Raw genomic sequence first — 45,665 nt, forward strand, 5'->3', positions numbered from 1 at the left:
CGGAATTTCGCAAGGATGCCTTTCGGATCTTCGAGCGGCAGGTCGCGAACAAAATCGGTCAACGCCGTCAGCCCGGTGAAGAGCAGCGGCAGCATATGCGTCGAATCCGACTTCTGGATCAGGCTGAGGATCACCAGTCGCTGCGCCAGCTCCTCGAAGGGGTCGCCCAACAGCGCCGCAGTAGTGAATTTCGCATTGGAAAGAAAATGCGCGTAGCGCGGGAAGCTCGAGCGGCCCGACATAAAGATTGATTTGTTGAAACTGTTGTTAATGAGCACGAGCATGGTCTCGAAGGCGTAGCGCTCGGTCGACGGGTAGGTGAGTGTGAACAGATTTCTCGACCGTCCGCCCAATTTCTCGATGGGGCGAATCGAACCGTCGAACAGAAAAAATTTGCGCTCGATGTGCCGTCCCTTCTTGAATCGCCGGTAGATCAGAATTCCGGTGTCGGCTTCGAGCAGTTCGATTTCCTCGACGCCCGGCAGCCCCTGGACCAGCTTGTCGTCGACCAAAAAGCCAACGAGACCGGTGGCGTGAACGCCAAGGTCGCGCACGTCCGGACGCTGAACGGTCGCCGAGATTTCAATGTCTTCTTCTCCCGGTCTGCGGACCAGGATCTTCGGCACGGCGGAAGGATTGTCCGGCGCGAGCCAGCCCCGAATGGCGGCGCCGTCGTCGGCGTCAATATTGAAAAACACGATCGCTCCATCTCAGACGGATAAGCGCCGCCGATCCGCGTTTCGGCCCCGCTGCCTTGCCCGCTATTTGGCCATATGATCGCGGACAAGGAAGGCCACGGCGATGAGCGCGAGCCAGCCGATCGTCGCCGGCGCGACAATAATGCCCCATTCGATCCACCGCCGGGGATAGAGAGATTTTTCCGCAAGCGTCGGACGAAGGAAGGAGACGAGATAGGCGCGCTGCGTTTCGAGATCGACTCGGGCGTTTTCAAACATCGACGCGGCGAGCCCGTATCTTTGCCGGGCGAGATCAAGCTCGATCTGATGCATGGAAAGCACGCCCGCACGCTGCGCCAGAGAGCCCTCCCCCCTCTCGCCGCCGCCGGCGATTTGCGTCGAATATTCGTCAATCTGGCTCTTGAGGCTCTGAACCCGCGCGGTGAGCAGGCGCGCTTGAGGCGAGTCCGACGTGGCAGAGTCGCTGTGCAGCGCGAGATCTTCCTGCGTCGCCGCGAGCTCAAGCCGAAGCGTGGTGATGAGCTTGTTGATCGCCTCCGCCGCAGCCGGCGCGTCGAGCACGCCCTCGGTATCGCGCGCGTCGCGCATGGAGCCAGTCGCATTCTTCAACTGTTCTTCGGCGCGCGTCAGTTCCGTGCGCGCCTGCGCCAGCGCATCGCGCCTGGAGCGCGTTGACAGTTCGTTAACCACCCGTTCCGAAAGGTCGGTGACGTTCTGTGCGATGGCGAGCGAATCGCTTGGCGTGAAGGCGCGCACATTGATGGAAATGATGCCGGACATCATGTCGAGGCTCGCGTCGATCCGCCGTTTCCAGTATTTTTCCAGTTCCTCAACCGAATCTTCCGGATCGAAACTCGAAAAATAGTCGACTCCGGAACGCGCGAACATGGCGCGCAAGCCGACCTTTCGGTCGAGCGCTTCGACTATCGAGCGGCTCCTGATGAAATTGACGAGAACCTGCGCGTCCTGCATCTGCTGGGAGGCCTGCGAACCCATGGCGCCTCCGCTCAAGAGATCGAGACTCGACGCTTCGCCGGCGCGCAGCGCGAATTTGGTTTCGGTCACATATTGCTTGCTGGCGATCAGACCCCAATAGATCGAGGCGACGAGGAACGGAGCAATGACGAAGGCGGCGAAGCTGGCGAGGACGCCGAGGCGGAACGCGCGGTCGCCGCGTCGCGCCTGGAAGCCGCCGCCCCCGGCGATGACGCTCGTCGGCGCGCGGGATTTGTTCGCGGCCCTGCGCAGCGCGCGCGAGATCGACTTCGCCTTGAAGCTAGCGTCCTGCGGGCTCAGCGGCCCCCGCTCGGGCTCGGCGAGCGCGACCGTGATCTCCGGCTGCTGGGCGTGAACGGCTTCAGGCATTGAGCTTCTTATAAAGTTCGATCGCGTCGTCGACACTGTTGAAGACGTGCATTCGCCCGCCCGCCAGCACCATGCCGCGATCGCAATATTGCTGAATGGTCGTCATGGCGTGCGACACCATGATAACGTCCGCCGTCCGCCGGCGCTTGGAGAACTCCTCTTGGCACCGCGCCGCGAAGCGCGCGTCGCCAACGGCGGTGACCTCGTCGATGAGATAGCAGTCGAATTCGATCGAGAGCGACAGGCCAAAGGCGAGACGCGCCATCATGCCGGACGAATAGGTGCGAATCGGAGCGTCGATATAGGCGCCAATCTCGGCGAAGTCCTCGACAAAGTCGATCACCTTGCGCGCGTCCTGTCCGTACACGCGCGCGACGAACTTCACGTTTTCGCGTCCGCTGAGCATCGGGTGCAGCCCGCCCGAAAACCCCAGCGGCCAGGAGACGCGCGAGGAGCGCACGACCCGGCCGCCATTGGGCAGCTCGGTGCCTGCGAGGAGGCGCATCAGAGTCGATTTTCCGGCCCCATTGACGCCGAGAATGCCGTAGCTGCGGCCAGCCGCGAAGTCGAGGCTGACATGATCGAGCACGACCTTTCTGTGGCCGTGCGAGCGATAATACTTAAAGACATTGTCAAGCTTGATCATGATTCCCGAGCGGCGGGACGGTGGTGTTCCGTCACATTCCCCCGGCGCAGCCCCTAGCGCGCCGCGGGCCTTGGTTACGCCGAATTTCTGGCTAAGTCATGGCGAGACAACCGTTTTTCATTTAAGCCAGAGACGGTTGAATTTTCGTAAACTTCCACCGCCCCAATTGCCCAAGCTCGACTGGAAGGCGCCCGCATGACGGACAAGAAATCCGAAACCAGGCTGCAATGGGCGCGCCGCCATCTGCGCAACGGCTACATTATCCTGACCACACGCGGCGCCGTGGCGCTTTACGGCGCGGCGATGCGCGAACTGGCGAAACTGATTGATTCGCCGGTCGGCGTGTTTCTGGCGCCGCGCGATCTTTTGCGGGACGGTCCACGCTTCCTGCGCGAACAGGGGCTGCGCGCCGCCTGCGGCGCCGTATTGCGCCAGATCGCCGCGCAATATGATCCGCCGCTTGGGCGGCGACGCAATCCGATCAATGACCCGCTGCGTCAGGCGGCGATCAGTTATTACTACACTTACGAGTTGACCAAGCCGGATGGGGTCGTTCCCTCTCGCCGTCCGGTCAATGAAATGGACTTCGCGCTCGAGACGCCTTTCGCCTATGACGCGAGCCCGAAGCGCGCGCCTTCGATCGTCGCCATCGTCCACGCCTTCTATCCGGACGTGCTGCCGCTTGTCCTCGAAAAGCTGGATAACGTTCCCGGCGCGCTGGATCTTTGCGTCTCGACGGACACCGAGGAAAAGCAAAGGGCGGTCGACGAGGTCTGCGCCGACTGGCGCAAGGGCAAGGTTTTGACGCGTATCTGCCCGAATCGCGGGCGCGACATCGCCGCCAAATTCTTCGGGTTTCGCGACGTCTACGCCAATTACGAACTGTTCATCCACGTTCACACCAAGCGCTCGCCCCACGGCGGTGAAGCGCTGGCGCGCTGGCGCGACTATCTCATCGACAATCTTCTCGGGTCAGAGCGCATCGTGCGCTCGATTCTTTCGCTGTTCGACGATCCGCGGCTCGGCGTCGTATTTCCGCAGCATCTTTTCGAACTGCGCGGCATTTTGAACTGGGGCTACGACTACGATCTCGCGCGCAATCTGTTGAAGCGGATGAACATCGAGATCGACAAGAACCTCACGCTCGAATTTCCCTCCGGCTCCATGTTCTGGGGCAGGACCGCTGCGATCCGCCCGCTGCTCGACATCGACATCGGTTTCGCTGACTTCCCGCCAGAGAGCGGACAGGTCGACGGCACCCTTGCGCACGCCATCGAACGTTCTCTACTGATGATCGCCGAATCGCAGGGTTTCGAATGGCTCAAAGTCGCGCAGCGCGATCTCTATCCGATGGGCCATACGCTGCTGCCCGTGCATAGCGTCGACGACCTCGCGGCGCATCGGCTTAAGGTCTTCCAACCCGCGCTCGCATGCGTCGACTCCAATTTTCATCCCTATGCAACCCCGATCGCCGAAACGCGACCTCTGCTTTCCTATCCGTCGCGCAACGATCGGCCGCGCCTGACGTTGTTGACCCCGACGGTCAATCCGCAGCAGACCTTCGGCGGAATCGCCACCGCGATGAAGCTCTTCTCGGCGTTGCTCGCCGAACTCGGCGATGAGTTCGACGCGCGCATCGTGGTGACCGACGCAGATATCGAACCCCAAGCCTATGCGACGCTGTCCGGCTATACGCCGGTTCCCTATGCGGCCAGTCTCGATACTGAAAGAGCTGCGCTCGTCGACGCCAATGAGCGGGAAGGCGGCAGGCTGAACCTGCGCGCCAACGACATTTTTTTCGCGACCGCTTGGTGGACCGCGGAATTCGCGCTCGCCATGGAGCGCGAGCGGGCCCGCTATTTTGGCGGCGCGCGTCCGTTCATTTACCTCATTCAGGACGACGAGCCGAACTTCTATGGCCGCGGCGCAAAGTCCAGTCTTGCCGAAGCGACCTATCATCACGGCGATCAGACGATCGCGATCGTCAACTCCGAAGAGCTATTCTCGATCATGACCCAGAAATATCAGTTCCGTGACGCCTATTATGTTCCCTACGAGCTCAACGAACGCATCGGCGAGAGGCTGACAAACGTCGCGCGGGAGCCGACGATGCTTGTTTACGGTCGGGAAACCGTCGCGCGCAACGCCTTTGAGTTGATTTGCGCAGCGCTCGTCATTTGGCAGCAGCGCGATCCTGTTCGGGCGAGCCGCTGGAACATTGTTTTTCTCGGCGAGGATTTTCCAGACTCGCTTCTCTATCCGGTGCAGAATGCAACCGTCGGCGGGAAGGCCCGGCTCGATGACTACGCCGAACATCTCAGTCGCGCACTTGTCGGCGTTTCGCTGATGATCTCTCCCCACCCGAGCTACCCGCCGCTCGAAATGGCGGAAGCCGGGCTCGCGACAATCACCAACGCTTTCGCGGGGAAGGATTTGCGCCGTCGGTTCGACAACATCGTTTCGCCCGCGCGGCTCGATCCCGCATCGCTTGCGGATCTGATCGAGGACACTGTCGCGAGAATGGAGCCTTTCGTCGGCGCCATCGTTCCGCGTCAGCGTCACTCAGCGCCGCCGGCCGATGCGATGCGTCGCTTCGATCCCAAAACCCTCGCCGCTAAACTGCGGCGCGCCGCGGCTTCGCCGCTCTATGCGACCGGCGAGACCTCCGGCTCCATCTCGGCGAGCACCTGCGAGATATATTGACCATAGCCGCTTTTGGAGAGTTTTGACGACGCGGCGCGCACCTGAGCGGCGTCGATCCATCCGGCGCGGAAGGCGATTTCTTCGAGACAAGCGACGCGCTGTCCCTGCCGCTGCTCGATGGCGCGCACATATTCGCTGGCTTCGATCAGCGCCTCGGGCGTGCCGGTGTCGAGCCAGGCGAATCCGCGGCCAAGGCGGGCGACCTGCAGTTCTCCGAGTTCCAGATAGACGCGGTTGAGATCGGTGATCTCCAATTCGCCGCGCGGCGAGGGCTTCAATTGCGCCGCGAATTCCGGCGCGCGTTCGTCGTAAAAATAAAGACCGGTCACCGCCCAATTGGATCGCGGCCGCGTCGGCTTTTCTTCGATCGTGATCGCGCGCCCGGCCGAATCGAATTCGACGACGCCGTAACGCTCCGGATCGCGCACATGATAGGCGAACACCGCGGCCGAGCTGCGGGACGATTCGCTCAACACTTCCGGCAAGCCATGACCGTAGAAGATATTGTCGCCGAGGATGAGCACCGAGGGTTCGCCGTCGACGAATGCTGCGCCGATGAGATAGGCCTGCGCCAACCCCTCCGGCCGCGGCTGCACGGCGTAGGACAGCGACAGGCCCCATTGCGCGCCGCTCCCGAGCAACCGCTTGAAGGAAAGCAGATCCTCCGGCGTGGTGATGATCAGGATCTCACGCACGCCGGCGAGCATCAGCGTGCTGAGCGGGTAATAGATCATCGGCTTGTCGTAGACGGGGAGCAATTGCTTCGACGTGACGAGCGTCATCGGATGCAGCCTGGTGCCGCTTCCTCCGGCGAGAATGATGCCGCGCATGAGAATCCTATTCAGTTTGGAATTAATCGGGCGACGCAGGCATTGACGGAGTCGCGCCATTTCGGCAGCGCGACGCCGTAGCAGGCTTCGAGCTTGGCGTTGTCGAGCCTTGAATTCGCTGGGCGGCGCGCCGGCGTCGGATAGTCTGCGGTGGCGATGCGCTTGACGCGCACCGGCCGGCGGCCTTTCGTCTCCGCTGCGGAAAAGATCGCGTCCGCCATGTCCGCCCAGCTGGCTTCGCCCTGCCCGGTCATGTGAAAAACACCGCGCAGGCGCGGATCGAGATCGTCGACCAGCCTTTCGGCGATGGCCAGCAGCGCGTCGGCGATGTCGAGCGCGCTTGTCGGATTGCCAATCTGGTCGGCGACGACGCCGATTTCGTCGCGGGTCTCGCCAAGACGCAGCATCGTCTTGACGAAATTCGCTCCAAAAGGGCTGTAAACCCAGGCGGTGCGCAAAACGGCGCAATTCTCGCAGCGCGCGGCGATCTGCCTTTCGCCTTCGAGCTTCGAGCGCCCATAGGCGCCGGTCGGGCTGGGTTCGTCGTCTTCGCGATAGGGACGATCGAGCGCGCCGTCGAAGACATAGTCGGTCGAAAGATGCAGCAGCGGCACCTTCAGTTCGGCGGCGGTTTCGGCGACAAAGCCTGCGCCCGCGCCATTGACGCGCATGGCGACGTCGGGTTCGCTCTCGGCCTTGTCGACCTGAGTGTAGGCGGCGGCGTTGATGATGGCGTCGCAGCGCACGCTGCGTAGCGACGCGAGTATCATGTCGCGAGAAGAGAGATCGAAGCTGGGGCGGCCGAGCGCGAGCATTTCGACGCCTCTCGGCGCGCGCTCGATGAGCGAGCTGACGACCTGGCCGGTGAGCCCCGTGACGGCGATGCGTTTCATCCTGCCCACTTTACGCGAAAACCTCCGCCAAATCGCGCAGCCGCGGCCATTTGCGGTCCTTGTCCGACAGCACGGCGCTTTCGGCGGCGGCCGGCCACGCGATCCCGATGTCAGGGTCGTCCCAGGCGACGCCGCAATCATGCTGCGGCGAATAGAAATTCGTCACCTTGTAGATGACTTCCGTATCGGGCTCGAGCGTGACGAAACCATGCGCGAAACCGATCGGAATGAACAGCTGACGCCAGTTCTCTTTCGAAAGCTCGACGACGACGTGACGCCCGAACGTCGGCGAAGACCGCCGTAGATCGACGGCGACGTCGAGTATGCGGCCGCTGACCACGCGGACGAGCTTGTCCTGCGCGAAGGGCGCGGTCTGGAAATGCAAGCCGCGCACCGTCCCGACGTCGCGGGACAATGAGTGATTGTCCTGGACGAAGTCGAAATTCAATCCGGCGTTCGCCCAGGTCTTTTCGTTATGCGTTTCGCAAAAGAAGCCGCGCTCGTCGCCAAATTTTCTAGGCGTGACGAGCTTCAGCCCCGAAAGCTCGAGATCTTCAAACAAACAGCCCCCCCTGTCGCGCGTCAGGCGACGGCGTCTTCATCTTGCTCGGCAAGCACGCCGAGGCGCTCGCCGCGATATGTGCCCGAGCGGATCGCTTGCCACCAATCCGAATTATCGAGATACCAGCGCACGGTTTTGCGAAGACCGGTTTCAAACCGCTCGGCCGGCCGCCATCCGAGTTCACGCTCGATCTTGGAGGCGTCGATGGCGTAGCGCAGATCATGTCCCGGTCGATCGGAGACGAAGGCGATGAGGTCGCGATGCGATCCGGCGCGCCGCGGACGGAATTCGTCCATCAGGTCGCAGATCGCTTCGACCACGTCGATATTGCGCCATTCATTGCGTCCGCCGACATTGTAGGATTCGCCGACTTCGCCTTCCCGCGCCACGCGCATCAGCGCCGAGGCGTGATCCTCGACATATAGCCAGTCGCGCACATTCTCGCCGCGGCCGTAGACCGGCAGCGGCTTCTCCTCGATCGCATTGATGATGGTGAGCGGAATGAGCTTTTCGGGGAAATGATAGGGTCCGTAATTATTGGAGCAATTGGTGACGATCGTCGGAAGACCGTAAGTGTGACGCCAGGCGCGCACGAGATGGTCGGAGCCCGCCTTCGACGCCGAATAGGGCGACGTCGGAGCATAGGGCGTGTCTTCGCAGAAGAGGCCTTCCGCGCCAAGGGCGCCGAAAACCTCATCGGTGGAGATATGCAGGAAACGGAAGTCGCGCGCGCGGGCGCGGTCGAGCTGGCGCCAATAGTCGAGCGCCGCCCGCAGCATGACGAAGGTGCCGACGACATTGGTTTCGATGAAGGCCGCCGGCCCGTCGATCGAGCGATCGACATGGCTTTCGGCGGCAAGATGCATGACGACGTCGGGCTGAAAATCCTCGAAGGCGCGCGCGACTGCCGCCGCGTCACAAATATCGGCTTGAAGAAAGGAGAAACGCGGACTATCCGCGATGGGCCGCAGCGATGCGAGATTTCCCGCATAGGTGAGCTTGTCGAGAACGAGAATCTGATCGACGCTCCCGCCGATGACGGCGCGCGCAACGGCCGAGCCGATGAACCCAGCGCCTCCGGTGATCAATATTTTCATCAAAGCCCCGCTTTTATCTATCGCGCCGCCCTAAAATCGCGCCCCCACGCCCGCGCAGGGGAGCCCTATTGCGAAGGCGACGGTCGGCGCTCAAGCCGTTTACGCGGACTATGTGGCGGAACAACGTCATGGCATTGCGTAAGAATTTGGCGCGGCGCCGCGCGCGACGGCGCTGAATTGCGCGATTGGCGCGCGCGCGGATATGCTCCCGGCGACTTCAGCTTCGCATGGCGACGGCGCCATGCCTCACGCTCGGGCGCGGCCGTCAATGTGGAGAGAGCAGTTCGATTATTACTGGGATGGGCGCCGCCGGCTGGCCATCGGCTGGTTCGAAGGCGCCGAACGCGCGGCGGTCCGGCCGGAACTCACGGTCATCTCGGCGCGCGACGAGCGCTTCACGAATGCGCCCACGCTCGTCGACGTCATCAGCGCCGCGCGCTGGCGCGCCCGCATCATTGTCGTTGATGTGCCGCCTGAGCATCGATTCGTCCGACTGACCGCCGCCGACGGCGCCGAACTCATCCTGGCGCTCTCCGCGGAGCGCGAGCTGCCGCAGGGCGGCGACTGGCGTCTGCTCCTGACCTTGCTGCCGGACGCCGGCGGCGCCGACCCCGTCGCCTTTCGGCTGGCGGCGTTTCCGGCGCGCGGCGACGTCGAACGGCTTTCGCGGGAGCAGACCGCGGCGGCCGGCGCGCGATTGGTTTGGGCGATCGGCCAGCGCCGCGTGGTCGAGCGCGCCGACAACGCCCTCGTCATCCGCCTCGCCCCGGCGCGCCGCATCTTCCCGGCCTATCAGAGCCGACTCGTCCTGGAGGCGGCGCCGTTCGACTCATCGGCGGCCGCCGACGCGCGCGAGGCGCCCTTCGCCATCATGGAGCATTGGCTGCGCGAACCCGGCGCGCCGCGCATTATTCTTCGCCTGCGAATTCCCGATTCGATCGAAGAGAGCGCCACGCTGCTTGGCCGATGCAGCGTCGCGCTGGCGATGAACCAGCGACGGCGGCTGAAAGGCTGGACGCTCGAGCAGCGGTCGGCGGGAGAACCGGCCGTGGATCCGCTCACCTTCGACGACCTGCGGCAGGCGACAGGCGATCCGCAAGAACATCCAGACGCGGCGGAAACGGCGGAGTCGGTGGTCGTCGGCAATCTTTTGGCGCTGCTTGTCGATCCTGACGAGGCGGAGGTCGACGGAATCGCCTTGCGTCGCAGCCGTGAGAAGGCCGCCCCCGGCATGGGCGAAACCGCGGACATCGAATTTTATGGCGCGGCCCTTGGCGATGACGTTGGCCTCGTTTGCCCGGCGGCAGGGCCCGGCGATCTCGGCGTCGCGCCGGTCGATCCCGGCGGCCCCGCTTTCGCGCGGCTTTTTCGAGTCGAAGGCGACGGACTCGCGCCGCGCCGCGCGACGGATGACGAAGGACTTCTCGACGACCTCATGCGCCGCGCCGCCGACGCCGCGCGCGCAGCGACCGGCGCAGCCGCCCGCGCCGTGGCCGAACGCGCCGCCGGGCTGAAAGGCCGGCGCGACAAATTTGTCGCTTCACTGAACGGCGCTCTGGCGCGGGCGGAAGTCGCCGCGCGCTTCGAGCCGCCGGGCCTGTGGGATGCGCTCGAGCCTTTGGCGCAAGCGAGCTTCGCAGCGCTCGTCGTCGGCGAGACGGGGCCGGCCCGCGCGCGCTTGCAGCAGCTTGGCGGCTATGGCGCCTTTTGCGCCGATCCCGCGCTTGCCGCAGTCATTGCGGAGGGCGGCGAATTTGCGCAGTCCGCGCGCCCCTCCGCCGAAGCCGCCCCAGCGCGCGCGCCTTCTCTGCTTGCCCGCTATCTCGACGCCTGCGGCGCCCAAGGCATGGCGCCGACTGGCGTTGACGCCTCGCAAGAAGCGCGGCTCATGCGCGCGCTCTTGAAGGAGCCGGATGTGGCCGCGTTGCGCGAGGCGCGCGTCGCTTTGGCGATCGATGACGGCGTCCGGCGTGAAGCGGCGAAGGCGGCGCGATTCATCGTCGACGCCGCCGCGGTCGAGCGGGCGCGCGCGCATTTCACGGAAGCTGGCGCGATGGACGCCGCCGAGATGCTCGACGCCTATCTTGACGTACGGCGGGCCGGCGGCTGGACGCCGCCGCATGAAGCGCCGACTCTCGCCGCGCTCGTCGCGCGCGCCGGCGTCGAACGCGACGCCGCGCGGCTCGAAGCCGAAAGCCTCGCGCAGGCGCCGCCGGCTCAAGAGCGGTCGAAGGGATTATTTGCCGCGATGCGCGGCTTGTTTGGACGCTGATGGCCATCCGCCGCGCGGCCTGCGGCCATTCGCCTGAACCTGTCTCGCCTATATGGCGAGCTACCGGATCAATTTGCCTCCACGCCCGCGTGCAAAGCCGTCAAAGCAAAATCTTCGATTCTCAGGAATGTGACACTGAACTGTATTATTCTGCCGCGGAACGCGTCGCGCAAGACGAAAACGTCTTCTGCTGCGCAGCAGAACAAAGGCGAATGACCTGCGTCTGTGATCAATCGTGGCCGATGCACACTTGGCTCAGACGGTATCGGTTCCATGCCAGAGCCCCCAAGTTTAAGAGGACGACATGTCAGATTCCGAGAAAACCGAAGCGGAAATTTTGCAGCAGTGGATTGAGACCGTCGGCGGCGGCATCTCTCTTGGAGAGAGCCTGTTGAAATCTGTAGAGGTGTCAAAAAGAGGCGATAAGCTGACGATCGTGCTGAAGAAAAAGAAGCAGAAAAAAGGGTCTGATCAAACCCAGCCGTAATCGCTCGCGTCCGACCCGCCGAGGTAGCGCCGATCGCGCTACGCGCCGCCACAAAAATGATATATTCCCCGCATGAGCGAGATTGAGCTGAAGCTCTTGCTGGACAAGAAGATGTCGAGTGAGATTTGGGCGCGCCTGACGGCGTCGAAGCTGGCTCACGGCGCGCCTGTCACGAAAACGCTCAGAAGCATTTATCTCGATACGCCCGAGCATGCGCTGAACAAAGCGGGAATTGCGCTGAGGCTCAGACGCGACGGGCGACGGTGGATCCAGGGCGTCAAAACCAGGGGAACCTTGCATGGCGGCCTGTCGCAGGTCGGCGAGCTAGAGAACCCGGCGCCTGGCGGACGCCTGTGTCTCGATGCAATTTCGGATGCATCGATTCGTGAGGAGATCGTTGACCGCGTCAACGGCGCTCCGCTTCAGCCCATTTGCGAGACCGTGATCACGCGCAGGACGAGCGAGCTGACGCTTTCGGACGGCACGCGCGCCGAACTCGCGCTCGACACTGGCGAAGTTCGGGCCGGCGACCGCTCTGCTGAACTCTCCGAGTTGGAAATCGAACTCCTCGCCGGCAAGGCAAGCGGACTGTTCGACATTGCGCTCATCCTGGTTCCTGATGGCGGGTTGCAGTTCTCCCGTCTTTCCAAGGCCGCGCGCGGTTATTTGTTGGCCCAAGAGGGACGGATCGATTCGCCGCTTGCGCCCCGCAATGCTCAGAACCTTGCGCTTGATCCCGCGCAAACCGCCGAGCAAGCGGCCCGTGACGTCTTGCGCGAATGCCTCGATCAGATCGCCACGAATGTGCGCGTCGTTCGCCAGCTGGACGACGACGAGGGGCCGCACCAGCTGCGGGTTGGTCTGCGGCGACTGCGCAGCGCATTTTCGGTCTACGCCGCCGTGCTGCGAAGCCCCGAGATGAAGCGGCTTGACGCCGAGGCGCGCTGGCTCGGACAGGAAGTCGGGAGCCTGAGGGATCTCGATGTGGTGGCGAACGACATGGCGCGGCGGGAAGCCGAAACTCATCCCGACGAGCCCGGGCTTTCGGCGCTCGCCGATGTGGTCTCGCGGCAGGCGAAAGAACGGCGTGAGCAGCTGCGCAAGCTTCTTGTCGGCGCGCGCGTGCAGGCGTTCCTCATCGATCTTGCGCGATTCGTGGAGACGCGTGGTTGGCTTGTGCCTCAGGATTTCGTCCAGACCGAGCGGCTGGCGGCGCCGATTGCAACGCTCGCGCGCGCGTCTCTCAACAAGCGCTGGAAGAAGACCGCCAAGCATGCTCAGGGACTTGCGACGCTGACCGTGGAGCAGCGCCACGAGCTGCGCAAGGAGCTCAAAAAGCTGCGCTATGCCGTCGAGTTCTTTTGCTCCTTATTTCCGGCGAAACGCATCGATCCTTTCTTGAAGCGCCTTAAGAAGCTGCAGACCGTTTTTGGCGACCTCAACGACGCCGCGACGCTGAAAGCGATGTTCACAGGAACGGATGTTCCCGGCGCCGACGCTCCCTCCGTCCAGCGCGCCATCGGCTGGATGATCGGAGCGAGCCAGGCCCGCGCCGAATCGGGTTGGACCGGCGCCAAGGCGCTCTGGAGAGATCTCGAGCAGACCCGCCCGTTCTGGAAATGACGACGTCGCAATCGCCGCGTCATTGAACGTCTCCTCGACACGTCTTTGGATTACCCTTGGCGCTATGTTACTTGGCCCCGCAAAGTGGCCGGACGCTGAGGATTGCAGCATCGATACGCGATGCGCACCGTCTTATTGAATGTCGGATGTTGGGAGAAATCTATGCAGAGTGACCCTTTCAGCGAGATCAACGCCACCTTCCGAATGCTTTACGGCGCAAATCGCGACGAGGTGTTCGCATCGACGCCGCTTTCCGCGATTACACTGATCGGGACAGGGGAAATCTGGCGCATCGAGCATGGCGCGATCGTAAAGTCCTATCCGCCGACGCCGTGGCTTTCGCAGGTCAAGTCGCTGATGCATGCGATCATCGGCGTCCAGGGAACCTGGGCGCGCCTTGTACGCGGGAAGGACCTCGAATCCGCACGGCTCGCGGCTGTCCGCCTGAACAAGGCGTTGGAAGAGGCCGTGTCGCGTTTGTCGCGTGAGCTGCCCGCCGAACTCGTGTCCCCCGCGCAAATCGTTCTGGGCCAGCTCCTTCAGCTCTCAGTCAACTGGGCCGCAGGTCAGATGGCGACGCCTGCGGAGCTCCCGGAAGCTCTCGAAAAGGTTCAGGTCGAATATGAAAAGATCATCACCGCTGCAGGAGAGGCGGTGTACGCATCCATCGTCAGAGGCTTGCACAGTTTCATCGACGAGACTGACCCGGCCATCTGGGAGACCTGTCTCGTCTGCGTTTGCGGCGTGGCGTTTGGACGCCGCGACAATGTCGAAATCGCAGCCGCCATGTCGTTGATGGGCGAAGAGTCCGTCGGAACGCGGCTTCTCTATCTCGAGAATGCGCATGATCTGCCTCAGGCCATGGCGTGTCTGGCTGCGGCTCTCGCCGATAGGGATCTCGGAGAAGGCGTTTTCAACGATCCCTATCGCATGTGGCGCGATCTTCTGGGCGACGTCGCCGCCCGGCATGCCGGCAAAGGCTTCTTCCCGACGCTCGGCCGCGATCGATGACGATTGCGTTCTGCGCGTTGGCCAGAGTCGCCGGCGTGCGTCTGCAAAGCGTTAGAAGAGGCCCGTGTTATAAGCGGCGACGTGACTGAATTCGCCAAGGGCCATCGCGATGTTGAGCGCTTCGGCGGCCAGTGCGATAGCGACGACTCCAAAAATTCCTGTCGTGATCATCGGTCCCATGACGTTCTCCTTTCTGCGTTAATCAGAAGTTAAGGAGAGACGCGCGCTGGCGCTGTGCGCCAACGCACAAGCCTCGAGCGACCGAGATCGCCCGGTTCAAGGAGATTCTTACGCCGCTACTAGCGATAGAAAAGCGAGACCGCCAAGAAGAGCGCCAGCAGCAAACAGAGCGTCTGCCAAAAGATGAGGGGATTGCGTTCGTAGAGAGACTTTTTGCGCAGCGCCAGCGGTTGTCCCCGCGCCGAGCCGTTTTCGAGTTCGAAGGCGAATTCCAGCACATCGCCGAAACGATCGTCGCGCGCGACGGCGATCGCCTTCAGGATCGCGGCGTCGAGCCAGGCGGGAAGGTCGGGTCGCTTGAGGGCAAGCGGCAGAGGCTTTGAGAAGCGGGGTCTACTGAACGGCTCGATCTCGCCGTAGGGGTAACAACGGCTGAACATCCGATAGATGGTGACCCCGAAAGCATAAAGATCCGACGCTTCGTCGCCGGCGGCGCCGTCGAAAAGCTCCGGCGCCATATAGCTCGGCGTGCCGGGCGCATGTATTTCCGGCAAGTTCTCGAGGTTCGGCGCGCGGCAAACGCCGAGATCGACGAGACGCAGCCCGCCATCCTTGAGCAAAATAATATTATCCGGTTTGATGTCGCGGTGAATGACGCCGCAGCGGTGCAAGGTCGCGATGGCGCGCGCCAGGCGCGTCGCGATTGAGGCGCCCTCAGCAAGATCAATGCGGGGTTCGCGCCGCAGGCGCCGCTCCAGCGTCTCGCCATCGTAATATGGCATCACCGAATAGAGCCGGCTTTGTCGTCCCGGGAGCAGTTCGACGACTTCGCCGACGAACGGACTTCGCACCCGCGCCGCAACCCAGGCTTCATTGACGAAGGCCAATCGGTAAGCGGCGTCATCGGCGACGCGCGGATGCGGAAATTTCAAAACGACCGCTTTTCCGTTCTGCGTATCCGTCGCCCGCATCAGTCGACTGTAGCGCCCTTCCGAGAGAAGGCCGTCGATTCGAAACTCGTCGACAAGGTCTCCGATCGCCGGCAACTCGCCAATCGGCAAGGCTGCGAAGGCGTGCGACAAGGCGCGCTCGTCGGCGGGCGGCACATCGACGACGTCAACGACAAGCGCAGTGACATTGTCATGGCTGCCCGCCTCGAGCGCCGTCTGAACGATCCTCTCCGACGTTTCCTGCGGCCCGCCCCTTTCGGCGAGCAGCGAACGAAGCGTCGCGCCTGGCAACACGCCATGAACGCCGTCCGAACACAGCAGAAAACGATCATGCAGATTGAGACTATGCATGCCCTGATCAAACAAAAGCGCATCGTCAAAGCCCACAGCGCGAAGCAGCGCATGGGCGAAATCGCCGCGACCTAAGGTGTGATCTTTCGTCAGTCTTTCGAGGCTGGCGCCAGCGAGTCGGTAGACGCGCGTATCGCCAACATGGAGAATAAAGGCCGTTCGGCGCGACAGGATCAGCGTGCTGAACGTCGTCGCCATGCCTTCCAATGAAGGATCGACCCTCGACTGCGCCGCGATCCAGCTGTTAGCCGCTTCGAGTGAACGGGCGGCGGCGCGACTGACGCCCAAAGTCTCCGGCTGCGCATAGTAGCCGTCGATGAAGGCGCGCACGGCGGTTTCAGCCGCCGCGCGTCCGCCCTTGTGGCCGCCAACGCCATCGGCGACGGCGGCGACGACGCCCTGCAAGGCGCCGGCGCCGCCTGAGCCCAGGCAAAATGCGACATAGTCCTGATTGTCGGGCCGTCGGCCTTTTTGCGTCGCAAAGCCCGCTTCGATTCGAAGATCATGAACGACGCGGACCGACACGGCTGTTCCTCAGCTCAGATTCGCGCGCCGGAAACGGCGCCCCAGGTCGTCCGCCAGCGCGTCTTCACGAAGATCAAACCGACGAGACCGAGCAGCGCAAGGAAACCGAAGAAGACGAATCCGGCGGTGAAGCCGCCCGTCGCTCCTTTGGAGTAGGCGAGCGTCTTGGCGAGAAAAAATCCGCCAAACCCACCCGCGGCGCCGACGAGGCCGGTCATCGCGCCGATCTCCCGGCGGAACCGCTGCGGCAGCAACTGAAACACCGCGCCATTGCCCATGCCGAGCGATAACACGCCGACGGAGAACAGCGCCACCGCTGCAAAGGCGACGGGCGGCAGCTGCATCAGACCCCATCCCGCAACGCCTTTCGCCGGGGCCGGTCCCACCGGCAGAAAGGCGACGGCGAAATAGCAGGCGGAAACGAGAACGAACAGGAAGCACAACGTCTTCACGCCGCCGATGCGGTCCGCGATATAGCCGCCGACGGGCCTGAAACCCGAACCGAAGGCGACGATCAGCGCGACCATGAGGCCCGCGGCGACTCCCGTGGCGTGATACTGCGTCGTGAAATAGAGCGGAAGCGCCGAAGCAAGACCAACGAAGCCGCCGAAGGTGATGAAGTAGAAAAACATGAACCAGCGGCTGTCGGAGTCCGCGAGCATCCTGCCGTAATCGGCAAGAGCAATCGTCGTTTTGCCGCCGGGCGCGTCCTTGGCGGCCAGCGAATAAATGAGCAGCACCAAAACCATCAGCGCGAGCAGAACGCCATAAACGGTCTGCCACCCGTAAGCCTCGGCGATCGACGGCGCAAAGAGCGTGTCGAGCACGACCCCCATATTGCCGGCCCCCGCGATGCCCATCACCAGACCCTGATATTGCGGCGGATACCAGCGGCCCGCCTGCGGGAGGGCGACGGCGAAAGAGGCGCCGGCGAGCCCAAGGGACAGACCGAAAAGCGCGATGGCGATTGAACTACTCAGGCCAAAGACGCACACCAGAGATACGGCGAACATCACGATCGCCTGCGCGAGGATGCCCGTCATCTTGGGGCCGATCGCGTCGGCGAGGAGGCCGAGCGGAACCCGAAAGAAGGCGCCGCCGAGAACCGGAATCGCGACAAGCGAGAGTTTGTCCTCGACCGAAATCGGCATGTCTTTGGCGATGTAAATCATCAGCGGGCCGAGCGAGACCCAGGCCATGAAGCTGATATCAAAGTAGAGGAAGGCCGCAAGCAGCGTCGGCCAATGACCAGCCTTTTTAAAATCCGACAGTTTCATCAGATGCTCCTTCTTTCATGCTTGTTGGGTTCTCTCGCGCCGAATCCATCGCAGACTCGGCGGCGAGAGAAATCTTGATGAGACGTTGAATTTCCGGTTGGCAGGAGCCGCAATTGGAGCCTGCGCGCGTGGCCTTCCCGACGTCGAGCGCCGAGCGGCAGCCTTGGTGGATTGCGGCTTCGATCTGCTTTTGACCGACGCTAAAGCATGAACAGACAAGCGGTCCGTCATCCGCCAGTTGTCGACCCGAGCGACCGGACAATAGCGACAGCCGCTCTGACTGATCGAGACGATCGCGGGCGAAGAGTTCGAGCGCGAAATCCCAGGATTGCGCAAGGGGAGACAAAGCCCAGATGAGCGTTGCGCGGTCCTCAAGGAAGGCGGCGCCGGAAAAGAGGCTCTTCGTCTCATCGATCAAATGGATGACGTCTTCGCTCGCCGCAGCGGCGTGGATTATTTCCGTCCACTCGTCGTCTGCGAGATCGCCAGCGACGCGATAGCCATAGCCATTGGCGACGGCGACGCGCGCCCACCATACGCCCTGGGGCAACGTGATCGGGCTGCGGGAGAGAAGAAAGCCCTGGCGCGCGAAGCGCATAGGCGTGACGATGGCGGGCGTCGCCTTAGATTCCGGCTGTCCCGAGAAAGGATCGACACAGGGCGCGACAAGTGCGCCAATGCGCGCATCCGCGGCGGTTTCATCGGTCCAGTGAATCGGCGCGAAAATATGCCCGGCGGGCTGACGGTCCGTCACCACGGCGCGCAAGACGCAGCTTCCATAGGGCGTCGCGACGCGCGCAAATCCGCCGTCCTCGACTCCAAGATCCTTCGCGTCTGATGGATTGATCTCGACGAAGGGTTCCGGAAGATGCCTTGCAAGGCGGGGACTCATGCCGCTGCGCGTCATGGTGTGCCACTGATCGCGGATGCGACCGGTGTTGAGCCGAAGCGGGAAGTCCCGCGTCAATTCAGTCGCCAAGGTCGGCGTCGCCAACGCGATGAATTTCGCTCGTCCGCCTCGACAGAAAAAGCCGCCGTCGGCGAAGAGGCGCGCGCGGCCCTTGTTCTTGTCATCAGGGACCGGCCATTGCGTCGGCGCGAGCGCGTCATATTCGGCGTCGCTCAGCCGCGCGAGACCGCCAATGTCGAACCCGCGCGTTCCGTTATTCTCGAAAGCCGAAAGCGCGGCGTGTTCGCGAAACACGTCTGCGGCCGCTCCGTAGTCGAAGCCTGCAAAGCCCATGCGTCGCGCGACATCGGCGAAAATCGCCCAGTCGGCGCGAGTCTCTCCCGGCGGAGGCAAAAACGCGCGCTGACGCGAAATGCGGCGCTCCGAATTCGTCACCGTGCCGCTCTTTTCGCCCCACGCCTGCGCCGGCAGGAGCAAATGCGCGCCGCTATTGATCGTGTCGTTCGACGTCACATTGTCGGAGACGATGAAGAGTTCGAGCTTGCTAAGAGCGGCGCGCGCGGCATTGGCGTTTGGAAGCGACGCCGCCGGATTGGTGCCGACGACCCACAGCGCCTTGATGTCGCCGCGCGCGATGGCGTCGAACATCTGCACCGCCTTCAATCCGTCACGCGTCGCCATGCGCGGCGCGTTCCAGAAGCGACCGACGCGGTCGATGTTTGCGGGCTCGAAGCCCATATGGGCGGCGAGGCTGTTGGCGAGTCCGCCGACTTCTCGCCCGCCCATCGCATTGGGCTGGCCGGTCAGGGAGAAGGGAGACGCGCCGGACTTGCCGACGCGGCCCGTCGCGAGATGGCAATTGATGATGGCGTTGACTTTGTCCGTTCCCTGCGCCGACTGATTGACGCCCTGCGAGAAGCAAGTGACCGTGCGCGGCGTCTGCGCGAACCATGCGAAGAAAGACGCGATGTCAACCTCGCGAAGTCCGGTGGACGCTGCAGTCGCTTCGATCGAGGGCGCAAGGGTCCGCGCCACTTTCAGGGCGCCTTCCAGGCCCGCAGTATGACGACGGACGAAATCATCGTCGAAAGCGCCGACCTTTGTGAGATGGACAAACAAGCCGCAAAACAGCGCCTGATCCGCGCCCGGCGCGATCTGCAGAAAGAGGTCAGCGCTTTCGGCCGTCGGCGTGCGGCGCGTGTCGATGACGACGAGCTTGGCGCCGCGCTCCTCCTTGTTGCGCATGATGCGCTGGAAGAGGACAGGATGGCACCAGGCGGCGTTGGAGCCGACGAGCACGATGAGGTCGGCTTCGTCCAGATCCTCGTAACAGCCCGGCACGACGTCGGCGCCGAAGGCGCGCTTGTGGCCCGCGACCGTGGAGGCCATGCACAGGCGCGAATTGGTGTCGACATTGGCCGAGCCGATAAAGCCCTTCATCAGCTTGTTGGCGACATAATAATCCTCGGTCAGCAGCTGACCCGAGAGATAAACCGCGACGGCGTCAGGACCGTGCTCGTCGACGATGCGACGAAATCCGTCTGCGGCTTGATCCAGCGCGGCATCCCAGCTTACGCGCGCGAAGGCGCCGTCAGACTGACGGCGCATCGGATGGAGAAGGCGCCCCTCCAGCCCAAGCGTTTCGCCGAGAGCCGAGCCCTTAGAACAGAGCCGGCCGAAATTTGCAGGATGGGCCGGATCGCCAATCACGTCGGCGCCATTTGCGGACGCGAGCACGCCGCAGCCGACGCCGCAGTAAGGACAGGTCGAGCGCGTCGTCGTCGCCTGAACAGGCGCTATGCTGTTGTGCGAATTTTCAAGCGGCGCGGGCGCCAGGACTTCATCGAGCATGAGCGGCCTCAATAGACGTCCTGTTGATAGCGCCCGCTCTTCTTGAGCTGGGCGACGAAGGCGACCGCTTCATCGGCGCTGCGGGCGCCGAATTCGGCGATAACGTCGACAAGCGCACGTTCAACATCCTTGGCCATGCGCTGCGCATCGCCGCAGACGTAAAAATGCGCGCCTTCCGCGAGCCACGCCCATAGTTCACGGCCGGACTGGCGCATGCGGTCCTGCACATAGAATTTTTCCGCGCCATCACGCGACCAGGCGAGCGACAGACGTGTGAGCAGGCCCGTCGCCTTCATCGCTTCGAATTCGTCGGCATAGAAGAAATCGCAGGCCGAACGCTGGTGTCCAAAGAAGAGCCAGTTCCTGCCGGGCGCGCGGGTCGCCGCGCGCTCCTGCAAAAAGGCGCGAAACGGCGCGACGCCGGTGCCAGGTCCGATCATGATGATCGGCGTCGCCGGATCGTCCGGCAGCGCGAAACCATGCGCCGGCTGCACATAGACCGGAAGACTGTCGCCCGGCGCGATGCGCTCGGCCAGAAAGGTCGAGGCGACGCCAAGACGCCTGCGCTTGCCGACGATATATCGAACCGCGTCGACAGTCAGCGACAGGCGCCCCGGCGCCGCCTTGGGGGATGAGGAAATCGAATAGAGGCGCGGCTGCAGCGGCTCCAGCGCTTCGACAAAGGCTTCCGGGTGGGGCCGCGCGCTGGAAAATTTCTGCAGCACGGCGAGCACGTCGAGCGTTGCGGCGTCGCCGTCGGGGTCCTTGCCTTGCGCCAGCAAACGCGCTTTCTCGCGCTGCGCGCCGCCGGTGATGAAGGAGATGAGCTCGTAAAGCGCATCAGGCGCCGGAGCGAGAGAGACGTCGCTCAGCAATGCTTCGCGCAGGGTCTTGTCGCGCACCGGCGTTACATGCGAGGCGCCGAGCATGGCGATGATCTGGTCGACGAGGCCGAGATCATTTTTGGCAAACACGCCGAAACTGTCGCCGACTTTGTAGCTGATTTCGCTGGCGCCGAGATCGAACTCGACGTGCCAAGTGTCCTTTTCCGAGCCTTCCTTGTTCAGCCGACGGCGAGAAGCGAACGTCGCGCGCACCGGATTGTCGCGCGAGCAGCCGGGCGCCGCAGCGACGTCGGGTTCGACCTCGGCGACGATGGGCGGTGCCGGCGAAGGCTGATCCAGCTCCGCCGCAAGCGCCTTCACCATGCGCGCCGTGTCCTTGCCGCCGGGCGCGCAGAGATTGAGGCGAACCTCCTTGCGCGCCGCGAGCGCGTCCGCATAGGTCTCGCAAATGTAGCCGCACTGGCCGCAGTCCTGTTGCGCCATGGCCGCCATCAGGCGGCGACGCAGCGGACGGCCTTGGGCAAGCTGCATGCGCGATTCGAGCGCCAGCGTCTGGTCATGCCACGGCGCTGCGCCATCGTCGCTATCGGCGCCGGCCATCACGGCGGCGTTTGCCTCTGGCGAGAGCGGCGTGATCGAGCTGTCATCGGGCGCGGCGAAGCCGGCAAAGAAGCCGCTGAGCCAGGCGCGCTGCTCCTGCGTGAAAGGCGCATTCGGCGGAATGAAAAACGGCGGGGAGGACTGATGAGTCACGCCATGCTCTCCTCACTAGCAAGACGGCGCAGCGTTTCGATGTCGTGGCGGCGCGCAAAGGCGACGAAGGTTTCGTCCGCGTTCGCCCGGTTTTTTCGATAGGCGCGCAGAATTTTCGCCACCATTTCCGGCGCCTCTTCCGCCTTCACATTTTGATAAAACTCGAACGCAATGCCGGCGTCTTCGGCAAAGCCGCCACCAACCAGAATGTGATAGCCCTCGACCGTGTCGCCGTCGTCATTCACCGGCACGCGCGCGCCGATCAGTCCGATGTCGCCGATGTAATGCTGCGCGCATGAATGATGGCAGCCAGTGAGATGTATGTTGATCGGCGTGTCGATCGGCGCCGCCGCCTCGCAATAGGCCGCGATTTCCTCTGCGTGCCGCTTGGTGTCAGCCGCGGCGAAACGGCAGCCGAAATTGCCCGTGCAGGCGACGAGTCCGGCGCGAATCGGCGAGGTTTGCGTCGAAAGGCCGAGCGCCTCGATCATCGAGGCAGCTTCGGCAATCTGTGCGTCGCTAACGCCCGTGATCAGCACATTCTGCCAGACCGTGAGACGCAGGCCGCCGTCGCCGAATTGGCGCGCGATCTCGGCGAGACCGCGCGCCTGCTCGGGGGTAAAACGTCCGACCGGCAACATTACGCCGATCCAATTGAAGCCCGGCTGCTTTTGCGGATGCACGCCGATATGCGCGGCGCGATCCTGACGCGGGCGGACGGCGATCGCCGCCGCGTCGATGCGGAGCAGCTTGCGGCCCAGCTTCTCTTCGACGGCGGCTAAAAATTTGTCGAAGCCCCAGGCGTCGAGCACATATTTGAGCCGCGCCTTGGCGCGATTGGTGCGATCGCCATGTTCGATGAAGACTCGCAGAATCTTGTCGGCGACCTCCACCGCCTCATCCGGCGAAACGATCACGCCGGTGTCGCGCGCAAAATCCTTGTGACCGGTGATGCCGCCAAGCGCGAGGCGGAAATAAACGCCCGGCGCGACGCCATGCTGGTCGTTCACGACAACGGCCTGAAAGCCGATGTCATTGGTGTCTTCCAGCGCGCCGATCAATCCCGCGCCGTCAAAGGCGATGTTGAACTTGCGCGGCAGTCCGGAGAGCGAGCGATCGTTGAGGATGTGATGATGCATCGCGCGCGCATAGGGGCGCGTGTCGATGAGTTCCTGCGGATCGACGCCGGCGGTCGGCGTGCCGGTGATGTTGCGGATATTGTCGGCGCCAGAGCCCTTGCTCCACAGCCCCAGATCCTGAATCGCCTCCAAAATATTCGTGGCGTTTTTTGGCGCGATTTCGCGGATCTGGATATTGGCGCGCGTCGTCACATGCAGATAGCCGCCGCCATAATTTTCCGCGAGATCCGCAAGCCCGGCGAACTGCCAATGCGTGAGCGCGCCATTGGGAATGCGCAGCCGGCACATATAGGAATTCTGCGCCGGCGCGACATAGAAGAGTCCATAGTAGCGCCAACGGAAATTGTCGGCGGGCTTTGGCGGCGCATTCTCCTTGGCTTGAGCGACGAGGCGCGGCCATGCGTCGAACGGATGCTCCTCGCGCTTCCATTTTTCCTGATCGGTCAGCTTGCCGCCGGCCGCGGTGACGCGGTCCTGCGCGGATAAATGCGCGGCGTCGGGTCCCATCGGCTGCGTTTGCGAAGGCGGGGCCTTTTGTCCGCTGCGCGCAGAAAAGCCGGCTGCAAATCCTTCGAGATAGCGCTTCTGGTCGAGCGTGAAATCGACGGACATTTCAGGCCGCCTCTTGCATCGGCGGGCCGAACATCAATTCGTCGCGCATCGACGAAATATTCGCGCCGGTACGGATGAGATCGAGAAGATCGGCCGCGCCGTTCGTATCTCCGATCAGGATCGCGCCGACGAGCCTGTCGTCGCGCACGACAAGCTTGCGATAAATTCCCATGCGCGGGTCCTTGCAGACAATGCGGCGTGCATCTGCGTCGCCAAGATAATCGCCGGCTGAGAAAACGCGCACGCCGGAGACTTTCAGATTGGTGGAGACGACGCTGCCGCCATAGGACGCGTCTTGTCCGGCGAGGCGCATGGCGAGCACGCGGCCCTGCTCATAGGCCGGCTCGACGAGCCCGTAACAGACGCCGCGATGTTCAGCGCATTCGCCGATGGCGAAAACGCCTGGCGCGCTTGTCTTCAAGCCGTCGTCGACGATGACGCCTCGCCCGACGTCAAGAGCGGCCTGTCGCGCAAGGTCGGCGTTCGGCCGAATGCCGATGGCGAAAATCACGGCGTCGGCTGGAACCGTTCGACCGTCGGCGAACTCTACATTCTCGACTCGGCCCGAACCGCAGATGCGCGCCGTGTTGGCGTTGAGAAGCACGCGCACGCCTTTTTCTTCAACGAGGCGGCGCAGGATATCGGCGCCGGCCGCATCGAGTTGGCGCTCCATCAGCCGATCCATGACATGGGCGAGCGTCACGTCGACGCCGCGTCGCGCAAGGCCATAAGCCGCCTCCAGTCCGAGAAGGCCGCCGCCGATGACGAGCGCGCGAGCGCCTTTGCCTTCCAGCCGGGACAGCGCCTCGACGTCTTGCACGTCGCGAAACGTATGAACGCCCGGAAGATCGGCGCCTTCGATCGGCAGCCTTGCCGCGCGCGACCCGGTGGCGAGCACGACTTTCGAATAGTCGACGCTCTCGCCATTATCGAGAAGAAGACGCCGCGCCGCGGCGTTGATCTTTATGACCTTGCGGCCGCTCAGAACCTCAACGCCGGCGACGCGCCACCATTGTGCCGGCTTGAGTTCGATGTCATCGACCGACAATTCCCCGGCGAGCACCGAAGACAGCAGCACGCGATTATAGGCAAGCCGCGGTTCCTCTCCGATCACGAGAATGTCGTATCGACCCGGCGCCCGCTTCGTCAGCTCCTCGACGAAACGCGTGGCGGCCATGCCGGCGCCGACGACGACAAGCTTCTCGCGACTTTTACAATCCTGCAATCCAGTCATGTGTCGACTCTGCTGAACGGCCGAACGGTCCGGTCACAGGTCGCTTTGCCTTACGGGTGATGAGAACGGGCAAGACGACCAAAGCGCGACGCAAATTGCGAAATCGCTTCTGTGACGGAGCCCGACTTTGGGCTCGTTCCGGCGGACCGGCGGTCGTCGTTGACCAATGAGGGGAGTGCACATTTCGGGCCAGAGGCGCCGGCGTGGTTTTTCCCAAGGAATGCGGGCGTTTGGCGCTGACCAACGGAAGCAGGCGGCATTTTGCGGCGCCGAATGCTTAGGCGCGAGGCGCCTAACGGCTGGCGCTTTTGAACAGAGGTTCAGCGCTCACAGGCGCTGTCCGATAGCGAAGTCGGCGAGATAAGCTTCATAGCTGCGGTCGTCGAACGACGGTCCCGCAAAGGCCCCGATTTCGCGCTGAACATGCGCGCGATCAATCGCGGCGTCGTAGAGGTCCGGGCGCAGGACGCTCTTCGCGCGATCGGCCATCTCTGGCGAATGGCGCGTCTGCCCCCAGCGCAGCATCTGCGCATAGATCCATTCGGTTTGCTGTGGATCCGGCCGCATGGCGCCGTCTCGTCCAATGATGAGGTAGTTGGCGTCGCTTCGTTCGTCGCGCGCCTTAACGCGCAAATGGCCCGTGAGCACGCGGCCGATGATCTCGGCGTCGACGCCGACATATTCCGGCCGCGAGAGAATTTGCGAAACCTCGCCCAGGTTTTGCGGCGCGTCAACGAAGGCGGCCCCCCTGTCGAGCGCGCGGATCAGCGCCGCGACAAGATCAGGATTATCGTTGGCGAAGCTCTCGCGCAGCGCGAGGACTTTCTCCGGCGCGCACGCAAAAATCTCGCAGCCGAAATGCAGAATGACCCCAACGCCGGCGTCGACCGCGACAGAACTCCAGGGCGCGCCGACGCAAAAGCCGTCGAGCTGACCGCGCGTCAGATTTTCCACCATATAGGGCGGCGGCAGAACGATCAGCCGCAGGTCTTCGTCGGGATCGACGCCGCCTTCCGCCATCCAGTAGCGCAGCTGATAATTGTGCATGGAAAAAGGAAAGGTCATGCCGAAGGTCAGAGGCTCACGTCCCTCGGCCCTTCGCCGCGCGACGAGCTTGGCGAGCGCGCGCGCGGTTTGCGCCGGATGCGCGACCTCGCCTTCCGCTGCGAGTTCGGCATAAAGCGCTGTGGACACCGCGATCGCATTGCCGTTCATCGCAAGATTCATCGGCGCGACAAGCGGGACTCGCACATGGCCCAGTCCGAGCGTGGAAGCGACCGCCATTGGCGCCAGAAGATGCGCCGCATCGAAACGGCCGATGGCGAGCTTGTCTCTAATATTCGCCCAGGACGCTTCGCGGATCAGTTCGACGTCGAGACCTTCCGCCTTGGCGAAGCCCTTATGTGCGGCGATCAACAGCGCAGCGGCGTCGACAAGCGGAATGAAGCCGATTTTCACATGCGCTTCGCCGGTCATTTGAACATCTCCGCCGCCGTGATGACCGAGCGTGCAATTTCGATGATCTTTTTGTTTTCGCGCATGGCGACGCCGCGCATCATCTTATAGGCGTCCTCTTCGGAAAGCTGCTTCGCCTTCATCAATATGCCTTTGGCGCGTTCGATCGTCTTGCGCTCCTCGAGATCGGATTTGGCCTGTTCGAGTTCATCCCGCAGCTTCGAGAAGGCATGGAACCGCGATACGCACAGATCGAGGATCGATTTGATGCGCTCCTTTTTCAACCCATCGACGATATAGGCCGAGACCCCAGCGTCGACCGAGGCCTGAATCGACGCCGTGTCGCTCTGATCGACAAACATGGCGATCGGCCGACGCACCGCGCGACTGACCTGAAACATTTGCTCAAGCGTATCGCGCGAAGGGTTCTCGAGATCAATCAGGATCACGTCGGGGTCGCTGGCGTAGATGTGCTTCAGCAGATTGTGCATCTCGCTGATGCGCTCGACCTGCGTGAAGCCGGCTTCGCGCAGTCCCTCCTCGAGGATCAGCGAGCGAATGGGGCTTTCGTCGACAATGACGATCTTCAATTCACGGCGTCCAGTGAGCGCATGTAGGGGTCGCGCCAGCGGCGGCGCATCGCCAGTCTCCGCGATCCGGCCGCCGGGCCGCGACCAACGCACGTTATATCTTGAAGCGCAACGACATGCCCGCCTGCCAGTTCTTCATGATCTGCGGACCGTTGAGATTCTGATAGACGGGCAAACCGGCCTCGACCGCGACCGTCGCATTGTCATAGCCGATAAATTTGCCGCTGATCGTCGCGCCGCCGAAGAGTTCGACCCGCTGCCCGCCGTAGAAGGCCGGATTGGCCGGCACGGCGGGGCCGCGGATTTCGGGATCGAAGCCGCGGATCGGACCCTGCGTCGAACCGCTCACGCGAAAGGTGGTGGTGAGTCCGGGCGTCCAGGTGTAGCCGCCCCAGGCGTTGAATTCATGCAACTCGCCCCATCGGTAGCCCCCGGAAGGAGTGGGACCGAACGGGAAGCGCAGGCGATATTCGAGCAGGTAGTCCCAGGAATAGCCCAGTGAATTTGGGGCCAGAGGGAAGCGCCCGCGATAGCCGAGGCCCCATGACCACGGTCCCAGATAGCCTGCATAGACGATGCCCGGCAGGAAATCGAATGTGCCCGTGCCTGGCTGCATGCCATAGAATCCTCGGATGTTGCGGCGGGTTCCGTCGGGCAGGAGAAAGTCCTTGAACGTGGCCGTGTAGCTGCCGGCGGGGAAGGAGACGCCAAGCGAGAGCTGGATGCGATGGACGTCGTCCTGATAGATGCGATAGACGCCCGACAACGTGACGTCGGCAAGGCTCGTCGTTCCCGGCAAACTCCTGCCGAGCGGCAAGATCCCCGACGCGCCCTTGAAGGTGAGCGCGTTGAGATTTTTCTCGATCATGCCGGCCGTGAGGATAACGGCGAAATCTTTCGTGACGCCGTAGCTCAGTCCGGCAATTTGCGTCGCGACCGCAATGTTTTGCGGGATGATGCGCACAGTCTGCTTGGGATTGAGAAAGAACGGCACCGTCGTGACGATATATTCGTTGGAGACCGTGCGCGTTCCCATTTTGATGCCTGACAGATTGGCGAACACCGGCGTAATGGAGAAAACAAGTTTGCCAGCGGCCGGCATATCGGCGCCGAACACCCCCATGGGCGCCGGCGGCGGAGCGGGAGGCGGCACAGGCGGCGCGGCCGGCGCGAGCGATGGCGGCGGCGCTTGAACTTGTATCGCAGTCGCCTCGGACGGCGCGTGTTTGCGGGGCGCGGCGTTCGCGTCGGTCGCGAGGAGCGCGGCCGCCACGACTATCAATCTTGCGCCGCGCCATGGCGGCCGCTGGCGCATCGATCGCTGGGACTGTGCTCTCTTCATCGCGAACCTCATCTGCATCTCGCCTGCGCGCGCCCCAGAAACGAAAAAAGCCGCTGCCTGAACGCCTGCGAGGCAGACGTTCAGGACAGCGGCAATGCTGGGGGACCCTTCTTTGGGCCGGGTGACGTCGCAAGCGACGCCCTCGCGCCAAGGGATGCAAGCGCGGCGCCACCTACAGCGAGGCTTTATGGCGCGCGTCGCTGAGCCGCTCTGGACGCCAGGCTTTTGCAGGGGTTCGCGCTTGCACGCGCGCGCTTGTTAAAACATTCACGAGGACTTATTCGCGTCGCGCGCTTGCTTGCGAGGCGGCAACGAACGCCGAAAAAATTTGCATTCTGCCGTCATCGACGACAGCCGCTTTGTCCTTGTAGCCGCGTTTGCCGTGATGACGCGGCCTTCTACATGTCTTCCGTCCGACGTCCCTGTTTGGACAGGGAGGACGCAATGAGAGGATGTGAAACTTGTCTCGCGGCCGCCTCAGAGGGCCGCGCGCCGATCCTGCCGTCCGCCCCTTCGGGGACCGACGACAAGGCCGGTGGATTTCCGCCGACGGAGGAGGAGCGTGCGCGCGCAGCCGAGAAACCCGCCGGCAAGCCGCAGGCGCCGTCCAAGACGTAGCTGCCTCCTATAGGCGCCGCCGGACGCTCAACTCCCGCGCGACTCCCGAAGGATTCATCGCACCGGGTCAGCATTCGCCCAGTGGGCGCGGTCCAGACCTCTCGCCGCGCCCGCTCGGACGACACAGATGTGGTGTCCAACGACGACCTAAAATCCTAATAGCGCCTTTACATCATTCCCGCGCAAATTGCGGTTCGTCGTTCTCGATTGGTGAAGACCCGAAGCGAGAACGCGCCATCAAGGTGAGACACAATCATGCCTCTATCTCTCATAGGCTTAGGCGTCGCGGCCATTATCTTTGTGATCGCGAACAATCTGGTTCACGAGATGCGCGCGCGGCGTGCGCGCATTGATTCACGCCGCCGGTGAGCGCGGAGAAGACACATGCTCGATATTCTGTACATTGGCCTCGGTCTTTTCCTTTTTGCGGTCGTTGGCGCCTATGCGCGGGCCTGCGGGCGCCTTTAGGAGAACCGCATGTTTGAACCTGTCATTGGACTGATCGTCGCCGTTCTTCTCGGCGCCTATCTCGCCTATACGCTGCTCCATCCGGAAAAATTCTAAAGGGAGGCTCGGCGCATGCCGGGCATTCGCCATGACGTCCATTGGGCTGGCGCAAATCGCCATCGTCCTGCTTGCCGTTATTGGCGCGGCTATTCCGCTCGGCAATAACATAGCCACCGTCTTAGCGGGCGAGCGCAGCCTGCTCTCTCCCCTGCTCTCGCCCATTGAGCGCGTCTTCTACAGACTCGCCGGCGTTGATCCTGCGCGGGAGCAAAACTGGCTTGCCTACGCGATGGCCATGCTGGCCTTCAGCGTGATCGGCTTTGTTTCGCTTTACGCGCTGCAACGGCTCCAGGCCTATCTGCCGCTCAATCCTCAGGGCTTTAGCGGGGTTCCCGCCGATCTCGCCTTCAACACGTCGATGAGCTTCGTCACCAACACCAATTGGCAGAACTACGGCGGCGAGTCGACGATGAGTCACTTGACGCAGATGCTCGGCCTCACCGTGCATAATTTCGTGTCCGCCGCCACCGGCCTTGCGATGGCGTTTGCGCTGGTGCGCGGTTTCTCGCGCGCCGAATCTCCCACCATCGGCAATTTCTGGGTCGACCTCACCCGATCGACGCTTTACGTGCTTCTGCCGCTCTCGATCATCGTCGCGCTCGCCCTCGTTGCTCTCGGCGTGCCGCAGACGCTTCAGGGTTCGATCGAAGCGACGACGCTCGAGGGCGCCAAGCAGACGCTGGCCATTGGCCCGGTCGCCAGCCAGGAGGCGATCAAGGAACTCGGAACCAATGGCGGCGGCTTCTTCAACGCCAATTCCGCGCATCCTTTTGAAAGCCCCAATGCGCTTTCCAACATGCTGGAAATCTGGGCTCTGCTTGTCATCCCCTTCGCCACGGCCTTCGCCTTTGGGCGTGCGGTCTTCGACTATCGACAAGGTCGCGCGATCGCCATCACCATGATGATCGTGCTCGCCGCAGGCGTATCCGTCGCTTACTGGGCCGAGGCAGGCGGCAATCCGTTGCTGACGGAGATCGGCGTCGATCCTTCGCCCGGCAATATGGAAGGCAAGGAGGTCCGCTTCGGCCCTGCGATGAGCGCGCTATTTGCCGCGTCGACCACGGGCACGAGCTGCGGCGCCGTCAACGCCATGCACGACTCATTCATGCCGCTCGGCGGTCTCGTGCCCTTGTTCAACATGCTGATGGGCAGCATCGCGCCGGGCGGCGTCGGCGCCGGGCTCTACGGCTTTCTGGTGCTGGCGATCATCGCCGTTTTCATCGCCGGGCTTATGGTCGGCCGCACGCCGGAGTATCTCGGCAAGAAGATCGAGACGCGGGAGATGAAGCTCGCGATGCTGGCGGTGCTGATCTATCCGCTCAGCGTTCTTGCCTTCACGGGCGTTTCGGTCATGCTTCAGACGGGTCTCGCCAGTCTCAACAATGCCGGCCCGCACGGGCTCTCCGAAATCCTCTACGCATTCGCCTCAGCCACCGACAATAATGGGTCGGCTTTCGCAGGCCTGACGGGCAATACGCCTTGGTACAACACGACGCTCGGCGTCGCGATGCTGCTCGGGCGCTTCGCCTTCGTCATTCCCGTATTGGCGATCGCCGGCGCGTTCGCGGCGAAAAAGAAGGGCGCTGCTTCAGTTGGCACCTTCCCGACGCATGGGCCCCTCTTCATCGGCCTGCTGCTCGGCGTCATCGTCGTCCTCTATCTGCTGCAATATTTTCCGGCGCTCGCGCTCGGCCCGATCGTCGAGCATTTCGCGCTGCTTGCCGGAAAAACCTTCTAAGGAGCATGTCAGATGTCCGGTCTGTTCGACGCCGCGATCACAAAGCGCGCCGCCATCGACGCCTTCAGGAAGCTCGATCCGAGACGCCTTGCGCGCAATCCGGTGATCTTCGTCACGGAAGCCGTGTCGGCGGTGGTCACGGCGTTCTTTGTGCGCGATCTCCTCGCGCAGAACGGCGCCGCCTTTTTCTCTGGCCAGATCGCCGCCTGGCTGTGGTTCACCGTGCTCTTCGCCAATTTCGCCGAAGCGGTGGCGGAGGGGCGCGGCAAGGCGCAGGCGGACGCCTTGCGCAGGACGCGCAGCGATTCGCACGCCAAACGGTTGATTGATCCGCAAGACAAGAGCGGCATGAAGGACGTCTATGAAGGCGTATCGGCGCTCGATCTCAAACTCGGCGACCTGGTGCTGGTCGAGGCGGGCGACCTTATCCCTGGCGACGGCGAAGTGATCGAAGGCGTCGCGTCGGTCAACGAGTCGGCGATCACAGGCGAGTCCGCGCCGGTCATCCGCGAGGCGGGCGGCGACCGTTCCGCCGTTACCGGCGGCACGACGGTTCTCTCCGACTGGATCAAGGTGAAGATCACCGCCGCGCCGGGTTCGACCTTCATCGATCGGATGATCGCGCTCGTCGAGGGCGCCCAGCGGCAGAAAACGCCGAACGAACTCGCGCTGTCGATTCTCCTGTCCGGGCTGACGATCATTTTCTTGATCGTTTGCGTGACGCTTTGGCCGCTCGCGATCTACTCGGGGGCGACGATTTCCGTCACCGTGCTGATCGCGCTGCTCGTCTGTTTGATCCCGACGACGATCGGCGGACTGCTGTCGGCGATCGGCATCGCCGGCATGGACCGGCTGATCCGCTTCAATGTCATCGCCACCTCGGGTCGCGCGGTGGAGGCGGCGGGCGATGTGGACACGCTGCTTCTCGACAAGACCGGCACGATCACCTTCGGCAATCGCATGGCGGACGAATTCATTCCTGTCGAGGGCGTCTCGGAGCATGCGTTTGGCGAAGCCGCTTTGCTTGCCTCGCTGGCGGATGAAACGCCGGAGGGCCGCTCGATCGTCGCTTTTGCGAAAAGCTCGCTTGGGTTTTCGACGCCCGACCTAGGCCAGGAAGCTCAGATCGTTCCCTTTTCCGCGCACACGCGCATTTCCGGAGTCGATCTTCCCGGACGGATGCTGCGCAAAGGCGCCGTCGACGCCGTCGCCTCGCAAGTCAGGTCCGTTCCCGTCGATTTCGAACGCGCCGTCGAACGGATTTCGCGCGCGGGCGGCACGCCTCTGGCCGTTTCGGAAAACGGCAGGTTGCTGGGCGTGATTCATCTCAAAGACATCATCAAGCCCGACATCAAATCGCGCTTCGCCGCCTTGCGCGCCATGGGCGTCAAGACGGTGATGGTCACAGGCGACAATCCGATCACCGCCGCGGCGATCGCCGGAGAAGCGGGAGTCGACGACTTCATTGCGCAAGCCAAGCCCGAGGATAAACTTGCCTATATCCGTAAGGAGCAGCAGGGCGGGCGGCTGATCGCCATGTGCGGCGACGGCACCAATGACGCGCCGGCGCTCGCTCAAGCGGACGTTGGCGTCGCCATGCAGACCGGCACCCAGGCGGCGCGCGAAGCCGGCAATATGGTCGACCTCGACAGCGATCCGACAAAGCTCATCGAGATCGTCGCGATCGGCAAGCAGTTGCTGATGACGCGCGGGTCGCTGACGACCTTCTCGATCGCCAATGACGTCGCCAAATATTTCGCGATCATTCCGGCGCTGTTTGTCGTCGCCTATCCCGAACTGGAGGCGATCAACATTATGAAGCTCGCCTCGCCGCAGTCGGCCATCCTCTCGGCGGTGATTTTCAACGCGCTCATCATTATCGCGCTCATCCCGCTTGCGCTGAAGGGCGTCCCGTACCGGCCCGTGGGCGCCGCCGCTTTGTTACGGCGGAATCTGCTGATCTATGGGCTTGGCGGTCTGATTGCGCCCTTCATCGGCATCAAGCTTATCGATCTCGCCGTCTCGGCCGTTCATCTCGCATAAGGAGCCCCCAGATGCTCTCCCAAATTCGTCCGGCGGTCGTCATGATCGTTCTCTTCACCGCGCTGACCGGAATCGTCTATCCGCTCGCGATCACCGGAGTTGCGCAACTCGCCCTGCCGACGCAGGCGAATGGAAGCGTGATCGAACGCGACGGAACAGTCATCGGCTCGGCGCTGATCGGACAAAACTTTGCCTCCGATCGCTATTTTCATGGCCGGCCTTCGGCTACGACAGGTCCCGACCCAGCTGATCCTTCGAAAACCGTCGACGCGCCCTACAACGCATCAAACTCGATGGGCTCCAATCTCGGGCCGACGTCGAAGAAGCTCGTCGACCGCGTCAATGCGGCGATCGAGTCGGAATTCGCCGCCGGCCGGATTGACGTCGTCGCCGCTGACGCCGCCACAACCTCCGCCTCCGGCCTCGATCCACATATTTCGCCGCAGTTCGCGCTGGCGCAGGCGGGAGCCGTCGCCAAGGCGCGCAATCTCAGTGAGTCGCAAGTGCGCGCCGTTGTCGAAGCGAATCTCGAAGGGCGCGAATTTGGCGTGATCGGCGAGCCGCGTGTAAATGTGCTCTTGCTGAATTTGGCGCTTGATCGCTTACAATAGAGGTGATGCCCGAGAAGGTAGACGTCTTTGGCCCGCGACGATGGAGACTTCGACCGCCGACCCGACCCCGATGCGCTCCTTGCCCTGAGCGACAAGGAGAGCAAAGGGAAGCTTTGCGTGTTCCTCGGCGCCGCGCCCGGCGTCGGCAAAACTTATGCGATGCTGGCGCGCGCGCAAACGGCCAAGGCTGAGGGCGTCGATGTTGTCGTAGGCGTAGCAGAAACTCATGGGCGCTCTGAGACGCAAGCCCTCCTCAACGGTCTTGAGACGCTGCCACGTCGCAAATGCGAATACCGCGGTCGGATCATCGAGGAATTCGACATAGACGCGGCGCTGGCGCGAAAGCCTCAGCTCATCCTCATCGACGAACTCGCGCACACGAACGCGCCAGATAGCCGGCACCCCAAACGCTGGCAGGACGTCGAAGAGCTGCTCGACGCCGGCATCGACGTCTGGACGACGCTCAATGTCCAGCATCTTGAAAGCCTCGCCGACGTCGTTTCCCGCGTTACCGGCGTCGCGGTGCGAGAGACGGTCCCGGATCGAGTCCTGCAGAAGGCTGCGGACGTTATTCTCGTCGACGTCACGCCAGACGAACTGCTCCAGAGACTGAAGGACGGCAAGGTCTATGTGCCGGAGACCGCGAGGCGCGCGACGCAGAACTTTTTTACGCCGCGCAATCTCACGGCCTTGCGCGAACTTGCGCTGCGGCGAACGGCGGAACGCGTCGACGACCAAATGGTCGATTTCCTTCGCCAAGGGGCGATCGAAGGCCCTTGGGCGACGGCGGAACGCTTACTGGTTTGCGTTGGCCGCGATGCGAAATCCGAGGCCGTGGTTCGCGCCGGCGCACGACTGGCGACAGGCCTCAACGCAACGTGGATCGCGCTTTATATCGAGCCTGCGGGCCAGGAGGAGCGATCCGCCGAGGTCGTGAGAAATGTTGACCAAGCGTTGCGGCTGGCGGAGCGGCTTGGCGCCGAGATCGAGCGCGTCTCGGGAGACGATCTCGCTGGCGAAGTGCTGCGTTTTGCAAGACGCGAAAATATTACGCAGATTGTGCTCGGCCGTTCGCCAGCTCGGCCCTTCGCCCGAATCATGCGACGTTCCCTGACCGACGAAATTCTTCGGCAATCGACGGATATCGCGGTTCACGTCGTCGTCCAGGAGGATGGCGCGCTTCAAGCCAGACGCGCGCCGAAATTGCCGACACTGTCAGAGACGTGGCGTGGGGTCGGCGGCGCCGCAGCGTCGGTCACGATCACGGTGATGATTGGATATGTGCTCGACCGCTGGCTCGGTCTTGCCAATCCGTCGGTGATCTTTCTCCTCCCCGTCGTGCTTTGCGCCGTCGGCTTGGGAATGTGGTCCGCGATCATGGCGGCCGTTCTTTCCTTTCTCGCCTGCGACTTCTTCTTTTTCACTCCGCGCTACGAACTCACCATTTCCCAACCGCAGGAATTTCTTTCGCTCCTTGTCGCGCTGGTCGTCGCCGTCATAACGGCGATGCTCGCGAGCAAGATGCGCAACTACGCGCAGAACATGCGCCAGCGGTCTCAGGCCATGCAGTCGCTGTTTGACTTTTCTCGCAAACTTTCGACGATAACGACGCTCGACGACATTCTCTGGGTGTCGGCTTCTCAAATTCAGAAAGCTGGCGGCGCATCCTGCGTTGTGCTGCTGATGCCGGACGAGACCGGATTGAGACTGGCTGCCGCCTGGCCGCCGGTTGATCAAATGGACGCCGGCGAGCTCGCCGCGGCGCGTTGGGCGCTGGAAAAAGCCGAGCCCGCCGGATGGCGGACTGATACGCTGCCGAATGTGCGGTTTCAATTCCGGCCTCTCACGACGGCGCGCGGCGTCGTCGCCGTTTGCGGGATCGAGCCCAAGACGCCTCGCGAACCGTTCTCGGCTGCCACGGAAAGCACGATTGCGGCGCTGATTGAACAGACGGCGATTGCGATCGACCGATCGATGCTCGTCGGCGACTCGGTCAAGGCGGCGGCTCTCGAAGAGAATGAAAAACTGCGGACGATTCTGCTGTCCGCCCTCTCGCATGATCTCCGCACGCCGCTCACGTCGATCACCGGCGCCGTGACGAGCCTGCGCGAACTTGGCGAGAAGCTTTCGCCCGACGATCGTAAAGACCTTCTTCTCTCGATCGAGGAAGAGGCCGGACGTCTATCGCGCTTCATCGCCAATCTGCTGGACATGTCGCGTATCGAGTCCGGCGGTCTGTCGCCGCGCAGCGATCTCGTCAATGTGGCCGACGTCATCCGCAACGTCCTGGAAAGATCCCGAAAAACTTTCTCCGGAAAAGACACGTCGATCAGCATCGCGCCGGACTTGCCGCCTATCCGAGGCGACGCCAATCTCCTGGGCCAGGTGTTGTTCAACTTGATCGACAATGCGCATAAATATGGCGGCCCGACCGGCGTGATCATTCATGCGCGGCGGGAGGGCGCTGACGTGGTCATCACCGTGACGGACGAAGGGCCTGGCGTGAAGGCGACGGACCTCGAACGCATCTTCGAAAAATTCTATCGGAGCGGGCGCGTGGATGGCCGCAAGGCCGGCACCGGTCTGGGCCTCTCGATCTGCCGCGGACTGGTCAAGGCCATGGGCGGAACCATCGTCGCTCAGAGCCCTGCCGTTCGGCGACGTGGGACAAGGATCATCATGCGCTTCCCTGCCGCAAGCGAATCCAAGCAAGGCGTGGCGGCATGAGCGGCGCGAGCGTTCTCGTCGTCGACGATGAACCTCAAATACAGCGCGTCTTGCGGCCGTCGCTGACGGCGAGCGGCTACGAGGTCATAGAAGCGGCGACAGGCCGCGAGGCGCTGGCCGCTATATCGGCAAAAGCGCCAGATCTCATCATCCTCGATCTTGGTCTCCCCGACATGGACGGCAAGGAGGTGTTGCGAAAGCTGCGACTCATCACGCGAACGCCGGTGATTGTTCTGTCGGCGCGCGATCGTGAATCGGAGAAGATTGCAGCGCTCGACCTTGGCGCCGACGACTATGTCGAGAAGCCGTTTGCGATGGGAGAGCTGCTGGCGCGCATGCGCACGGCCTTACGTCACTCGCAGGATACGGCGACCGCCGAATCCGAATGCGTCGTCGCCAACGGACTCGTCGTAAATTTGTATAAGCGAAGCGTCGCAAAAAACGGCGCGCCGGTGAAACTGACGCCGAAGGAATTCGAGCTCCTCGCCTTTCTCGCGCGACACGCCGGCCGGCCTTTGACGCATCGAGAAATCTTGAAAGCGGTTTGGGGGCCGGCGCATCAAGACGACAGTCAATATTTGCGCGTATTCATCGGCCAGCTACGGGCGAAGATAGAGGAAAACCCCGCAACGCCCACAATCATCGTGACCGAGCCTGGCGTCGGCTACCGATTTATCGAGTTCGAATAGGAAGAGCGGTGGCGGCTCTTACGATCGCGCGTTCGTGCGCGAAGCGGAATGCGCGTTGTTCAGATTGGCGTGCGTCTCCGACGTCGCGGCAGGAAACCATAATTTGAAAGTCGCGCCGCCTCCAGGCGTATCTTCGACCCAGATGCGGCCGCGATGGGCGTCGATCAGCTCCTTGGCGATGGCCAATCCCAGGCCCGTGCCTGGAATAGAATCATTCTTGCGCCAGAAAGGTTCGAAGATCAGATCACGGTCTGTCTCTTCCACGCCGCCACCGTGATCGATGACTTCGATGGTTGCGTTTTCGGCGACCCCAACGTGAACCGTGCCGCCTTCCGGCTCGGCGCGAAGAGCGTTGTCGATAACGTTCGAAATGACGGATTCAAGCGCCGGCCGATTGCCCTCTATAAGAACAGGCGCGCGGGGCGCGTCGAGAACGATCTGGCGCCGCCCCTTGAGCGCCAGAAGCGCTGCGTCCGCAATGATCGTTCTCGTCAACGCGACGAGGTCAATCGTGTGATCAAGCTTTGTCGATTGTTGATCCAGCCGCGCGGAAGCTAGCAGCTGCTCGACGATGTTGCGTATTCGCCGATGATCGCGTTTTAGATCATTCTTGAAGGTCGGCTCCTCGGGCGCATCAAGTCGCACGCCGAGCACATTAATGGGCGTGCGAAGTTCATGCGCGGCATTTGACGTAAAACGCCGTTGTCGGGCGACGCCGGCATCGAGCCGCGCCAAAGCGTCGTTTACCGCATCGACGAGGGGGCCAACTTCGCTCGATACGTCATTTGCATCGAGGCGCTGGTCTAGGCTGTTCATGTCGATTCGTGACGCCTGCACCGCCACGCGTCTGAGCGGCCTCAATCCCCACCGCACGGCGAACCAGGCCGCGCCTGCCGACATCAAAATCGCCATGACCAGGTAGGCGGTCAACCAGCGCGTTTCCTCAATGGCGGCGTCGAAAATGTCGCCCCAACGAAATTTCTGTCCGTAGACGGCGATGTGAAGGCGCCCGAAGGGAGTCCATTCTGGTTCCATAAGGCCCGCACGAATAGCGCTTGGATCGCCAGGCAGGATGAAATGCACATGGGTCGGGCTGATCTCGATGAGAGGCTTCAGCATCGCGATGAGCTCTGGCGAGGAACCGGCGACTGGGTCACGGCTCAGACTTCGGAACGCCGCGAACTTCATAGCGGGCGCGCGCTTCAGATCTTCTAGCAGGTCCGGCGTCGGCCTGATCTCCAGCATTTTATCTTCATTCATCGCCAACGATGCGATGATCTGCTTTTTTGCGCGAATCGCCGACAACTCATCGAGCGATGTGGCGAAAAATTCTACTCCCGTAAGGCCGATGCCGATCGTTACCAGCCAAGCGATCGGAAAGGCAATAATTTGTGCAAGGAATAGACAGCCGACAATGCGCAATACGAGCGAATGCCGTCTCAATCAAGCAACTCCGTCACCATATAGCCAACGCCGCGAATAGTGTGAATGGCGACGCCAGCGTTCAACACGATGAGCCGTCGCCGCAAGCGGGAGACGGCCGTGTCGAGCGTGTTGTCCTGAACGTCGTCGTGAGGAGAGAAGACCTCGTCGAGAAGAGCCTCGCGCGACACCACACGATTGACGCGCCGCAGAAGAGAATCGAGCAGGACCAATTCCCGCCGGTGCAGCGTGACGATTCTGTTCGAGATACTGACGTCACGCGTCGTCGGGTCAAAAGACAGCGCGCCCACGACGATCGGCTTTGGCGCGCCGCTTCCCGGACGCCGAACGCAGGCCCGTATTCTCGCGACCAACTCCTCTCCCTGGAATGGCTTTGTCACATAGTCGTCCGCGCCGAGATCGAAACTCGACACTTTGTCCGCCATGTCGTCCATAGCCGTCAGCATCATGATGCGAATGCCTGGCCGCAGTTCTCGCGCGAGCGGCATGAGCGACAGGCCATCGCCATCAGGCAGACGACGATCGAGCAGAAGGAGGTCGTAATTCGAGCCTTCGACGGCTTCTCGCGCAGCGCTCAGACAGCGGGCTTGATCGACGTCGAAACCGGCCTGGGCGACTAACGACGCCGTCAAACGCGCCGCATCCAGCTCGTCTTCAACCAACAATATTCGCATATGGGCGCCGCTCCCCTTCGCGCCGTTGATTATCGAATCTGGTCACCGAATTCGCAAGACGGGCGAAGGGCCGGCTGTTGCGCAAAAGACACAGCGTCTCGGATTCGCGCCAAAATCTCTCACGTCAGACTCATGTCAGGCGCATCAGTCCCGCTTTGGCTATTTATGCTCCACCAGGCGAAAACGGCGACGATGCAGCAGATCCCACGCCATACGACGAAGACGAGCGAGTGCGCACGTAGGCGCCTCGGACGCGTCCGCGCGATCCTGCTCAGCCTTATCGCATTTGTCATGGCGGTTCAGGGCGTTGCTCTCGCCCCGCCCTGGGCGCGAAGCGTTTCTCACGAAGAAATTGCCGCGGTCTCGATCGCGGCCATCGTCGATTGTGCGCAAGAGGACTCGCGCTCGCCAGCGAACGACGGTCACGCGCATAAGTGCTCTTTGGCTGGGCTCTGTTGCTCGGCAAGCTACGAGGTGCAGACGTTTGGTCTCCCGGGAGCGGCATTTAGCCTGGCGCCCTGGCGCCGATTGGCGGCCGACGCTGTTAAGCCGCACGCTCCCGTACGCAGCCGCCTCGCGCAAGCCGGTTGGGCGAGCGCCTGGTCATCGCGCGCCCCGCCGCGGCACGCCTGACTCGCGCTCTAAGCTCAACCCGCTTCTTCTTCTCGTCTGCTCGAGCGCCGTGACCGTCGCTCTGGAGTTTCACCATGAACTCGTCAGTTTTACTGCGCGGCGTGTCCGCCAGCGCACTGTTGTTCGCCTTCGCCTCTGAATGCGCACATGCTCAGCAAGCGTTGCCTACGATCAGCATCGGCGGGCGGCAGCGTCCGCCATCGACTCACGTGTCGGGACCACCAACGGGAGAGCCCGCCACGTCCGATTCCGGTCCATCGTCCAATTTTCCGAGCGAGCCGAAGACGCCTGCTGAAGGCTATGTCGTAAACGACGCCATTACCGCCACTAAGACCGACATCCCAATCAGGGAAACCCCTGTGTCGGTGAACGTGGTCCCCAAGCAAGTGATGATCGACCAAAACAATACAACCGTTCAGGAAGCGCTAGAGAATGTGCCGGGCGTGCGGTCCAACAACAACGAGTTGGAAGGTTACAACTTCAAGATTCGTGGCTTTCAGAGCCTCAACATCTATCGTAACAATCTGTCCTTCGGCAATGTCAGCCCCGGTATCCTCGACACCGCCAATCTGGAGCGTATCGAGGTGCTTAAGGGGCCGGCGTCGATACTTTACGGACGGGCCGAGCCCGGCGGATTGATCAACCTGGTGACCAAGCAGCCGCTCGATCACGCCCGCTACGTTGTCGATCAACAGTTCGGATCGTTCAGCTGGTATCGCACGCAGTGGGATTTTAGCTCTCCTGTCGCTGAAGTGCCAGGGCTCGCCTATCGTGTCTCCGGCGCCTATCAGAACAATGGTTCATTTCGCGGATATTCAGGGGGCGGAGAGCGCGTGCTCGTCGCGCCGGTGGTGAGCTACCGTCCGAGCGCTTGGACAGAACTCACGCTCGAAGGACAATATTCAGGTCAGAAGGCGCAAAGCGACGTCGGGATCCCAACAATCGGGCCGAGACCCGCGCCGGTCCCGTTGAGCCGCTCGTACCAGGAGGCCAATGATCCGCGCGACCGCTTAGAGAGCTATCTGGTCAGTTATAAATTGCGTCAGAATCTCAATGAGGATTGGAAGGTCACCAACCGCTTTCTTTACGCCGCCGCCCCCATTTTGGATAAGCCCAATATTACGCCACTCTGCGTCACGCCGCTGTGTATCGACGCGGATGGGCGCACGCTGCAACGCGTCGGGCAATACCAATTCGCGTCCTCTCGTACCTTCTCGACCAATATTGACATCGAAGGGAAGTTTGAGGCGCTTGGCGGCAAACACACATTTCTGATGGGGCTCGATTATCTGAACACTTATTACGACTATTACTTCGCCAACGGCGCCGCCCTGTATCCGATAGACATTTTTTCCCCGATCTATGGAACGGTCCCCTCCTTCGCCTATTTCGATTCACAAATTGGATCTGGATTCAAATTTCATTCGTCTGTGCTCGCCAGACAAAAAGGGCTTTATATCCAGGATTATGTCACATGGTTTGACCGTCTGCATGTGCTCGCAGGCGTGCGGTACGACGTAGCGGACCAAACGATAGGAACGTCTTCGAGCTTTGAGAATGGCGGCGGCGTTTACGATGCGAGCAAGGACTTGGCGATCGCCAGTCGACTGCGATCGCCGACGGCCATCGACAGGGGTTGGAGTCCGCGCGCTGGCGTCGTCTACGACATCCTTCCGCAGGTCAGCGTTTACGGCAGCTACTCAAGATCCTTTGGTCAGAACAACGGCTTTACCGCCGACAGACAGCCATTAGGGCCGCAGCGCGGCCTGCAATGGGAAGTCGGTCTGAAGGCCGAGCCTCTGCCGGGTCTGAGCGCCACGCTCGCCATCTTCCAAATCACCAAATCCGGTGTGCCGACACGGGATCTCGCGTCATTGGCCTCAATGGGGCAGAAGCTTGCCGGATTGCAGCGCAGCCGCGGCATCGAGTTTGACGTACTCGGCCGCATTACCGATCGCATGACGATCGTTGGCAACTACGCATTTATCGACGCGAAAGTTATCGCCGACAATCCGGTGAATCGGTTGAACCCTTTTGGCTTTTACGATTCCACGATCTTCGGCGAAGGGGGCGGCCTTCTCGGCAACCATCTTGATAATGTGCCACGCCATTCGGGCAAAATCTTTCTGACCTACGCTTTTGGCGACAACGGCCTCGGGTTGCGCGTCGGCGGCGGCGTAACGGCCTCGACGCGGGCGTGGGGCGATATCCAAAATACCTTTGTGCTGCCGGGATGGGCGCGTCTCGACGCCTTCGCGAGCTACGCGACGCTGGTCGACGGCTATAAGGTGACGGCGCAGCTCAATCTCAAGAACATCAATAACGCGCAGTATTTCACCGGTGTGGACGATTTCTTCAACTACAATGTTCCACCGCTGAATGCCATTCCCGCTAATCCCTTCACGGCGACCGGCCAGATCAGAGTGGAGTTCTAGCGATGCCGCGCGCGCTGTTCGTATGGCTGCATCGCTGGGCGGGACTGGCGATGACGGGCTTCCTGATCGTGGTCGGGCTGACGGGAAGCCTGCTCGCGTTCTGGGGCGAGTTGAACCACTGGCTGACGCCGGAACTTTATCCCGGTCAACGCGCTGGGATAGAACTCGACGCGGCGACGCTGGCGCGCCGCGCCGAATCCATCGTCCCGCAGGCGCGCGCAGCGACCGTCTACATGGGCCATCCAGGCTCGGTCTCGATCGGCATGGAGGCGCGCGACGGCGCGCCGCCGCTCGATTTCGAGTTTCTGCACCTCGATCCGGTCGACGGCCATGAACTCGGGCGAGTCACCTGGCATGGATTGCCGAGACGCAAGAACGACATCATGCCGTTCGTCTATGGCCTTCACATGTATCTCGCGTTGAGCGGGATCGGCGACTGGATTCTCGGCGCGGTGGCGCTTGTCTGGACGATCGACTGTTTCGTCGGTTTTTATCTGACGCTGCCGGCGGGCGGCGAGCGCTCGCGCAAAGGATTCTTTGCGCGCTGGAAGCCGTCGTGGCTCGTGAAGCTCAAGAGTTCCTTCTATCGCGCCAATTTCGATTTGCACCGCGCCGCAGGCCTGTGGCTCTGGGCGATGCTGCTCGTCTACGCCTGGTCGAGCGTATTCTTCACGCTGCCGAATTTCTACACGCGCGCGACGCAGCTCGTCCTCGATTACGAGGCGCCCGTCTGGGCGCAGGCGGGAACGCCGCAGGCCGACGCGCGTCCGCCCATGGAATGGGAGGCGGCGCAGGCGAGCGGCGAGCGGCTGATGGCGGAGCAGGGGCGGCAACACGGCTTTACGATCGAACGGCCGCTGGCGCTCTATAATCTGCGCGACAAGGGTCTTTACGAATATCGCGTGCGCTCGTCGCGCGACATCGGCGACAAGGCGGGTTCGACCTCGATCCTGTTCGATTCACGCTCGGGCGAACTGAAGACACTCAGTCTGCCGACGGGGCATCGCAGTGGAACGACGCTGACCACCTGGCTCGTCGAACTGCATATGGCCAATCTCTTTGGGCTTCCCTACCGCATCTTCGTCTGCGCGATCGGCCTCGTCATCACCATGCTTTCCGTCACCGGCGTTTACATCTGGTGGAAGAAGCGTTCGGCGCGTTTGGCGCATGTGCGGCGGACGGCGCCGCGGCCGGTGCCGGCGGAGCGAACGCCCGCTTGATTTTGATGCGGATGTTTTGGTGATTGAGGTGGAGCGACAAATGGATTTCGATCAGGTCAAACGGGGTCATGTCATCCATAATCTGCGCCGCGCGCTGCCGCTTTCGGCCCACGCCCGGCCGGCGCTGATCGGCTTTCTGCGCGAACGCGGCGTCATCGGGCGCGGCGCGCCGCGGCTCGTCGTCCTTGATATTTTCGACGCCCGAGCGGCGGGCGGCCTGATGTGCCGCTTCGCCATCGCCGAGGATAGCGAGGCCGCAAGCTTCATCGCGCCGCTCGCGCAACTCGCGCTCGCGCGCAGACAGCCCGCCGCGCGTTTGCGCGCCGGGCGACAGCGACAGCCGCCGCCTGGCGCGGCATGAGGGCGACGCTCGTCGCTTTGCTTTGCCTGTGCGTCGGCGCCGCGCAGGCGCGCGCCGAGGAGCTGCGGGAGGACGAAGGCAAAGAGACACTGCAAAGCGAAGGCAAGAGGCGCGGCAAAGAGAAGAGCGGCGCCAAAGAGCAGAACAAGGAGCGGAACGAGGAGCGGAACGAGGAGCCCAGCCAAGTTGAGCGGCGCGCCGACGCGCCCAATGCGCAGACGCTCGGGCGCGACCAGAGCGGCGTCTATGTCAACGCGCCGGCGACCAACTCGGCCTTTTCGCCTGAATTCGTCATGCGCGGCTTTCCCGCCGGGGTGACGCTGTTCGACGGCGCTTCGCATGGCTTCACCGCCCAAAGCGTCGATCTCTCGACCGTCGATCATGTCGAATTCTACAAGGGGCCAAGCGCCATGCTGTTCGGCAAGGCGCTCGGGGGCTACGGCGGCGCCGCCGATTACATCCGCAAGGCGCCGACGCAAGAGACCTTCGCCCGCGCCGTCGCCACCAAGGCGAGCTTCGACGTCGCAAGGTTCACCGCCGACGTCAACGCGCCGCTCAATGAGGATAAGAGCCTGTTGTTTCGCATGACCGGCTCGGCCCAGAGCCTCGGGAGCTTCGTCGATTTCACGCGCACCCGCAGCTTCGATATCGCGCCCATGCTCGCCTTCACCGCCGACAACGGCGACCGCGTCAGCCTGCGCGCCGAGCACAATGGCGCAAGGCTCGTCTGGCGCGACGGCCTGCCGGCCGATCCGGTGTTTTTGCATGTCCCCAAGGAGTTCTATGCCGGACTTCCGGCGAATGAACATGAAACCCCCGTCTTCGACGATCTCACCTTGCGCTATGAGCACGCCTTCAACGCCGACTGGAAGGTCGCCGCGGTCGTCGACTATTTTCTCTACGCCGACCGCTGGGGCTGGTTCACCGGCTGGGGCTATGACGGATTCCAATCTGTTGTCTTCGGCAATCCGGTGCGCGCCCGCACCGCCAACCGCAGCTTCGATGCGCAATTGCGCCTCAATGGCCGTTTCGACACCGGCACCCTCGCCCACAACGTCTTTCTCGGCCTCGAACATTGGGACTTCTACTTCGGCTACAACAATGACGTCGCCCGCTATGAGGCGGCGCCGCTCAATATCTTCGCGCCCGTCTATTCGCCCGGCGTCAGCTATGCCGGGGCCTATTGGTCGAATGGCGTGGCGCGCGCCATCAGCCGCTCGGTTTATGGCCAGGACCTCATCGATCTGAGCGAGAACTGGCGCATCCTGATCGGCGGGCGCTACGATCTCCTCGCCCAGCGTGAACGCGTCTTCGACCCGCTCGGCGCGCTGACGGGAGAGCCGACATCGAGCCTGAGCAAAGGCGTAAAGGGCTATATTTCGCCGCGCGCCGGCATCCTCTTTCGGCCGAATGAAGAGACGCAATTCTTCGCCGCTTACGGCAAATCGCTCATCCCCAACACCGGCGTGCGGGTCCAAAGCGGCGAAGCGCCGCCGCCGCAGCAGGACACCCAGTATGAGCTGGGCTTGCGGCGCGAGTTTCTCGATCGCAAGATGAGCTTCGAGGTCGGGCTCTTTGACATCACCCGCGACAATGTCGCGATCCCCAATCCGGCCAATCCGAGCGGCTTCTATTCCGTCGTCACCGGCCAGCAGCATAGCCATGGCGTTGAGGTCAACCTCGGCGGCGAGATCCTGCCGAATCT

Annotated in this window: 34 protein-coding genes (1 of these 34 running past the window's edge); 15 read left to right on the top strand and 19 right to left on the bottom strand. The window is 62.6% G+C overall.

What is annotated here, in order from left to right; all coding sequences use genetic code 11:
- The 3 genes from IYY11_RS15135 to IYY11_RS15145 form a co-directional block, all read right to left on the bottom strand.
- On the bottom strand, positions 1–698 hold the 5' portion of the coding sequence (locus IYY11_RS15135) for a hypothetical protein (protein ID WP_196404587.1). It extends 382 nt beyond the left edge of the window; only the first 698 of its 1,080 coding nucleotides appear in the window; its start codon is at positions 696–698; its stop codon lies beyond the left edge, outside the window.
- Positions 699–761: 63 nt separating this feature from the next.
- Positions 762–2,063, bottom strand: a complete 1,302-nt coding sequence (locus IYY11_RS15140; RefSeq protein ID WP_196404588.1) for a hypothetical protein — start codon at positions 2,061–2,063, stop codon at positions 762–764.
- Entirely contained in the window at positions 2,056–2,709 is a 654-nt protein-coding gene (locus IYY11_RS15145; protein WP_018406178.1) for an ABC transporter ATP-binding protein, read from the bottom strand. Before IYY11_RS15145 ends, IYY11_RS15140 begins: the two co-directional genes overlap by 8 nt.
- Positions 2,710–2,904: 195 nt before the next feature.
- Here IYY11_RS15145 and IYY11_RS15150 point away from each other — a divergent pair, with 195 nt between their 5' ends.
- Positions 2,905–5,412: a rhamnan synthesis F family protein gene (locus IYY11_RS15150; RefSeq protein ID WP_196404589.1), complete on the top strand. Its 2,508-nt coding sequence runs from the start codon at positions 2,905–2,907 to the stop codon at positions 5,410–5,412.
- Here the strand turns inward: IYY11_RS15150 and rfbA are convergent.
- From rfbA to rfbB, 4 genes are read right to left on the bottom strand one after another with little or no spacing between them, the layout of a single operon-like run.
- On the bottom strand, positions 5,355–6,242 hold the full coding sequence (rfbA, locus tag IYY11_RS15155) for a glucose-1-phosphate thymidylyltransferase RfbA (RefSeq protein ID WP_196404590.1): 888 nt from the start codon (positions 6,240–6,242) through the stop codon (positions 5,355–5,357). The two genes, IYY11_RS15150 and rfbA, sit on opposite strands and share 58 nt — an antisense overlap.
- A gap of 11 nt (positions 6,243–6,253) precedes the next feature.
- Entirely contained in the window at positions 6,254–7,135 is an 882-nt protein-coding gene (gene rfbD / locus IYY11_RS15160) for a dTDP-4-dehydrorhamnose reductase (RefSeq protein WP_196404591.1), read from the bottom strand.
- A gap of 10 nt (positions 7,136–7,145) precedes the next feature.
- Positions 7,146–7,697 carry a dTDP-4-dehydrorhamnose 3,5-epimerase gene (rfbC, locus tag IYY11_RS15165; protein ID WP_196404592.1) on the bottom strand — a complete coding sequence of 184 codons (552 nt, stop codon included), beginning with the start codon at positions 7,695–7,697 and terminating at the stop codon, positions 7,146–7,148.
- A gap of 20 nt (positions 7,698–7,717) precedes the next feature.
- The gene (gene rfbB / locus IYY11_RS15170; RefSeq protein WP_196404593.1) at positions 7,718–8,794 is read right to left on the bottom strand and encodes a dTDP-glucose 4,6-dehydratase; all 1,077 of its coding nucleotides are present in this window, start codon (positions 8,792–8,794) and stop codon (positions 7,718–7,720) included.
- 241 nt (positions 8,795–9,035) lie between these two features.
- Between rfbB and IYY11_RS15175 the strand changes: the two genes are divergently transcribed.
- The 4 genes from IYY11_RS15175 (at position 9,036) to IYY11_RS15190 (ending at position 14,187) form a co-directional block, all read left to right on the top strand.
- Positions 9,036–11,066 carry a hypothetical protein gene (locus IYY11_RS15175; protein ID WP_196404594.1) on the top strand — a complete coding sequence of 677 codons (2,031 nt, stop codon included), beginning with the start codon at positions 9,036–9,038 and terminating at the stop codon, positions 11,064–11,066.
- Positions 11,067–11,370: 304 nt separating this feature from the next.
- Positions 11,371–11,553, top strand: coding sequence for a hypothetical protein (locus IYY11_RS15180; protein WP_196404595.1), 183 nt, complete (start codon positions 11,371–11,373; stop codon positions 11,551–11,553).
- A 72-nt stretch (positions 11,554–11,625) separates the two neighbouring features.
- Positions 11,626–13,176 (top strand): CHAD domain-containing protein, encoded by a 1,551-nt coding sequence (locus tag IYY11_RS15185; RefSeq protein ID WP_196404596.1) that lies wholly within the window; start codon positions 11,626–11,628, stop codon positions 13,174–13,176.
- Between the two features lie 162 nt (positions 13,177–13,338).
- Complete coding sequence (locus IYY11_RS15190) at positions 13,339–14,187, top strand: hypothetical protein (RefSeq protein WP_246720007.1); 849 nt, start codon at positions 13,339–13,341, stop codon at positions 14,185–14,187.
- A gap of 51 nt (positions 14,188–14,238) precedes the next feature.
- Here the strand turns inward: IYY11_RS15190 and IYY11_RS23330 are convergent, their stop codons facing one another.
- The 10 genes from IYY11_RS23330 to IYY11_RS15235 form a co-directional block, all read right to left on the bottom strand.
- The gene (locus IYY11_RS23330) at positions 14,239–14,367 is read right to left on the bottom strand and encodes a hypothetical protein (protein ID WP_281431702.1); all 129 of its coding nucleotides are present in this window, start codon (positions 14,365–14,367) and stop codon (positions 14,239–14,241) included.
- 119 nt (positions 14,368–14,486) lie between these two features.
- Entirely contained in the window at positions 14,487–16,193 is a 1,707-nt protein-coding gene (locus tag IYY11_RS15195; RefSeq protein WP_196404598.1) for a protein kinase domain-containing protein, read from the bottom strand.
- Between the two features lie 14 nt (positions 16,194–16,207).
- Positions 16,208–17,470: a nitrate/nitrite transporter gene (locus IYY11_RS15200; RefSeq protein WP_196404599.1), complete on the bottom strand. Its 1,263-nt coding sequence runs from the start codon at positions 17,468–17,470 to the stop codon at positions 16,208–16,210.
- The gene (locus tag IYY11_RS15205) at positions 17,451–20,231 is read right to left on the bottom strand and encodes a nitrate reductase (protein WP_196404600.1); all 2,781 of its coding nucleotides are present in this window, start codon (positions 20,229–20,231) and stop codon (positions 17,451–17,453) included. The genes IYY11_RS15200 and IYY11_RS15205 overlap by 20 nt, the downstream gene beginning before the upstream one ends.
- 8 nt (positions 20,232–20,239) lie before the next feature.
- Entirely contained in the window at positions 20,240–21,829 is a 1,590-nt protein-coding gene (locus IYY11_RS15210) for a sulfite reductase subunit alpha (RefSeq protein WP_196404601.1), read from the bottom strand.
- Complete coding sequence (locus IYY11_RS15215; RefSeq protein ID WP_196404602.1) at positions 21,826–23,580, bottom strand: NirA family protein; 1,755 nt, start codon at positions 23,578–23,580, stop codon at positions 21,826–21,828. The genes IYY11_RS15210 and IYY11_RS15215 overlap by 4 nt, the downstream gene beginning before the upstream one ends.
- Position 23,581: 1 nt before the next feature.
- Complete coding sequence (locus IYY11_RS15220; protein WP_196404603.1) at positions 23,582–24,814, bottom strand: NAD(P)/FAD-dependent oxidoreductase; 1,233 nt, start codon at positions 24,812–24,814, stop codon at positions 23,582–23,584.
- Between the two features lie 327 nt (positions 24,815–25,141).
- Positions 25,142–26,290 carry a CmpA/NrtA family ABC transporter substrate-binding protein gene (locus tag IYY11_RS15225; RefSeq protein WP_196404604.1) on the bottom strand — a complete coding sequence of 383 codons (1,149 nt, stop codon included), beginning with the start codon at positions 26,288–26,290 and terminating at the stop codon, positions 25,142–25,144.
- Positions 26,287–26,859, bottom strand: a complete 573-nt coding sequence (locus IYY11_RS15230; RefSeq protein ID WP_196404648.1) for an ANTAR domain-containing response regulator — start codon at positions 26,857–26,859, stop codon at positions 26,287–26,289. The genes IYY11_RS15225 and IYY11_RS15230 overlap by 4 nt, the downstream gene beginning before the upstream one ends.
- 94 nt (positions 26,860–26,953) lie before the next feature.
- A complete protein-coding gene (locus IYY11_RS15235) occupies positions 26,954–28,174 on the bottom strand; it encodes an alpha-amylase (RefSeq protein ID WP_409455261.1) in 1,221 nt (406 codons plus the stop codon).
- A gap of 1,122 nt (positions 28,175–29,296) precedes the next feature.
- Here IYY11_RS15235 and kdpF point away from each other — a divergent pair.
- Genes kdpF through IYY11_RS15265 form a run of 6 tightly spaced genes read left to right on the top strand, consistent with a single transcriptional unit; the run spans position 29,297 to position 37,194 of the window.
- Positions 29,297–29,383: a K(+)-transporting ATPase subunit F gene (gene kdpF, locus IYY11_RS23875; protein WP_083481374.1), complete on the top strand. Its 87-nt coding sequence runs from the start codon at positions 29,297–29,299 to the stop codon at positions 29,381–29,383.
- A gap of 31 nt (positions 29,384–29,414) precedes the next feature.
- Complete coding sequence (gene kdpA, locus IYY11_RS15245; protein WP_196404606.1) at positions 29,415–31,124, top strand: potassium-transporting ATPase subunit KdpA; 1,710 nt, start codon at positions 29,415–29,417, stop codon at positions 31,122–31,124.
- Between the two features lie 12 nt (positions 31,125–31,136).
- Positions 31,137–33,167, top strand: coding sequence for a potassium-transporting ATPase subunit KdpB (gene kdpB, locus IYY11_RS15250; protein ID WP_196404607.1), 2,031 nt, complete (start codon positions 31,137–31,139; stop codon positions 33,165–33,167).
- A gap of 11 nt (positions 33,168–33,178) precedes the next feature.
- Positions 33,179–33,778, top strand: coding sequence for a potassium-transporting ATPase subunit KdpC (gene kdpC / locus IYY11_RS15255; RefSeq protein ID WP_196404608.1), 600 nt, complete (start codon positions 33,179–33,181; stop codon positions 33,776–33,778).
- Positions 33,779–33,805: 27 nt separating this feature from the next.
- Positions 33,806–36,505 carry a sensor histidine kinase KdpD gene (locus IYY11_RS15260; protein ID WP_196404609.1) on the top strand — a complete coding sequence of 900 codons (2,700 nt, stop codon included), beginning with the start codon at positions 33,806–33,808 and terminating at the stop codon, positions 36,503–36,505.
- Positions 36,502–37,194: a response regulator gene (locus IYY11_RS15265; RefSeq protein WP_196404610.1), complete on the top strand. Its 693-nt coding sequence runs from the start codon at positions 36,502–36,504 to the stop codon at positions 37,192–37,194. Before IYY11_RS15260 ends, IYY11_RS15265 begins: the two co-directional genes overlap by 4 nt.
- Before the next feature lie 18 nt (positions 37,195–37,212).
- On the opposite strand, the gene IYY11_RS15270 is transcribed toward IYY11_RS15265, so the two are convergent.
- Positions 37,213–38,637 (bottom strand): HAMP domain-containing sensor histidine kinase, encoded by a 1,425-nt coding sequence (locus tag IYY11_RS15270; protein ID WP_196404611.1) that lies wholly within the window; start codon positions 38,635–38,637, stop codon positions 37,213–37,215.
- On the bottom strand, positions 38,634–39,311 hold the full coding sequence (locus IYY11_RS15275) for a response regulator transcription factor (RefSeq protein WP_196404612.1): 678 nt from the start codon (positions 39,309–39,311) through the stop codon (positions 38,634–38,636). Before IYY11_RS15275 ends, IYY11_RS15270 begins: the two co-directional genes overlap by 4 nt.
- A gap of 707 nt (positions 39,312–40,018) precedes the next feature.
- Here IYY11_RS15275 and IYY11_RS15280 point away from each other — a divergent pair.
- From IYY11_RS15280 to IYY11_RS15295, 4 genes are all read left to right on the top strand, one after another.
- Positions 40,019–42,379, top strand: a complete 2,361-nt coding sequence (locus IYY11_RS15280) for a TonB-dependent siderophore receptor (protein ID WP_196404613.1) — start codon at positions 40,019–40,021, stop codon at positions 42,377–42,379.
- Between the two features lie 2 nt (positions 42,380–42,381).
- Positions 42,382–43,599, top strand: a complete 1,218-nt coding sequence (locus tag IYY11_RS15285; protein ID WP_196404614.1) for a PepSY-associated TM helix domain-containing protein — start codon at positions 42,382–42,384, stop codon at positions 43,597–43,599.
- Between the two features lie 40 nt (positions 43,600–43,639).
- Positions 43,640–43,960, top strand: a complete 321-nt coding sequence (locus IYY11_RS15290; protein ID WP_196404615.1) for a hypothetical protein — start codon at positions 43,640–43,642, stop codon at positions 43,958–43,960.
- On the top strand, positions 43,957–45,665 hold a 1,709-nt coding region (locus IYY11_RS15295; protein WP_196404649.1), incomplete at its 3' end, for a TonB-dependent siderophore receptor. The genes IYY11_RS15290 and IYY11_RS15295, both read left to right, overlap by 4 nt.

This window comes from Methylocystis sp. H62 (assembly GCF_015709515.1).
Lineage (GTDB): Bacteria > Pseudomonadota > Alphaproteobacteria > Rhizobiales > Beijerinckiaceae > Methylocystis.

What these genes read in the sequence shown, in the direction of transcription:
- IYY11_RS15140 (WP_196404588.1), bottom strand. Translation starts at nt 2,063, where the DNA reads ATGCCTGAAGCCGTTCACGCCCAGCAGCCGGAGATCACGGTCGCGCTC.
- IYY11_RS15145 (WP_018406178.1), bottom strand. Translation starts at nt 2,709, where the DNA reads ATGATCAAGCTTGACAATGTCTTTAAGTATTATCGCTCGCACGGCCAC.
- IYY11_RS15150 (WP_196404589.1), top strand. Translation starts at nt 2,905, where the DNA reads ATGACGGACAAGAAATCCGAAACCAGGCTGCAATGGGCGCGCCGCCAT.
- rfbA (WP_196404590.1), bottom strand. Translation starts at nt 6,242, where the DNA reads ATGCGCGGCATCATTCTCGCCGGAGGAAGCGGCACCAGGCTGCATCCG.
- rfbD (WP_196404591.1), bottom strand. Translation starts at nt 7,135, where the DNA reads ATGAAACGCATCGCCGTCACGGGGCTCACCGGCCAGGTCGTCAGCTCG.
- rfbB (WP_196404593.1), bottom strand. Translation starts at nt 8,794, where the DNA reads ATGAAAATATTGATCACCGGAGGCGCTGGGTTCATCGGCTCGGCCGTT.
- IYY11_RS15175 (WP_196404594.1), top strand. Translation starts at nt 9,036, where the DNA reads ATGCCTCACGCTCGGGCGCGGCCGTCAATGTGGAGAGAGCAGTTCGAT.
- IYY11_RS15180 (WP_196404595.1), top strand. Translation starts at nt 11,371, where the DNA reads ATGTCAGATTCCGAGAAAACCGAAGCGGAAATTTTGCAGCAGTGGATT.
- IYY11_RS15185 (WP_196404596.1), top strand. Translation starts at nt 11,626, where the DNA reads ATGAGCGAGATTGAGCTGAAGCTCTTGCTGGACAAGAAGATGTCGAGT.
- IYY11_RS15190 (WP_246720007.1), top strand. Translation starts at nt 13,339, where the DNA reads ATGCAGAGTGACCCTTTCAGCGAGATCAACGCCACCTTCCGAATGCTT.
- IYY11_RS23330 (WP_281431702.1), bottom strand. Translation starts at nt 14,367, where the DNA reads ATGGGACCGATGATCACGACAGGAATTTTTGGAGTCGTCGCTATCGCA.
- IYY11_RS15200 (WP_196404599.1), bottom strand. Translation starts at nt 17,470, where the DNA reads ATGAAACTGTCGGATTTTAAAAAGGCTGGTCATTGGCCGACGCTGCTT.
- IYY11_RS15205 (WP_196404600.1), bottom strand. Translation starts at nt 20,231, where the DNA reads ATGCTCGATGAAGTCCTGGCGCCCGCGCCGCTTGAAAATTCGCACAAC.
- IYY11_RS15215 (WP_196404602.1), bottom strand. Translation starts at nt 23,580, where the DNA reads ATGTCCGTCGATTTCACGCTCGACCAGAAGCGCTATCTCGAAGGATTT.
- IYY11_RS15220 (WP_196404603.1), bottom strand. Translation starts at nt 24,814, where the DNA reads ATGACTGGATTGCAGGATTGTAAAAGTCGCGAGAAGCTTGTCGTCGTC.
- IYY11_RS15225 (WP_196404604.1), bottom strand. Translation starts at nt 26,290, where the DNA reads ATGACCGGCGAAGCGCATGTGAAAATCGGCTTCATTCCGCTTGTCGAC.
- IYY11_RS15235 (WP_409455261.1), bottom strand. Translation starts at nt 28,174, where the DNA reads ATGCGCCAGCGGCCGCCATGGCGCGGCGCAAGATTGATAGTCGTGGCG.
- kdpF (WP_083481374.1), top strand. Translation starts at nt 29,297, where the DNA reads ATGTTTGAACCTGTCATTGGACTGATCGTCGCCGTTCTTCTCGGCGCC.
- kdpA (WP_196404606.1), top strand. Translation starts at nt 29,415, where the DNA reads ATGACGTCCATTGGGCTGGCGCAAATCGCCATCGTCCTGCTTGCCGTT.
- kdpB (WP_196404607.1), top strand. Translation starts at nt 31,137, where the DNA reads ATGTCCGGTCTGTTCGACGCCGCGATCACAAAGCGCGCCGCCATCGAC.
- kdpC (WP_196404608.1), top strand. Translation starts at nt 33,179, where the DNA reads ATGCTCTCCCAAATTCGTCCGGCGGTCGTCATGATCGTTCTCTTCACC.
- IYY11_RS15265 (WP_196404610.1), top strand. Translation starts at nt 36,502, where the DNA reads ATGAGCGGCGCGAGCGTTCTCGTCGTCGACGATGAACCTCAAATACAG.
- IYY11_RS15275 (WP_196404612.1), bottom strand. Translation starts at nt 39,311, where the DNA reads ATGCGAATATTGTTGGTTGAAGACGAGCTGGATGCGGCGCGTTTGACG.
- IYY11_RS15280 (WP_196404613.1), top strand. Translation starts at nt 40,019, where the DNA reads ATGAACTCGTCAGTTTTACTGCGCGGCGTGTCCGCCAGCGCACTGTTG.
- IYY11_RS15285 (WP_196404614.1), top strand. Translation starts at nt 42,382, where the DNA reads ATGCCGCGCGCGCTGTTCGTATGGCTGCATCGCTGGGCGGGACTGGCG.
- IYY11_RS15290 (WP_196404615.1), top strand. Translation starts at nt 43,640, where the DNA reads ATGGATTTCGATCAGGTCAAACGGGGTCATGTCATCCATAATCTGCGC.